This window comes from Streptomyces xiamenensis, assembly GCF_000993785.3.
GTDB classification, from domain to species: Bacteria; Actinomycetota; Actinomycetes; order Streptomycetales; family Streptomycetaceae; genus Streptomyces; species Streptomyces xiamenensis.
This window is the reverse complement of the sequence record NZ_CP009922.3, coordinates 1819892-1876408: the sequence shown is the minus strand read 5'-3', so window position 1 is coordinate 1876408 and position 56517 is coordinate 1819892. Positions and strand designations below refer to the sequence as shown.

Below are 56517 nucleotides of genomic sequence, written 5' to 3'. Positions count from 1 at the left end.
AGGCGAACCTGTTCGCCTCCATCTCGGCCGGCATCAACGCCCTGTGGGGCCCCCTGCACGGTGGCGCGAACGCGGCGGTGCTGGACATGCTGGAGTCGATCCAGGCCAGTGGCGGCGATGTGGATGCCTTCATCCGCAAGGTGAAGAACAAGGAGGACGGTGTCCGCCTCATGGGCTTCGGACACCGCGTCTACAAGAGCTTCGACCCGCGCGCCAAGATCATCAAGGCGGCGGCGCACGATGTGCTGTCCGCGCTGGGCAAGTCCGACGAGCTGCTGGACATCGCCCTGCGCCTGGAGGAGCACGCGCTCAGCGACGACTACTTCGTCTCGCGCAACCTCTACCCGAACGTCGACTTCTACACCGGTCTGATCTACCGGGCGATGGGCTTCCCGACCAGCATGTTCACCGTGCTGTTCGCGATCGGCCGGCTGCCCGGCTGGATCGCCCAGTGGGAAGAGATGATCACCGAGCCCGGCTCACGGATCGGCCGTCCCCGGCAGATCTACACCGGTGTCGTCGAGCGCGACTACGTGCCCGTCGAGCAGCGGTAACCCTCCCCCGGACGTCGTCCGGGAGGGGCCTTCGGGGTACGGAACGGAGCACGCCCGGTGATGTGACGCAGGTCACATCACCGGGCGTGCAACCTTTTGCCGGTTGGCGGGTCTAACCGGGCAACGACAGCGCGAATTCGGCTGGATTCACGCCGTCGGTCGTCCGGCCGGGGTCCCGTGGGGGGACGCTTCGAACGGACGGCAGGAAGCGCCCCGCTTCGGGCCCTGTGGGGGGACCCGCTGCGGGGCGCGTTTCCGTTTCCGCGCCCTGGTCCGGCGCTGTGGTCCGGCGTCCTGTCCGGCCGCCGCTCTCTCAGCCCGCCGCGGGGCCGACCAGCTCGAAGCCCGCCTCGTCGACCGCCGCCCGGACGGCCTCCTCGTCCAGCGGAGTCTCGGACACGACGGTGACCAGTCCGCTGCTCGCCTTGGCGGTCACCTCGCTCACCCCCTCCAGCGCGGAGAGCTCGCTGCGCACGGACGACTCGCAGTGCCCGCAGGTCATGCCGGAAACCTGGTAGGTCGTGGTGCTCATGGAAGGATCCTCGTTCCTCTCCAGGGGCCGCTCGGTGCCGCCCGCCGACAGCCCGAGTGTATACCCCCACCGGGTATCGAGCTACCTGGTGGGGGTATCTCGCGGCACGCGGTTCAGCGACGGCTGCCCGGACGCCGGCTCACCCACAGCTCGATGGTGTGCGGGTACCAGAAGGGCCTGCCGCCCTCCGTCACATCCGGCGGCGGCAGCAGGCCGTGCTTGCGGTACGAGCGCACCGTGTCCGGCTGCACCTTGATGTGTGCGGCGATCTCCTTGTACGACCACAGTCCTCGATCGGCCATCGTCCACACCTCTTCGCACTCGGCGTTGATGATCACCACCGAGCCTGCGCCGCCCCGGCCCGCGGGGCGGCGCGCCGCAGCACCCTGTTGATCAGCTGTGACGGCGAAGGCGCGTAATGGAGACGGCTGTTGCCCATCTTCGATAGTGGGCTGATGCCATCGAACGATGGTCAGTGTCCGCTGGGGAAGCCCAGATTGATCCCGCCGTCCGCCGGGTCGGGCCAGCGGGTGGTGATCACCTTGCCGCGGGTGTAGAACCGCACCCCGTCCTCCCCGTAGATGTGCTGGTCCCCGAAGAGCGAGTCCTTCCAGCCGCCGAACGAGTGGTGCCCCACCGGCACCGGGATCGGCACGTTCACCCCCACCATCCCGGCCTCCACCTCCAGCTGGAAGCGGCGCGCGGCGCCGCCGTCCCGGGTGAAGACCGCCGTACCGTTCCCCCAGCGCGAGGAGTTGATGAGCTCAAGACCCTCCTCGTACGAGCCGGCCCGCACCACGCACAGCACCGGGCCGAAGATCTCCTCCCGGTACGCGTCCATATCCGGGGTGACGTGATCCAGCAGCGACACCCCCAGGAAGAAGCCCTCCTCGTGCCCGGGGACGGTGTGCTGCGTCCCGTCCACCACCACCTCGGCGCCCTGCGCCCGGCCGCTCGCCACGTACGAGGCCACCTTCGCCCGGTGCTCGGCGGTGATCAGCGGCCCCATCTCGGAGTCCGGATCGCTGCCGGGGCCGATCCGCAGCGCCGCCGCCCGCTCGGCGATCCGCGCCACCAGCGCGTCCCCGATGTCCCCGACCGCCACCACCACCGACACCGCCATGCAGCGCTCGCCCGCACTGCCGTAGGCCGCGTTGATCGCGTTGTCCGCCGCCACGTCCAGGTCGGCGTCCGGCAGCACCAGCATGTGGTTCTTCGCCCCGCCCAGCGCCTGCACCCGCTTGCCGTGCTCCACCGCGCCGCGCTGGATCGCCCGCGCCACGGGCGTGGAGCCCACGAAGCTCACCGCCGCCACGTCCGGGTGCGCCACCAGCCGGTCCACGGCCGCCTTGTCGCCGTTGACCGCGTTCAGCACGCCCTCGGGGAACCCGGCCTCCGCGGCCAGTTCGACCAGCCGCAGCGCCGCGCCAGGGTCCTTCTCGCTCGGCTTCAGCACGAACGTGTTCCCGCAGGCGATGGCCAGCGGGAACATCCACAGCGGCACCATCGCCGGGAAGTTGAACGGGGTGATGCCCGCCACCACCCCCAGCGGCTGCCGGATGGACGCCACATCCACCCCGCTGGACACCTGCGTCGACAACTGCCCCTTCAGATGCTGCGGGATGCCGCAGGCCAGCTCCACGATCTCCAGCCCGCGCGCCACCTCGCCCAGCGCGTCGGCGTGCACCTTGCCGTGCTCGGCGGTGATCAGCCGAGCCAGCTCGTCACGGCGCGCGTCCAGCAGCTCCCGGTAGCGGAACAGCGGCGCGGTACGGCGCGCGAGCGGCGTCGCGCGCCAGGAGACGAACGCCGCCCGGGCCGCCGCCACCGCCGCGTCCACCTCCGCCTCGCAGGCCAGCCCGACCCGGGCCGGCTGCCGCCCCGTCGCCGGATCGAAAACGGGCGCGTACCGGCCGGAAGCGGGCGCCACCGGCTTGTTGTCGATGAAGTGACCGATGGTCCTCATGGGGTGGTCCGTTCTCCTCACAGATAGCGGCGGCGGGCGGCCGCCTCGCGCTCGTACCCGGCCCGCGCCCCGACGGCCGCCGGCCGGCCGGCGACCTGGGCCACCGGCACGTCCCACCACGCCTGCGCGTCCGGCGCGTTGGAGTCCGGGTCGGTCTCCACGTACACCGCGACCGGGCCCCGCGCCTCGCGCGCCACGGCCAGCGCCTCGCGCAGCTCCTGGCAGGAGTGGGCGCGCAGCACCGTCATGCCCAGCGAGGCGGCGTTGGCCGCCAGATCCACCGGCAGCGGCGCCCCGTGGTAGGCGCCGTCCGCCGTACGGAAGCGGTAGTCCGTACCGAACCGCTCGGCGCCGGTGGCCTGCGACAGGCCGCCGATCGACGCGTAGCCGTGGTTCTGGATCAGCACCAGCTTGATGGGAAGGTCCTCCTGCACGGCCGTCACGATCTCGGTGGGCATCATCAGATACGTGCCGTCGCCCACCAGCGCCCACACCGCGCGCTCGGGGGCGGCCAGCGCCACTCCGATGGCGGCCGGGATCTCGTAACCCATGCAGGAGTAGCCGTACTCCAGGTGGTACTGGCGTGGCGAGCGGGCCCGCCACAGCTTGTGCAGATCGCCGGGGAGCGAACCGGCCGCGTTGATGATCACGTCCTCGTCGCCGACGGTCGCGGCGAGCGCCCCGAGCACCTGCGGCTGGGTGGGCGGCCCCGTGTCGCCGCGCGGCGCGGTGGCCGCGTCCACCACGGCCTCCCAGCGCTCCTTGCCCGCCGCGTACGCCCGCGCCCAGGACGAATCGACCCGGTACCCGGCCAGCGCCCCGGACAACTCCCGCAGCCCGGTGCGGGCGTCGGCGACCAGCGGCAGCGCGGCCAGCTTGTGGGCGTCCGCGGAGGCGATGTTGAGATGCACGAAGCGCACCGCCGGGTCGGCGAACAAGGTGTGGGAGGCGGTGGTGAAGTCCGTGAACCGGGTGCCGACCCCGATCACCAGATCGGCGGTGCGGGCCAGGTCGTTGGCCACCGCCGTCCCGGTGTGCCCGACCCCGCCCACCTCCCCGGGGTGGTCGTGGCGCAGCGCGCCCTTGCCGGCCTGGGTGGTCGCCACCGGGATGCCGGTCGCGTCCACCAGCGCGCACAACGCGTCCTGCGCCGCGCTGTGGTGCACCCCGCCGCCGGCGATCAGCAGCGGCCGGTGCGCGGCCCGTACCATCGCCGCCGCCTGCGCCAGCGCGTCCGGGTCAGGCCCCGGGCGCGGCACCCGCCACACCCGCTCGTGGAAGAACGCGGCCGGCCAGTCGTACGCCTCCGCCTGGACGTCCTGCGGCAGGGCCAGGGTGACCGCGCCGGTCTCCACCGGGTCCGCCAGCACCCGCATCGCGCCCAGGGCGGCCGGGATCAGCGCCTCGGGGCGGTGCACCCGGTCGAACCAGCGCGAGACCGGGCGCAGGGTGTCGTTGACGGACAGGTCTCCGGCGCCGGGGTGTTCGAGTTGCTGGAGCACGGGGTCGGCGGGGCGGGTGGCGAAGGTGTCGCCGGGCAGCAGCAGCACCGGCAGCCGGTTGATGGTGGCCAGCGCCGCGCCGGTGACGAGGTTGGTGGCACCGGGGCCGATGGAGGTGGTGACGGCCTGCGCGGAGAGCCGGTCGCGCTGCCGGGCGAAGCCGACGGCGGCGTGCACCATGGCCTGTTCGTTGCGGCCCTGGTGGAAGGGGAGCGGGGCGTCGGGGCCCTGGCCCGACTCGACGAGGGCCTGGCCGAGGCCGGCGACGTTGCCGTGGCCGAAGATGCCCCAGCAGGAGTCGATGAGCCGCTGCCGTGCCCCGTCCCGCTCGGTGTACTGGGCGGCGAGGAAGCGGATCAGGGCCTGGGCGACGGTCAGCCGGATCGTGGTGGTCATCGCGGCGTCACCTCCGGGGCGCGGTAGAGGGGCAGCCGGGGATCGACGGTTTGGTGGCGCCAGTCGTCGCGGATCCAGGCGTGGTCGGGGTGGTCGCTGATGAGCCAGGCGCGTTCGGCGCCGGGGCCCGCCATGACGTTGAGGTAGTACATGTCGTGGCCGGGGCCCGCGATGGAGGGGCCGTGCCAGCCGTCCGGGATCAGCACCACGTCCCCGTCGCGCACTTCGGCGAGCACGTCGGTGCCGCTGCCGTGCCCGGAGGGGGTGACCCGCTGGTAGCCGAAGCCGGCCCCGGCGATCTCGAAGTAGTAGATCTCCTCCAGCTCGGACTCCTGCTCGGCCCGGAACTCGTCGTGCTTGTGCGGGGGGTAGGAGGACCAGTTGCCGCCGGGGGTGAGGACCTCCACCGCGATCAGCCGGTCCGCCTCGAAGGTGTCGGCGGCGGCGAAGTTGTTGACCTGCCGGGAGCAGGCCCCGGCGCCGCGCAGTTCGACCGGGACGCCGGCGGCGGGCCGGTACCGGGCGGGCAGCCGCCGGGTGCAGCGGGCGCCGGCCAGGGCGAGCCGTACGCCGGCGCCGGCCGGGGCCCGCAGTGTCACCTCGGCGTCGCGCGGCACGTACACGAAGTCGCTGACCGAGGCGAAGACGCTCTCGCGGCCCGCCAGCGTGAACTCCTGGCCGTCCACGCTCACCTCGGCGCCGCCGGCCAGCGGCAGCACGATCCACTCGCTGTCACCGGTGGCGAAGGTGTCGGTGCCGCCGGGCGGCAGGTGCACCACGCGCAGCGAGCAGTACGCCCAGCCGGCGTCCTGCGGGGTGATGTGCACCGGATACGGGCCGAAGGACGCGGTCCCGGCGGGCCGGTGGGCTGTCCTGGTTCTCACGGGGGTGCCTTTCGTCTCGGCGGAGCGTCAGAGCAGGGAGACAGCGGTGTCCACGGCCTTCGCGACGTCGCCGTCCGCGGGGTACAGCAGGGAACGGCCGACCACCAGGCCGCGTACGGTCGGCAGCCGCAGCGCCGTGCGCCACTTCTCGTACGCGCCCTCCTGATCGCCGTGCACCTCGCCGCCCAGCAGGACGGCGGGCAGTGTGGAGGTCTCCATCACCCGCGCCATGTCGCGGGGGTCGGCGGTGACGGGGACCTTGAGCCAGGTGTACGCGGAGGTGCCGCCCAGTCCTGAGGCGATGGCGATGGAGGTGGCCACGGCCTCGGGCCCGAGGTCGTTGGTGACCTTGCCGTCTATGCGGCGGGAGCGGAACGGCTCGACGAAGACCGGCAGCCGGTGTGCGGCCATGGCGTCGATGGCGCGGGCGGTGGAGTGCAGGGTGGCGAGCGAGCCGGGGTCGGCGTAGTCGATGCGCAGCAGCAGCTTGCCGGCGTCGAAGCGCATCCGGGCGAGGTCCTCGGCGCGGTGTCCGGTGAAGCGGTCGTCGAGTTCGAAGGCGGCGCCGGCCAGGCCGCCGCGGTTCATGGAGCCGATGACGACCTTGTGTTCCAGGGCGCCGAGCAGCAGCAGGTCCTCCAGGATGTCGGCGGTGCCCAGAACGCCGTCCACGCCGGGGCGGGAGAGGGCGAGCACGAGCCGTTCCAGCAGGTCGCCGCGGTGTGCCATGGCGAGCCGGTCGCCGCCCACGGCGAGCGCGCCGCGCGCCGGGTGGTCGGCGGCGATGATCATCAGCCGCCCCGAGTCGCCGGTGAGCGGGCGGCGTTCGCGCCGTGCCGCCGCCTCGGCGATCGCCTCGGGGTGCTGGGCGCGCACCGTGACGAGGTCGGGGATGGTGATGCTCACGGGTGGCTCGCTTTCACGGGGCCTTGATCGTGGCCGCTGTCGGTGGCTGTGTCGGTGTCGGCGCCGGTGTCGGGGTCGGGGCGGGCGTCGGGGCGGGGGCGTGGCCGGCGAGGAGGGCCTCGACCTCGGCGGGGTAGGGCATGGCGGTGGAACAGGCGAGCCGGGCGGCGACGACGGCCCCGGCGGCGTTGGCGTACCGGGTGAGGCGCCGCGGTTCCCAGCCGGCCAGCAGTCCGTGGCACAGCGCGCCGCCGAACGCGTCGCCCGCGCCGAGGCCGTTGACCACCTCGATGGTGTGCGGGGGCACTTCGGCCGCGCGGCCGTCGCGGTGCAGGGCGAGGACGCCGGCCGGGCCCTGTTTGACGACGGCGAGTTCGACCCCGGCGGCCAGCAACGCCTCGGCGGCGGCGCGCGGTTCGCGTTCCCCGGTGGCGATCTCGCACTCGGCGAGGTTGCCGACGGCGACGGTGGCGTGCGCGAGGGCCTCGGCGTACCGGTGCCGGGCCCGGTCCTCGGGCGCCTCGCCCCAGAACATCGGGCGCCAGTCGAGGTCGAAGACAGTGGCGACATGGCCGGGGTGGTCCGGGTCGCGGGCGGCCAGCGCGGCGAGGGTGGCGGTGCGGCTGGGCTCCTCGCTGAGCCCGGTGCCGGTCATCCAGAAGATCCGGGCGGCGCGGACGGCGTCCAGGTCCAGCTCGTGCGGGTGGATGACCAGATCGGGCGCCTTGGGGCGGCGGTAGAAGTACAGCGGGAAGTCGTCGGGCGGGAAGATCTCGCAGAAGGTGAGGGGGGTGGGGTGGGCGTCCACCGCCGTCACCCACCGGTCCTCGACGCCGAACTCGCGCAGTGCGCGGTGGCAGTAGTCGCCGAACGGGTCGGCGCCGGTGCGGCTGATGACCGCCGAGCGCCGTCCGAGCCGGGCGGCGGCCACCGCCACATTGGTGGCGGAGCCGCCCAGGAACTTGCCGAACGTCTCGACCTCGGACAGCGGCACCCCGGTCTGGAGCGGGTACAGATCGACCCCGATGCGTCCCATGGTGATGAGGTCCATGCCCATGCGGAACTGCTCCTTCCGGTTGCCCTGACACGCTGATCGCCTCCCAGATGTAGACGGGGCGCGAGCACCTGTCAATGGTTTGTCTTTACATAATGACATCCATACTCCCTCAGAGGTACGGTCGTTACCGGTGTGGGCCGCGACCACCCGGACGACCTGGACGACCCGACGACATGGACGACGTACGGAAGGCAGGCCAGCGCATGGACCTCGACCGCATCCGGATCGGATCAGCCCCCGATTCCTGGGGCGTGTGGTTCCCCGAAGACCCGCAGCAGACCCCCTGGCAGCGCTTTCTCGACGAGGTGTCCGAGGCGGGCTACCAGTGGATCGAGCTGGGCCCGTACGGCTATCTGCCCACCGATCCGGCCCTGCTGGGCGACGAACTGACCCGCCGTCGGCTGACCGTCTCGGCCGGCACCGTCTTCACCGCGCTGCACCGCGGCCCGGCCGTGTGGGACGCCACCTGGGAGCACGTGTCCCGGGTCGCCGCGCTCACCTCGGCGATGGGCGCCGCCCATCTGGTGGTGATCCCCGAGTTCTGGCGCGACTCGGTCACCGGCGAACAGACCGACCCCGAACACCTGAGCCCCACTCAGTTCCGCGAGCTGACCGCCGGCATGGAGCGGCTGGGGCGTGAGGTGCGCGAGCGGTACGGGCTGACCATCGTCGTCCACCCGCATGCCGACACCCACCTGGCCACCGAGCGGGACGTCACCCGCTTCCTGGACGCCACCGACCCGGACGCCGTCAGCCTGTGCCTGGACACCGGGCACTACGCGTACTGCGGCGGCGACAGCGTCCGGCTGATCAAGACCTACGGGGAGCGGATCGGCTATCTGCACCTCAAGCAGGTGGACCCGGCGATCCTGGCCGACGTCCGGGCGCAGGGCACCCCGTTCGGCCCGGCGGTGGCCAGCGGAGTCATGTGCGAACCGCCGCACGGCCTGCCCGATCTGCCGCCGGTGCTGGCCGCCGCCCAGGGCCTGGGCGTGGACCTGTTCGCCATCGTCGAGCAGGACATGTACCCCTGCCCGCCCGACGCCCCGCTCCCCATCGCCACCCGCACCCGCCGCTACCTGCGCTCCTGCGGCGCGTAGCGGCAGCACGCACCCGCACCGAAAGGCTCGTTGTGAACACAGAGAACTCGCTTGGCGTCGCCGTCCTCGGCACCGGGCGGATGGGCGCCGACCATGTACGGCGCATCGAACGGCTCATCAGCGGAGCCCATGTCGCCGCCGTCGCCGATGTGGACGAGGTCCGGGCCAAGGAGGTCGCGGGTACGGTCGGGCCGCACTGCGCCGCGCACACCGATCCGGCCGCCGCGATGGACGCGCCCGGGGTCGGCGCCGTCCTCATCGCCTCGCCCGGGGCCGCGCACGAGGAGCAACTGCTCGCCGCGCTGGAGCGGGATCTGCCGGTGCTGTGCGAGAAGCCGCTCACCCCCGACCCGCAGGGCGCGCTGCGGGTGATGGCCGCCGAGGAGGCGCTGGGCCACCGGCGCATCCAGGTGGGCTTCATGCGGCGGTTCGACCGCGAGTACCGCGAACTCAAGGGGCTGCTGGCGAGCGGCGCGCACGGGCGGCCCCTGATGCTGCACTGCCGGCACCGCAACACCGTCTCGCACCCGCTGTTCACCACCGAGATGCTCATCAACGACTCGGTGGTGCACGAGATGGACGCGGCGCGCTGGCTGCTGGAGCAGGAGCTGACGGCCGTGACGGTGCTGCGGCCCACGCCCTCGGCCGCCGCCCCCGAAGGGCTCGGCGATCCGCAGCTGATCATCTTCGAGACGAGCGGCGGCGCGCTCGTGGATGTGGAGATCTTCGTCAACTGCGGTTTCGGCTACCAGGTGCAGGCCGAGGCGGTGTGCGAACACGGCACGGCCCGCATCGGCGACGCGCACGGGCTGCTCGCCAACACGGCGGGGCGGTGGGGCGGGGAGATCGCGGACGACTTCACCGGGCGGTTCGCCGACGCGTACGACCACCAGGTGCGGGAGTGGGTGGACGCCACCCGGGCCGGGCGGGTGACCGGGCCCAGCGCCTGGGACGGGTACGCGGCGGCGGCCGGGTGCGCGGCGGGGGTGGCGGCGCAGCGCAGCGGGCAGCGCACGGAGGTCGAGATGATCGAACGGCCCGCCTTCTACAGCCCAGTATCGTATGTCAGGACAAACTGATCGGAGCACGGTGTTCAGGAGAGGGTGACCCCGGGTGGACCTGGCGTTCCGCATCGACCGCAGCAGTCCGGTACCGCTGTACTTCCAGCTGTCCCAGCAACTGGAAGCCGCCATCGAACGCGGCGAACTGCTGCCCGGCACCCTCCTGGGCAACGAGATCGAGCTGGCCGGACGGCTCGGGCTCTCCCGCCCCACCGTCCGGCAGGCCATCCAGGTCCTGGTCGACAAGGGCCTGCTGGTGCGCCGCCGCGGCGTCGGCACCCAGGTGGTGCACAGCCAGATCCGGCGCCCCCTCGAACTGAGCAGCCTCTACGACGACCTGGAGACGGCGGGCCAGCGGCCCGCCACCCGGGTGCTGGCCATCGAGGACACCGAGGCACCCGCGGAGGTCGCCGCGGCGCTCGGCATCGCCGAGGGCGCCCCCGTACGGCGCGTGGAGCGGCTCCGCCTCACCCACGGCGCCGACCCCATCGCCCGGCTGCGCAACTACCTGCCGCTCGACCTGATGCCGCTCACCAAGGACGAGTTGGAGGCCACCGGCCTGTACCGGCTGATGCGCGGCGCGGGCACCACCCTGCACAGCGCCCGGCAGTCCATCGGCGCCAGAGCGGCCACCGCGGCCGAGGCGGCGATCCTGGAGGAGGAGCCGGGCGCCCCGCTGCTCACCATGCAGCGCACCGCCTTCGACGACACGGGGCGGGCGGTCGAGTACGGCGCGCACCTCTACCGTGCCTCGCGCTACACGTTTGAGCTGCAACTCCTCATCCGCCCCTGACGGCAGCCCTTTACGGTGATCCGTTCCTCGGGTACTCCTCCCTCATCAGGCGTCTCGCAGCGGAGAGGGGCTGAGGGCGATGCGGGCGGTGTCGTACGCGGGCGGGGCGGTGGTCCTGGGACTGCTGCTGACCGGCTGCGGAGGATCGGGCGGCGGGGCGGGGGACGGTTCGGCGCACCTCACCATCAGCGCCAACGCGGTGGCCGGCGGCAAGAACGCCGAGGAGGCCGCGTGGATCGAGGAGTGGGTGATCCCCCGCTTCGAGGAGGCCCAGGCGGCGAACGGGGTCGAGGTGTCGGTCTCCTTCGAACCCAGCGGTGTCGACGACGAGCAGTACAAGACCAAGACCGCCCTGGACCTCCAGGCCGGGGCGGGCCCCGACATCATCACCCTGGACGGCATCTGGGTCGGTGAGTTCGCGCAGGCCGGCTACATCGAGCCGCTGACCGCCGGACAGCTGGAGTGGGACGGCTGGGCCCAGATCCCCGAGGCGGTACGGCAACTCGCCGGCTTCGAGGACGAGCTGTACGGCATCCCCTGGGGCACCGACGGCCGGGTCCTCTACTACAACAAGGAGTTGTTCGCCGAGGCCGGGCTGCCCACCACGTGGCAGCCCACCTCGTGGGCGGAGATCCTCGACGCCGGGCAGGCACTGAGCGACCTGGACGGCGTGATCCCCATCCAGCTCAACGGCGGCACCGCCATGGGCGAGGCGACCACCATGCAGGGCGTGCTGCCGCTGCTGGCCGGCGCCGGGGCGCAGATCCACGAGGACGGCACCTGGACGGGTGCGGGACCCGCGCTCGACCAGGTACTCGGCCTGTACGAGGAGGTGTACGGCGGCGGCCTGGGCGACCCGCTGCTCCAGCAGGAGGCGCAGGGCCGCGACAAGTCCTTCCAGCGGTTCGCCGAGGGCCGCGTCGGCATCCTCGCCGAGGGCGACTACCTGTGGCGCGGCGTGCTGGACCCGGACAGCGGCACGGCGCCGATGGCCGAGCGGGACACCGCCGTCGGCTACGCCAAGATCCCGGCCGTCACCCCGGGTGCCGGGGCCGGCGGACAGGACTTCGTCAGCATGTCGGGCGGCAGCGTCCGCGTCCTCAATCCCGCCGGCGAGGATCCCGATCTCGCCTTCGAACTGCTGGCGTTCATGAACTCGGCCGAGGCCCTCCAGGCCGCCATGAGCGGCCAGGACGCCCGCATCACCGCCCGCACCGACGTCAACGAGACGGTACTGGCCGGCGATCCGATGCTGTCCTTCGTGGCCGGCGAGGTCCTGCCGTACACCTTCTACCGCCCGCCGCTGGCCGCCTACCCGCAGGTGTCGCTGCTGTTGCAGGAGGCCACCGCCGAGGTGATCTCCGGCGGCGACCCGGCAGCCGCGGCCCAGACGTACCAGGACGCACTCACGGGGGTCGTCGGCGGTGCCGAGCACGTCGCCGGGCGGTGACGCCGCCGGCCTCGGCCGGGGCCGGGCCGGCGCCTTCGCGGCCCCCGCGCTGCTGCTGATCACCGCGTTCCTGCTGTTCCCCGCCCTGTGGACGCTCTACCTGGGGGTCACCGACTACCGGCTCACCGGACTGTCCGCCGCCGACCCGCAGAACGTCGGCCTGGACAACTTCGAACGCGCCCTCAACGAGGACCGGTTCACCGACTCCCTGTGGCTCACCCTGCAATTCGTCGTCGGCTCCGCCGTCCTGGGCCAGGCACTGCTGGGATTCGGCATCGCCTGGCTGCTGCGCAACCGCACCGGGCTGCTGCGGCGCCTGGTCGAGGCGCTGGTGCTGCTGGCCTGGATCCTGCCCAGCTCGGTGGTCGCGTTCCTGTGGATCGCCCTGCTGGACCGCGACGACGGCACCCTCAACGCCCTGCTCGGCACCCCCGGCACCGCCTGGCTGCTCGAACACCCCATGGCGTCCATCATCGTCTTCAACATCTGGCGCGGCACCGCCTTCTCGATGATGCTCTACGCGGCGGCCCTGGGGAACGTCCCGCCCTCGCAACTGGAGACCGCCCGGCTGGCCGGGGCGTCCACCTGGCAGCAACTGCGGGACGTCGTCCTGCCCCGCATCAAGGGCCACGTCCTCACCAACCTGCTGCTCATCAGCCTGTGGACGTTCAACGACTTCACCCCGTTCCTGCTCACCGGCGGCGGCCCCGACAACCGCACCGAGATCATGCCGGTGCTGCTCTACCGCACCGCGCTCCAGGGCGGCGAACTCGGCTACGGGGCGGCCCTGTCGGTACTCATGCTGCTGGCGAACCTGGCCATCGCCCTGGTGTACGTCCGGCTGCTGCGCTCCCGGAGCAAGGAGCCCGCCGCGTGAACGAGACCGTCACCCGCACCCTGCGGACCCTCGCCCGCTACACCGCGCTCTCCGTACTGCTCGCGTTCTTCTCCCTGCCCCTGCTGTGGCTGGCGTTCGCCCCCTTCGACCGCACCCCCACCATCGCCGCCTCGCTGCCGTCCTTCACCCTCGACAACTTCCGGCACCTGCTGGGCAACCCGGGCGCGCTGCGCTCGCTGCGCAACTCGGCGCTGCTGGCGGCCGGCACCGGCACCCTGGTGGTGGTCACCGCGGCGCTGGCCGCGTACGCCCTGAGCCGGGTGCGGCTGCCGGGCCGCGACGCGCTGCTGTACGTCCTGCTCCTGCTCTCCTCCATCGTGACCGGCACGGCCGCCATGGTGCCGCTGTTCAACCTCGCCCACGAACTGCGGCTCATCGACGCCCAGCTGGGCGTGATCCTGGTGCTGGGCGGCGGACTGCTGCCCAGCGCCATCTTCATCCTCAAGGACTTCATGGACGGCACGCCCCGCTCGTACGAGGAATCCGCGCGGGTCTTCGGCGCCTCGCCGCTCCAGATCGTCCGCCACGTGGTGGTGCCCCTGGTGCGCCCCGGGCTGGCCACCATCGGGGTGTGGTCGGTGGCCCAGGTGTGGGGGAACTTCCTCATCCCGTTCCTGCTGCTGCGCTCGCCGGAGAAATCCCCGGCGGCGGTCGTCATGTACACCTTCTACACCGAGGGCGGGCAGCCTGACCTCGGGCTGATCGCCACCTTCTCGCTGCTGTACTCGCTGCCGGTGGTGCTGATGTTCCTGTTCGTCAGCTCCCGCTACGGCTTCCGCTTCCACGGAGGGATCAAGAGCTGATGGCGGCCATCTCACTGACCGGGCTGACCAAGGTCTACCCCGGGGACGTCACCGCCCTGGACGCCCTGGATCTCGTGGTGCCGGACGGGGAGTTCTTCGCACTGCTGGGCCCCTCGGGATGCGGCAAGACGACACTGCTGCGGACCATCGCCGGCCTGGAGGCCGCCACCGGCGGCACGGTGGCGATCGGCGAGCGGGACGTCACCGCGCTGCCCCGGGAAAGCGGGACGTGGCCATGGTCTTCCAGGACTACGCGCTCTTCCCGCACATGACCGTGCGCGACAACATCGGCTACCCGCTGCGGATCAGGAAGGTGCCGGGGCCCGAACGCGCGGCGAAGGCGGCCGAGGTCGCGGGCGAACTGGAACTGCTGGACTACCTCGCCCGCCGCCCCGGGCAGTTGTCCGGCGGGCAGCAGCAACGGGTGGCGCTGGCACGGGCGATGGCGGTGCGACCCAGCGTGTTCCTGTTCGACGAACCGCTGTCGAACCTGGACGCGCGGCTGCGCCTGGAGGCCCGTACCTTCCTCAAGCGGCTCCAGCGCGAACTGGGCGTCACCACCGTCTTCGTCACCCACGACCAGGCGGAGGCGCTGGCCCTGGCCGACCGGATCGCGGTGCTCGAACACGGCCGGATCCGTCAACTCGGCACCCCCACCGAGATCTTCCGCCGTCCGGCCAACACCTTCGTGGCCTCGTTCATCGGCTCCACCCCGATGAATCTGCTGCCCGGCACGGTGCGCGGCACGTGGGTGAGCGTCGCCGGGGTCCTGCTGCCGGGGCCGATGGGGGAGGGGGCCCGCCCCCTGCCGGACGGTGCCGAGGTGGTGTACGGCATCCGCCCCGAGTACCTGCGCTACACCACGCACCACGCTCCCGGGTCGCTGCCCGGCCGGGTCACGGTGATCGAGAACCTGGGCAGCACCCAGCTCCTCACCCTGGACTCCGAGGAGGCCGGCGCCTCGCTCCAGGTGACCGTCCCGGAGGACCTTCCGGTGACGGTGGGCGAACGGGGGTACGCGCTGCCGCGCCCCGAACGCGTCCTGGTCTACCGCGACGGCGAACTCATGTGAACGGGCGGTAGCCCGGCGGGGGCCGGGTCCGCCGCCCGGCGGCCCGGACGTGGCCCCTCTGCGCCCCCGCCCGCTCTACGGCGACGCCGGGCCCAGCAGAACCTGCTGCCCTTCCGGTCCGACCCGCACCCGGAACGCGGTCAGCGGGGGCCGTCCGGCCCCGTCCCACCACTGCCGGGCAGCCGCGACCTCGTCCCAGAGGTCGCGCGCCCCACGCTGCCGGACCGCTCCGTCGACGCTGACCAGGGCGCGGGACCCTCCCTCGTCCCACAGCACCAGCCGCCAGGTCCCCTGCGGGTCCGAGCTGTTCCACTCCTCGCGGTACCGCACCCCGGGTACCCGCAGCCCGACGGCGAAGGCGGCGTGCACGGAATCGAGCACGTGCTGGGGACGCACGGTGGTCACCGAGCCGCGTTCCTCGCCGCTGGTGCCGGTGCCGGTGCTGGTACTGGCGGGAGGAGGGCGCTGCCCCCGCACCCACATGAAGTGCACGCTGTCCACGAACCGCCCCTCTGCGGTGCCGTCGTCCGCGACGCGGAGCCTGAGCAACCCCGCGTTGCACAGCGGCGTCCCCCACGGCGTCACGATCAGCGCCCCGGGCCGGCACTGGGCGACCCAGGCGTAGGGCACCCGGGCGACGGCGGCGGTGGAGGCGATCCGGTCGTACGGCGCGTGCTCGGCGCTGCCGAGTTCTCCGTCCCCGACCAGCAGCCGGGGCCGGAGCCCGACACGATCGAGCGCGAGGGCGGCACGGTGCGCGACGGCACCGTCGATCTCCACGGAGGTGACCCGCCCGTCCCCGACGCGGGCGCAGAGCAGCGCGGTGGACCAGCCGGACCCGGTGCCCACCTCCAACACCCGGTGACCGGCCCGCGCGTCCAGGTGCCCGAGCATGCGGGCGACGAGCGAGGGCATGGAGACGGAACTCGTGGCCACCCCCGGCCCGCCCGGGTTCCCGTCGTCGAGCTGGGTCACCACGACGGCGTCGGAGTTGACCCGCGCCCACCATTCCCGGGGCTGTTCGTGCTGACGGACGGCCCGGTATCCGCTGGGCCCGTCCTCGGCCCAGATGGTGTCCGGTACGAAGGAGCCGCGCGGGGTGCGCAGAAACGCCCCCCGCCAGCCCGCCGCGAGATCACCGCTCTCACCCATCCGGTGGACGAGCCGCTGATACTCCGCGTCCTCGGTGTACGTCACTTCTTGCCGCCTCCGGGCTGCTGCGGCCCGGCGGGCGGAACGGGGCGCTTCCACTGCCCGTCCGATTCCCGGGGCGACTGCTGCTGATCCCCCTCGGAACCGCCCTTGCCGTCACCGTGCTTACCGCTCATGACACCAACTCCCTTTCATTCTGCGCTGTCGGTGTCACCAGCATGCCCACCCGTATATCGGCGGACTACCCACTTTCCCGTTGCGTCAAGAATCCGTCCCGGACGCGCCGAATGCGTCCACCGTGCGCATTCTTGGACCGCGATGCGTGGATGGCATGTATCGCTGATCTCCACCGCTCAATCCTGGAGTAGTTGATCGCGGTAGTCCGCGAACGGCATGGCGTGCTTGCGGGCGATGTCGCGATAGCCCTGATAACGCTGAAGGGCTTCACCCGGGAGCAACTCCGCGCCGATGAACTGCCCTGCGTCCGTGTAGTGCATGCGGTAGACCTCCGCATCGTCGAACAGCCAGAAGTCGTGATCCGGCAACCCGTTGACCTCCTGATGCGCGAGGTCGATGATCCCAATGTTCTCACCGGCGGTGATGTTCCCGGGGTAGGCGGCCAGCTCGTACCGGAGGTAATCCGTGAGCGGCGAGCGGAGCACATGTACGCGTGCCAGCTCCTTCCCCAGGTCGGTCATCGACCGCACCCACGGGCTGTCGTGCCAGGATTCGTCCATCGGTTCGCCGGCCAGGAACGCCGCGAACTCCTCCTGTTCCTCGGCCACATCGTAGACGCTCAGCGTTTCCAGCCGAAAGGCCGTTCGCTGAAAGTCTCGGAACAGTCGACTGAAATCCTCGCCACTGATCATGGGGACCCACCTTTCAGAAGCTCAAGGCGGATGGCGCTCAATGCGGACCGCATGGCGTCATCGGCCAGGGCACTGTGCTGAAATGCTTCGAATCTGGAAATGTAGAGATCGATGTCACGAGGGTCGGTGACCGTGAGTTCCGCATGGATGGTCTCGACCGTCACGGTGCGATCATCGCGGATGACGAAGGAATGATTTGCGATGTCTCTCTGCCGGGCGGAGAGAGGCACACACCGGATGTCCACCTGAGGCAGCCGCGACAGAGAGATGATCCGCTCCAACTGCCGCGCCATGACATCGGCCTCCACGATCAGCCATCGGAGCACCGTCTCTGTCATGACGAAGGAGAACGTCTTGCCCGAATCGTGGAGAACGCCCTGCCTCTCCAGCCTCGCGAGCGTAGTGCGGTGCAAGGAATCCTCGCTCAGCCCGTGACGGCCCAGAATCGCACGCATGTATTCCGGGGTCTGAAGAAGCCCGGGGATCAGCGCGGGCTGAAACAGTCGCAGCGTTGTCATCTGAGCTTCGACGGATCTCAGCTCTTGCTGTGCCTTGTGCACCCCGGAACGCTTGAGGAGACGCCAGGCGAGCGCCTCCGTCGCCTGAGTGCGGGCAACCTCCAGATACCGGTCCCTTATGTCGCCGGTGACGCCGAGAGCGGAGAGAATGAGTTCGACATCAGCGGCACTTGGGGTGAGTCTCCCGTTCTCGATCTTGCTGAGCTTGCTCGGGGACATGACTGCGCTGCGGGCCACGGCATTGGCCTGTCTTCCAGAGGCCAGCCGCAGTTCCCGCAGCACGCTCCCGAGCTGTCCGCGGTTCACTCGCCGTGCTCTGCCCACCACTCCGGGAAGGGCCGGGCGTGCGCGAGGGCTGTCTCCCGGTAACGGATGAACTCCTCGGCCCGGTCGTCGGGCAGTGTCTCCGCACCCAGGAACGCGCCGCTCTCGTCGTAATGCATGACCGCGGGCCGTTCGGAGTCGAAGAACCAGAAGTCACCGACCCCGGGCAGGGGGTTTGGCCGGTCTGTCGTGTCGAGGATGAAGAACTCCTCGCCACCCGAGATGTTCGTCCGGTAACCCCAGCCCAGCTCGTACTTGAGGTAAGGCGTCAGCGGGCGGGACAGGATGTGTACGCGGTAGACCCTTTTCCCCACGCTGGTGTGGGAGCGAATCTGCTCTACCCACTCGGCGTTGTAACCCTCCGGCTGGGGCTTGCCGTCCAGGAACGCCTGGAGGTTGGCCGCGCTTCGGGGGATGTTGTACACATCCAGTGTCTCCAGCCGAAACGCCTCCCGCTGGAACGTGGCGAAGAGGTCCCCGAGGGTCTCAGATGAGCTGGTCACGAATTGCCTTTCGGATCAGGTCCACCGGGATCTCCACAACCGTCTCATGTGCCGGTAGCTGCAAGCCGTGGTCGTGGGGTGTTTCTCCCTGCACGAGCAAGGTCCCTCGGTCCGTTGCGTAGAGGGTGGGGCAGTCTCCGAGCTCGCACTCACTCACCAGCTGCGTCACACGCATTGCTATGAAAACCCCCATGTCCGTGGCGGTGCACGTCGTGTCCTGATCCTGGCAGGGTCGTTACGCAGTGCACAAGGCGATGCGGTTTCCGTAACGGGAAAGTCGGGTCAGTCGGGCCCGTGCCAGCGGTGGCGTATGGCGAGGGTCGCTTGGATCTGCGGGAGGGTGGCGGGCCGCAGGGTGCCGGGAGGGGCGTGGAACGGGAGGTCGTCGGCGACGGCCCGCAGTCGGACCAGGCGTTGCTCGCGGGCGAGGACCGTGCCGACGCGTCGTTGCCTGGCGCACCACAGCAGGCTGCCGGGTGTGTACAGGCGCCCGGCTCCGGCCAGGGTGCGGATCAACAGATAGGCGCCGCGAGTGGTGAGGGCCAGCGTGATGATCCGCCGCCCCTCGGGCCCGGCCGTCGTCGCACGAGCCCCGGTGAGGAGATCGGCGAGTGCGCGCGCCAGGGCCGAGGCGGTGACGGGACTCCTCACCGTGCCCCCAGCCAGAGTCCGGCGGCGGTGGAGGTGAGGGAGAGGAGCCCGGAGATGGTCACCGCCGCGACGGAGTTGACGGCGATCTCATAGCGTCGTTCATGGGTGGTCTCGCCGCCCGAACGCGGGGTGGGCGCGGGCGGTTCGGGCTCGGCGCCACGCACCCAGCGCGCCAGCCGGGTGGCGCACGGCTCGCAGGCATGGAACGGCCGGCTGCGTCCGAACCCGACCACCGGGCCGAGCCACATCACCAGGACGCCCGAGCGTTGGCACATCAGGCAGTCCCCTTCTTCCGCCCACCCGGAGATCGCATCGGTCTGCACCCAGACCTGCGGCGAGAGATTCACAGCGCGCATCGGAACCACACGATCTTCCCGGCGCAGCGGTGGGTGCGCTCGCACCCGAAGTCGTCGGCCATCTCCCGCAGCATCCACAGGCCGCGTCCGCCTTCCGCGTCCCAGTCGGGTGGATGTCCCAGGAGGACCGGGAGTTGGCGGGAGCGGTCGAAGAGCTGCACGGTGACCTCCAGTTCGATGCGGGTCATGCGCAGATAGCAGCGGGGGTTCTCCACATGCCGCGCCACGTTGGTGATCAGTTCGCTGACTCCCAGCCGCACCAGCTCCACGCAGTCCCGGCCGCCACCCCAGCCCCGCACCACCTCGGCGGCCACCGTCCTCCAGCGTTCGACCTGGACGGCGCAGGCCGTTAACGACTGCCCGTACACGTTCTTGCTGTAGGCGACCTGCACCGGATTTCTCATCACACCTCCAACGTGTCTGCTGACAGGGGGCGTTGTGACGTGCGCAGAGAGAGCCACGTGTTGTAGCCAGATGGAAGCGCAACGTCAGCGTCACCAGGGTGGCGTAGCCGAAGGCGATCCGCAAGGCTGCGCGTCGCAAGTTGCGATGATTACCTCTGCGGGGTGAATCTGAACCCGTCCCGGGCGACGGTTGCGGCACACTGAGCCGAACGCACCAGACACAAGAGGAGGTTGCCGTGGGGCAACCAGTGATGACGGTCCGAAGGATGCGGCTGGGGATGGAGCTACGGCGTCTGCGGGAGCATGCGGGAAAGTCGCAACTGGAGGCCGCGGAGGCCATGGACGCGAGCGACACGAAGATCAGCCGGGTGGAGTCTGGGAAGACGGGTCTGAGCCGACTCGAACTCACGGCTTTGCTCGACTTCTACGACGCGCAGGACCAAGTACTGCGCGAGGGTCTGGGCGAGCTCAACCGGAACAGTCGTAAGCGGGGATGGTGGCAGCAACGCAAGGACGTTCTCACGCCCAAGCTCATGGAGCTCATTGAGCTTGAGTCAACGGCAAGCCACATTTTCGAGTACGAAGCCACCGTGATCCCTGGCCTCTTCCAGACCGAGGCATACGCCCGGGCCATCATCAGTGGCTTCCCGGGGCCTCATAATCCACCTGTGGATCAGGCGGTTCAGATCCGCCTGGAACGACAGAAGATCCTCGACGAGCCCAACGCTCCCCGTATCATCTGTGTTCTCGACGAAGCGACCCTTCATCGCGAGGTCGGAGGCCCGTCGGTCATGGCTGAGCAGCTGCGCAAGCTCGTCAGCATCGCGAAACCGCCCCATCTGTCGATTCAGGTGATCCCCTACACTGCGGGCGCTCATGCCGGCATGGGTGGCCCGTTCCTGCGCTTCGTCTACCCGGCACCCGGGCATATGGACATCGTCTTTCTCGAACAGAAGACGAGTAGGCTCTTCATCGAGGAAGAGGCTGATCTGGAGCCGTACCGGATCGCTGAGGAGCACTTGCGGACTCAAGCCCTCTCCTCTGCGGACTCGATGAAGTTGATCTCTGCCATCGCGGCAGAACTCGATCACGCCTAGGGGAAACGTCATGCGACATGGCCTGCCGATAGCGAGGTGGCGTAAGTCGAGCTACTCGGATGGGGGGAGCGGCAGCTGCGTGGAGACCCAGTTGACGGACGACGGCCTGGTGGCGGTCGGGGACAGCAAGGACCGCTCGCGAGGCGCGTTCGTGTTCTCGGTCGCCCAGTGGACCTCGTTCGTCCACGCGGCCCGGCGGTCGCAGTTCTGAGCGGCAGGCTCATGGAGACCACCGTCGGAGGGAGTCGCATGGAGCAACACACCCACGGCCCAGTCATATGGCGCCGCAGCAGCTACAGCAGTGCAAACGGCCAGTGCGTCGAGATCGCCGAGCTACCGCAGGCGTCCGCTGTCGTGGTTCGGGACAGCAAGGACACGTCCCTCCCGGGGGCGGTCCTTCCCGGGCCTGCTTGGACCGCGTTTCTGAATCACCTGAAGAGCTAGCCGCGCGGAGATGACACATGCGACTTGGCTTGCCGGTAGTGCAGTGGCGCAAGTCCAGCTACAGCAGCGGTGACACGGGCGCCTGTCTGGAGACCCAGATAACTCACGACAGACTCATAGCGATCGGGGACAGCAAGGACCGTTCGCGGGGGGCGTTCGTGTTCTCCGGGGCGGCCTGGAGCGTGTTCCTCCGGCACGTCAAGGGCTGAGCCCCGCCGCGCCTGAACGGGCGGACGCCCGGCGGTCGTCGTGACCGCCGGGTCGCAACCCTGGCGTACCGCTTCGGCCGCTCGGCAACGGCGTCAGCTCATGGGGACGGCGTCGATGTCCCGCAGGCTCCAGTTGGTCGCCTCGGGCTGGTCGACGAGGGTGGCGGAGATCGGGAACTCCACGGCGTTGGCGCCGTCCTCGCCCAGGATGCTGATGAAGACCTGCTCGTACTCGGCGCCGTTGTTGTCGTTGGTGGTCTTCGGGTTGATGCCGGCGTAGGCGATGGTGTCGCCGGACATCTCGATGCTGTCGTCCACGGACTGGCCGGCCGGGGAGACGTGGCTCTCCTCGGCGGAACCGAAGAACGCCATCGGGTAGGAGCCCTCCAGCGTGCAGCTGATGCCTTCGTTGGCCTGGGCGGCGACCAGGAAGTAGCCGCCGGCCTGGGTCTCCTCGGTGACGGTGAAGGTCAGGTCGGTGGTGCCACAGCCCTGGGTGACGGGCTCGCCCTCGTAGCCGCTGCCGGGCGCGTCCTCGTCGGTGGTGTCCTCGTCCGTCGCGTCGTCGCTGTCCGAGCCACCGTCGGAGCCGCCGGTGGAGGGCGCGGCCGGGGTGGCCGAGTCGTCCTCACAGGCGGTCATCGTCGCGGTCAGGGCGACCGCCGCGGCGGCGGCCAGGACGAGGCGGGCGGGGCGGGTGGCGAGACGCGAACGCATCGGAGACTCCATCAGGTGCTGGTGTGGGGTGGTGTCGTACTGACACGGAAAACACTAGGTCAGGAGCGTTCATCAAATGATGGCGTACATGTCCGGGTTCTGTTTCACGGCGCTGTCCCCGCGAACGCGGCGTTGGCCCTTTCGTTCATCGGGCTGCCCTTCGCGGGCAGCGCGGTCCGGCCCCGACCGCCGGGTGGCGACCACCTCGTCCCGGAGTCCGTGCGCGCGGTGGAACGGGTAGAGCGGTGGCCCACGCCGATAGGGTGGGCCCTTGTGGACGCGGGGGCAGCAAACGAGATGGTGGCCGTTCCGTCGGGGCGGGTGACACTGTCGGACCGGCGGACGCGGAGCACGTGGACGGTTGAGGTCGCGCCGTTCCGGATGTCGGCGTTCCCGGTGACTCAGTCCTGGTACGCACGCGTCACGGGCCTGCGGCCCAGCAGTGTCCCAGGCGATCGGCTGCCGGTGGAGGGCGTTTCCTGGTGGGACGCGGTCCAGTTCTGCAACGCCTTGTCGGAGCGCGAGGGGCTGACGCCCGTGTACGAGCTGAGCGTTGACGACGAGCGGGCCGCCTGGGACGCCTCCGCCAACGGGTACCGGCTGCCGACCGAGGCCGAATGGGAGCACGCCTGTCGCGCGGGGAGTACCGGCGCGCGGTACGGCCCGCTCGACGAGGTCGCCTGGTACCAGGGCAACTCCGAGGGGCGCATCCACGCTGTCGGCGCCAGACGGCCCAACAGCTGGGGTCTGTACGACATGCTGGGCAACGTCTGGGACTGGTGCTGGGACCTCTACGACGCCGAGGTGTACGGCACCTACCGGGTGCTGCGCGGCGGTGGTTGGGCCGACGAGCACTGGAGCTGCCGGGCGTCGGTGCGGCGGCGCAGCCACCCGACCTTCCGGATCGACGACGTGGGGTTCCGCGTCGTGCGCTCCGTCCCGCCGCCCCGGCCCTAGGTGTGTTGTTCGGAGAGGTTGGTGATCTACCCAGCGGGTTCGTCGTCGGTGGTGACTGCGCCGGGCTGTTGCGGTGCCGCGTCGGAGGCGAGGGCGGTCAGAAAGGCCAGGGCGAGCATGGCAGGCGTGATGTGCCGGTGCGAGGAGGTCCAGTGTCTGACCTGGTAGTGGTCAAGGCCGCCCTGGCCCTTGGCTGCTTGGAAGCACTCCTCCACGCTCCGGCGGACACCGGCGACACGGACCAGTTCGGGCAGGGGCACTTCGGTGGGTGACCAGCACAAGTAGAAGGCGAGTTCGCCGGTGGACCTGTTGCGTCGCATGAGCGGATGCCGATGGTTGTCGGTGCCGGTGTGGATCCAGGCCCAGTCGTAGTAGCGCGGGCCTTTCGCGCCGTTTCCGACGCTGTGTCGCTGCCACGCCGTGGTTGGCAGGCGGCCGGTGACGGTGTCCGCGTCGACAAGGGTGCGGCCGTGGTTGACCCTGACCCGCATCGAGCAGGCGGCGGCCATCACGTAGCCGACGCCACGTGCTTCGAGGGCGGCGCGGAGCTGGAGGTCCTGGCCGTAGGCTTCGTCGCCGGTCACCCAGGAGGCGGTGATGCCGGTGTCCAGCGCGGCTGTGATCATCTCGGCGGCCAGGCGGGGCTTCGTGGCGAACTGCACCGCCTCGGGCATCCCGGCCACGGTGCGGCGCTCGGGATCGTTGGTCCAGGAGTGTTCGGGGAGGTAGAGCCGTCGGTTCAGGAAGCCGGTCTCGTCGACCACGAGAACGCCGCCGTCAGCGCCGAGGTGTTCAGCGGCGAAGGCACGTAGGTCGTCGCGGACAGGGCGTCCCAGCGGGCGTAGCGCAGCAGACGCTGCATCGGCCCGGGCCGGGTATGGCCCGCCTGTTCGGCTAGCTGCCAGCAGTTCTTCCGTTCGACGTTCGACAGCAGCCCGAGCAGCTAGGAGCGGGCGGTGGCCCGCGGCTCAACTCGGTCGAAGCGTCCGCGATCCGGACCATGACCTGGTCGAACATGGCTCGCCACCGGGCAGGGTCTATGCGCTGGCCTGCGGCCACCGCATGATCTTCAGGAGTCCACACCCCCTGATGAGCACGCAGTTGCTTTACCTGTTCCCGGTCCGGGCCGGTCCGGGCCGCGCCAGGATTGCCACTACCCGCACTGCGATTCCCGGCGAGGTGCCCCGCCCGAGTGCGCGCCGTCGCCAGCAGGGATTCCAGACCTCAGCGCGGGTCCTTGCGCATGCACCATGTGCGGGGGCCACCGTCGGGGAGGGTGACAGCAGCCGTGACCCGGAAGCCGAGCCGCTCGTAGAACCGTACGTTCCTCTCACTGGAGGTTTCCAGGAACGCCGGATACCCGGCGTGCCCTGCCTCCTCGATGCCGGGAATCAGCACCGCGCTGCCAAGGCCCTTCCCCTGCGCTTCGGGAGAGACGGCCACCGTGTTGAGGAACCACGCCGGCTCCTGCGGCCGGCATGGAGCAACAGCCTGCTCCGCGGATTCGTAGGCGGCCTGCCGGTCGCCGGTCAGTTCGCCGAGCACCGGGCCGACCTCGGCGAAAGCGGGCGAGGGATCCTTGTCGGGAGTGGCCCACACGGCGACGGCGCGCCCTTCGTCGGCGACCCACACGCGGCCGTACACCATGCCGATGCGGGTGAGACAGATCTCCTGGAAGTGCCGGACCCGTTCCTCATGGCCTTCTGCGGCGATCACGTGCCGGGTGAAGGGGTAATCGGCAAAGGCTCGGGCAAGTGTGTCGACCGAGGTGGGGATGTCGGCGTCGGTGATGGGACGTACGACAGGGACGTTTTCGTGGTATGCCATGTTCACCGAATCATCTTGTCAGCAGGCAAAGGTTCGAGCCGCCCGGCCTCGTTGCCAGGCTGAACACGCGGTCCGGGAGCCGTCGCCCTGCCGCAAGAACGCGAAGTCGTACTGGAGTACTGGCTGCCGTATTGCGGAAGGGTCGCTCCACGGCGTGGTGGGCCCGCACGCCTCGGCGATCCCGGTGGCCCCGGGGGCCTTCCCGGGCCGGACGGTCCTCAGCGGTCACGCTCGCCCCACCCGTATCGGCGGGGTGGTGCGCGGGCGGGGATCGCGGGAGTCTGGTGGCGGGAGGTGGTGTGGGGTTGAGCGAGGTGGTGCTTCGCGGCAGGTGGAGCGTTGCGGACCGGGTGGCCGGGGAGGTGCGCCGGCTGCCCTTCGAGGTGGGCACCGGGGTGGCGGCGGTACGCGTGGAGCTCGCGTACGACCGGGACAGCGGCGGCGTGCTGGACCTCGGCTGCTGGGGGCCCGGCGGGTTCCGGGGCTGGTCGGGCGGCGCGCGCGAGAGCTTCACCGTCGCCGCCGACTGGGCGACACCGGGCTACCTGCCGGGGGAACCGGAGCCGGGGCTGTGGCACGTGCTGCTGCGGCTGCACCGGGTGCCGCCGCAAGGAGTGGCGTACACGCTGCGGGTGGTCACCACGGGGCGCCGGCCGGTGCCGCCCGCGCAGGCCGCGCCGCCGGTACCCCCTGAACGGCCGCCGCGCACACCACTGCCCGCCGTGGACGGGATGCGCTGGCTGGCGGGGGACTTCCACGCGCACACGGTGCACAGCGACGGGGCGCTCACCGTCTCCGAACTGGCGGCGCTCGCGGTCACCCGGGGGCTCGACTTCCTCGCCGTCACCGATCACAACACCGTCTCGCACCACGCGGAGCTGGCCGCGGTGGGCGCCAGGTACGGGATCACCCTCGTGCCCGGCCAGGAGGTCACCACCGACCTCGGGCACGCCAATGTCTTCGGCGACACCGGCTGGGTCGACTTCCGGGAGCCGGCTGACACCTGGGGCGCGCAGATCGAGCGGCGCGGCGGGGTGCTCTCGGTCAACCATCCGGTGGCCACGGACTGTTCGTGGCGGCTGCCGCTCGCCCCGCGGCTGCGGGCCCGGCATGTGGAGCTGTGGCATCCGACGTGGCGCGACCGCAGGTACGGGGCGCCGCTGGCGTGGGCGCTGGCGTGGCGGCCCGATGTGATCGCGATCGGCGGCAGCGACTTCCACCGGCCGGGCGGTGAACGGCCACCGCCCGGGTCGCCCACGACGTGGGTGCTGGCGCGTGACAACAGTGTCCGGTCCGTCCTGGCGGGCCTCGCGGCCGGGCGTACCGCCGTCCACGCGGGCGGCCCGCGCGCCGCGCTGCTGCTGCGGACCGGCGGCGAACTGCTGGCGCTGAACGCCGCCGGAACGGTGCTGGTGCGCCCGGACGGCGGGCGCCAGATGGTGGCGGGGGAGCGGGAGTCGCTCCCGGCGCCGCCCCCGGGGCCGGACGAGCCCGGCGGGCCCTACCGGTTGGAGGGGCCCGGAAACGAAGTGCTGGCCCTGTGCCAGTAGGGCCCGGGACTCTGGCGTGGCGTGGCGACTGTCGCCCACTGATCACGACCGCCCGGCTCGGCGGCACCCGGCGGACATCTGCCGTCCGACCGACGCGCGGCGCGGGCGCCCTCCGCGACGACGTGGGGAGAGGTGTCCGGCCGGGCCGACCCCCCCGGTGCCCCCGCCCGGTGTGAGCAGGAGTGGGGCACCGGGGCTTGCCCCTACTCGTCCGAGGTGCCGGCCCGCTCGTGGGCCCGGCCGCGCAGGGTGAGCACGATGGCCGCGCCGATGGCCGCGATGACCGAGCCGAGCAGGACAGCGACCTTGACGTGTTCCATCAGGTGCGGCTGGTCGGCGAAGGCGAGTTCGGCGATCAGCAGCGAGACGGTGAAGCCGATGCCGGCCAGCATGGCGGCGCCGAAGATGTCGGGCCACTTCAGGGAGGGGTGAAGTTGCGCCTTGGTGAAGGTGGCGACCAGCCAAGTGGCGCCGAAGACGCCGATGATCTTGCCCAGCACGAGGCCCAGGGTCACACCGAGCGCCTCGGGCTCGTGGATCATGTCGGCGAAGGTGTCACCGGAGACCGCCACCCCGGCCGCGAACAGCGCGAACAGCGGGACGCACAGGCCCGCCGACCAGGGGTGGACGAGGTGCCCGATGTGCTCGGCGGGCGCGGTCTCCTCGCCGGGCTTGGTGGTGGTGCGCAGCAGCATGCCGATGGCGACACCGGCGATGGTGGCGTGCACGCCGCTGTTGAACATCAGGCCCCAGATCACCAGCGCGAGCGGCACGTAGATGTACCAGCCGCGTACGCCCCGGTGGTGCAGGAAGCCGAAGAGGGCGAGCCCGGCGATCGAGCCGAGCAGGAACCACAGGTTCAGGTCGGAGGCGAAGAACACCGCGATGATGATGATCGCGATGAGGTCGTCGACGATGGCGAGGGTCAGCAGGAAGGTGCGCAGCGCGGAGGGCAGCTTGCGGCCGACGACGGCCAGGACGCCGAGCGCGAAGGCGATGTCGGTGGCCATCGGCACCGCCCAGCCGTCCATGGCACCGCCCTGTAGGCCGTTGACCAGCACGTAGATGAGGGCGGGGACGGCCATGCCGCCGATGGCGGCGACCACGGGGAGGGCCGCGGCGGCCGGCTTGCGCAGCTGCCCGACGACCAGTTCGCGCTTGAGTTCGACGCCCGCGATGAAGAAGAAGACGGCCAGCAGCCCGTCCGAGGCCCAGTGGCCGATGGAGAGGTTCAGGCCCAGCCAGGGGATGTCGAGGTGGTGGTCGCGTACCGAGGTGTATGTGTCGCTGACCGGGGAGTTCGCCAGGATCAGCGCCAGTGTGGCGGCGATCAGCAGCATCAGGCCGCCGGTGACCTCCAGGCGCAGGAATTCCGCTATCGAACGGCGGTCTTGATCTTCCGCGTTCGGGGAGGGCGTGGTGGTCTGCGGCGGGGTCATGAAGAGAGCCTCCGGGGCTGTAAAGGGACAAATGTTTGCACATTGCCGACCAGACTTCCCGGCGCACCTGCCCGCAAAGCTAACCCAGATTCGCGAACGCCTCCACGGCGGACGTCTCCCCGGTGACGATGATCACATCGCCCGGTTCGAGTACGGTTTCCGCCGTCGCATAGGTGAAGTGCCCGCCCGGCCGCTTGACGCCGACCACGGTCACCCCGTGCCGGGAGCGCACCGCGGTGGCGCCCAGGGGCCGCCCCGTGGCGGTCGGCGGCGCCAGGGTCTTGGCCAGGGCGTAGTGCTCGTCGAAGGGGATGAAGTCCAGCATCCGCCCGGCCACCAGGTGCGCGACCCGCTCGCCCATCTCGTGCTCGGGCTGCACCACGTGGTGGGCGCCGAGCCGCTCCAGGATCCGGCCGTGCTGGTGGCTGATGGCCTTGGCCCAGATGTTCGGCACCTCGTCGTCCAGGAGATGGGAGGTGACCAGGATGCTGGCCTCCACGGCGCTGCCGATGGCGACCACGACGTTGTGGAAGTCGGGGATGCCGAGCTGGCGCAGGACCTCGTGGTCGGTGCAGTCGGCGACCGCGGCGTGGGTGAGGGCGTCGCTGTGCCGCTGGACGAGTTGCTCGTCGGCGTCGACTCCGAGCACCTCCCATCCGGTGCGCATGAGCTCTCCGGCGAGGGACATGCCGAACCGGCCGAGGCCGATGACCGCCACCCGCTGATCGGGGTGGCCGCGGCGTCGTCTGGGCATCGCTGTGTTCCGTTCCGTGTGAGGGGGTGATGGTGTCCGAGCGTGCGCACGGTGGGTGCGGGATGGCGGGAGTAGGGGCCGGGACTTCATCCGATGATCGGGCGTTCTTCGGGCAGCCGGTACCGCTGCGTGCGGTGGCGCAGGGCCAGCGCGGAGGCGAGGGTGATCGGGCCCACCCGGCCGAGGAACATCAAAGCGGTGATGATCAGCTGACCGGGCCCGGCGAGTTCGCCGGTCAGCCCGGCCGTCAGGCCCACCGTGCCGAAGGCCGACACCGCTTCGAACAGCACGATCTCGGCGCGCGCGTCCACCATGGCCAGGAGCGCGATGGTGGACGCCATGACAGCGGCCACGCCCAGCAGCGCGACGGTCAGGGCCTGGCGCAGCACCTGCGGCGCCAGACGCCGTCCGAAGATGCCCGCGCCCGGCTCGCCGCGCACCTCCGCCAGGATGGCCACTCCCAGGACGGCGAAGGTGGTGATCTTGATGCCGCCGGCCGTTCCGGCGCTGCCGCCGCCGATGAACATCAGGACGCAGGAGCCGAGCAGCGTGGCGGGTTCCATGGCGCTGATGTCGGAGGCGTTGAAGCCCGCGGTACGCAGCATCGCGGAGTGGAAGAACGCGCCCAGGGCCTTGTCCTCGCTGCCCAGTGGTCCCAGCGTGCCGGGGTTGGACCATTCGAACAGCAGCGTCAGTGCTGTCCCCGCCGTGAGCAGCGCTCCGGTCAGCCACAGGGTCAGCCGCAGGTGCAGGGACCAGGTACGGGGGGTTCTCGTCCGGCGGCGCCCTGCGCGCCGCTGTCGCAGCAGCTCCAGGATCACCGGGAAGCCGAGGCCGCCCAGGATCACCGCCGCGGACACCGGGAGCAGCACCCAGGGGTCGTGTGCGTAGCCGGTCAGGCTGTCGCCGTACAGCCCGAAGCCGGCGTTGTTGAAGGCCGAGACGGCGTGGAAGACCCCCGAGTACGCGGCGGCTCCCGGGGACTGTCCGTGCCCCAGCCACAGGCGCAGGGCCAGGATCAGCGCCGTGGCCGCCTCCACCGTGACCGTGATGAGCGCGACCCGCTTGAGCACGCCGCGCACCTGGCCCATCCCGATCTTGGACTCGGCCTGTGCTTGCAGCGTGGTCATCAGCCGCAGCCGGCCGACGACGAGGAGGGCGAGGAGCGAGGCGAGCGTCATGATGCCGAACCCGCCCGCCTGGATCAGGAAAAGAATTACCACTTCGCCGAAACCGCTCCAGTACGTTCCGGTGTCTACGACAGCGAGCCCGGTCACGCAGACGGCGGAGGTGGCGGTGAACAAGGCGGTCAGCAGGGGCGCCGCACCGTCTCCCGCGCGGGAGATCGGCAGCGCCAGCACGGTGGTGCCGACCACGATCGCGAGGGCGAATCCGAGGGCCACCATGCGTGCCGGGTGGGTGTGCACGTCCTGAACGTAACGGCGATCGATACGCCCCAGGGGTACCAAGTCAAACGATCGTCGCGTATAAATATTGTCAATATCACCATAGGGGGGTCGAAGGATGGGGGACTTCTTCACGACGGCCATGGCGTTTCCGGCCGTGATCTTCACCTTCCCTCTCGCCGTGGTGCTGCTGTACTGGATCTTCGGGGTGCTGTTCGGCGTCGGCGGCTCGGTCGCCGAGGGCGGCGACGGCGCGGGTGACGGCGACATCGGCGGCTTCTCGGGTGTCATGGCCCTGCTCGGCCTGAGCGGCGTACCCGCCGCCATCCCGCTCTCGATGCTCATCGCCGTCGCCTGGTTCACCGCCATGGCCGGCACCGAACTGCTGGACGCCACCGCGCTGCGCGTGGCCACCCTCCCGGTCGCCCTGGTGGCCGGCTGGGGAGCCGCACGGCTGACCGTCCTGCCGCTGCGCAGGGTCTTCGCCGCCGAAACCGGCTCCCAGCACGAGGACTTCGTCGGCAAGGTGTGCGTCGTGCGCACCAGCCGCGTCACCGCCGAGTTCGGCCAGGCCGAGGTCACCGCACACGACGGCGGCACCGCCATCGTGCAAGTACGCGCCGAAGGACCCGAGGGCGCCGACCTCGGGGCCGGCAGCCGGGCGCTGATCTTCGGCTACGAACCTGAACGTGAGTTCTTCTGGGTGGCGCCGTACGACGCCGGCCCGGCGACCGGGTACCTCGAGAACCAGTTGCCGCGCTGAGCGCGTCCCCCCTTCGACGGCATCACCTGTGAAACGGCGCCGCCGTGCGCCCCGCGGTCTTCACCGCGTCTCCTTCTTCAGCCGCACATCTTCTCGACCGACCACGAGGGGTTCACAACCGGATGGACACCATAGGAACCAGCCTCGGCGTGCTCATCGCCGCCGCGCTGATCATCGTCATCGCCGTCGTCTTCATGCTCAGCCGTCTCTTCCGCAAGGTGGAGCAGGGCAAGGCCCTGATCGTCTCCAAGGTCCGCAAGGTCGATGTCACCTTCACCGGCGCCGTGGTCCTCCCGGTCCTGCACCGGGCGGAGACCATGGACATCTCCGTGAAGGCCATCGAGATCGGGCGCACCGGGCGGGACGGCCTGATCTGCCAGGACAACATCCGCGCGGACATCCGGATCTCGTTCTTCGTGCGCGTCAACAAGACCGTGCAGGACGTCATCAAGGTGGCCCAGGCCATCGGCACCGAGCGCGCCAGCGACCGCGAGACGCTCCAGGAACTGTTCAACGCCAAGTTCTCCGAGGCGCTCAAGACCGTCGGCAAGCAGCTGGACTTCGCCGACCTGTACACCAAGCGCGACGAGTTCCGCGACCGGATCATCGCCGTCATCGGCACCGACCTCAACGGCTACAGCCTGGAGGACGCGGCGATCGACTACCTGGAGCAGACCCCGCTCTCCCAGCTCGACAAGGACAACATCCTGGATGCCCAGGGCATCCGGAAGATCACCGAGCTGACCGCGCACCAGCACGTGCTCACCAACGAGTTCCGCCGGAACGAGGAGAAGGAGATCACCCGGCAGAACGTCGACGCCCGCGAGGCCGTCCTCGAACTGGAGCGCCGCCAGGCCGACGCCGAGATCAAGCAGACCCGCGAGATCGAGACCGTACGCGCCCGCGAGGAGGCCGAGACCGCCCGCGTCCAGGCCGAGGAGCGGCTGCGCTCGCACACCGCGCACATCAAGACCGAGGAAGCCCTCGGCGTGCAGAACGAGAACCGCGAGCGCGAGATCGCCGTGGCCAAGCTCAACCGTGACCGCGTCGTGGCGATCGAGAACGAGCGCATCGAGAAGGACCGGATGCTGGAGGTCATCGCGCGCGAGCGGGAGACCGAACTCCAGCGCATCGCCAAGGACAAGGAGCTGGAGGGCGAGAAGCGGGACATCGCGGACGTGGTGCGCGAGCGCATCGCGGTCGAGAAGACCGTCGCCCAGCAGGAGGAGGAGATCAAGAAGCTGCGGGCCGTCGAGGAGGCCGAGCGCGACCGCCAGGCGCTGATCATCACCGCCGAGGCCCAGGCGCAGGAGCAGCTGGTCAAGGACATCAAGGCGGCGGAGGCGGCCGAGGCCGCGGCCGTGCACAAGGCCAAGGAAGAACTCACCCTCGCCGAGGCGCGGCTGAAGTCCGCCGACCTGGACGCGCAGGCCGCGATCCGGCTGGCCGAGGGCAAGCGTGCCGACACCTCCGCCGAGGGTCTGGCCGAGGCCGAGGTCAAGGAGCGGATGGCGGACGCCATCGCCAAGACCCGGCACGCGGAGGCCGAGGCGGCCAAGGAGATGGGCCTGGCCGAGGCCGAGGCGCTGCGCGAGAAGATGACCGCCGAGGCCGACGGCCTCAAGCTCAAGGCCGAGTCGATGGCCGCGCTGGACGCCGCCAGCCGGGAGCACGAGGAGTACCGGCTGCGCCTGGAGGCGGAGAAGGACATCCGGATCGCCGGCATCGACGTGCAGCGGCAGATCGCCGAGGCGCAGGCCACGGTGGTCGCCACCGGCCTGGAGAACGCCAAGATCGACATCGTCGGCGGGGACACCGTCTTCTTCGACAAGCTGATCGGCGCGATCTCGGCCGGCCGTGGACTGGACGGGTTCATCAACAGCTCCGAGCACGCGCAGGCGCTGGCCGGACCGTGGCTGGACAAGGAGAACTCCACCTTCACCCAGGACATCGGCGCGATGGCCGCCGGTCTCGGCGCCGCCGGGGTGCGCGACCTGACCCTGGCCGGGCTGCTGGGCTCCCTGATCGCCGACGGCGGTGAACACACCGGGCAGCTGCGCGGCGTGCTGAAGGCCGTCACGGCCCAGGGCCTGGGCGAGGTCCGGCTGACCGACCTGGCGAAGGTCAACGGCGCGGTCGCGCTGGACAAGTAGGGCGCGTCGTCCGCCGCCGGCCCGGCCCCCGCGCGGGGGCCGGACCGGCGGCGGACGGACGGGGCGGGGGAAGGTCCGGTGACGGGTGACGTGGCCGGAGCGGGATCGGAAACGGGATACGGGAACGGTTGACGACGTGAGCACCCAGGACACCCAGGAAACCCAGGACACCCAGGACACCCGGCTCGACGCCGGCACCTACGACGTACTGCGGGCCCGGATGTCCGCCGCCGCCACCGAACTGGCGGCCCGCGCGCAGACGCTCAACGCCCGCCGCATCGAGACCTTCGGCGGCAGCGAACTCGCCCTGCTCGCCACCGAACGGGTCCGCACCGGGCGCGAGAGCGTCCCGCGCGACATCGTCCAGGTCGGCGGCGTCCTGCTGGCCGGATACAACCCGCGCGGCACCGGCGCCTCCGGCACCGAGAACACCGCGATCGGCGACGTCTTCGGGCTGCACCGGCTCAGCGCCGGCGGCGCCGACGACGGCCACTTCCTCCCCGCCCCGCCCGACGCCGTCCCCGGCCTGCTCGACGACCCCGCCTTCCAGCGCGACTTCGAGAGCCTCTACCGCTACTTCCGGCAGGCCCAGCTGCTGCGGCTGCGGCTCACCGGCGGCCTGCTGCTGGCCGTCTTCCGCACCGGCGACCGGCTCAGCGACATCCGCGTGCTGCGCTGGCGCATCCACCCCGACGGCACCCCGCAGTACCTGGACGCCAAGGGCGAGCGCGACCACGTCTTCCCCGAGCCGTACGACTTCGGCTGGACCGACACCGGGCGCGAGCAGCACATCCTGGGCACGCACCCGCATGTGAGCATCGAGGGCGCGCTGTACGTCGCCACCGTCGGCGGCCGGCTCACCCTCAAGACCGAGAACGACACCGACAGCGCGGACGGCATCCACCACGAGCCGGTGGACGAACCGCTCCAGTCCCTCGCCGACGCCGAGATCGCCTACGCCCGCGTCGGCCCGCTGATCCTGCTGCGCGTCCTGCCGTACAACGAGAGCGTCCACCGCTACCTCGTCTTCAACACCCGTACCCAGGACGTGGTCCGCCTCGACGGCATCGGCCAGGCCTGCCGCACCCTCCCCGACGACCAGGGCATCATCTTCCCCGGCGGCTACTACCTCGCCGCCGCCCCGCCCGGCGCCGCCGCCCGTACCTTCGAGGCCACCGACACCGCCGGGCTCACCTACGAGAAGGCCATCCGCTCGCCCAACGGCGAGGACGTGCTGTACGTCTTCCACGCCCCCGCCACCGGCCACACCCTCCTGCTGCCCTACAACCTCATCCGCAAGGAAGTCGCCAACCCGCTGCCCTCGCACGGCTTCGCGCTGTTCGACGACGGCACCCTGGCCATCAGCCGCGCCGGGAACGACGGCGAACCGGCCCTCGTGCACCCCGTGCAGGTGTGGCGCAGCCCCTTCACCTCCGACGCGTACGCCGCCGCCGCGCCCCCGGTGGGTGAAGGCCCGCTGACCCGGATCGGCAACGCGGAGCTGGTGCGCGGCATCTCCGACGCCCTCACCGTGTCCCGCCTGGCGAGCGAACTGGCCCCCGGCACCGCCGTGTTCGAGGCGATCACCGCCGCCTGCGACCGGCTGACCGACCAGTACCACTGGCTGGGCCTCGACGGCCTCGCCGGTCTCGACGAGCCCACCGCCACGCTGCGGGCCACCGCCGAGCAGGTCATCGACGAGTACCAGCGCGTCCAGGAGCAGCGGGCGCGGGCGGCGAAGGAACTGGCCGAGGCGGGCGAGCACGCCGAACGGCTGATCCGGCGGGCGCGCGGCGAAGCCCCCAAGGGCGCGGCCGAGTGGGTCACCGTGCTCACCGAACTGCGCCGCGCCCAGGGCCACACCGAGTCGCTGCGCGAGGTGCGGCACATCGACCTGGACGCGCTGGCCGCGATCGGCGAGCGCCTCGGTGAGTCGCTGGCGGCCACCGGGCGGCGCGCGGTCGCCTTCCTCTCCCGCGAGGACGCGTTCGACGACACCCGGGCCGCGATAGCCGAACTGACGGAGCGGGCGGCGGCGGTGGACAGCGTCGCCGTCGCCGACCCGCTGCTGGAGGAGATCGGCGAACACGCGGACGGCCTGCGCATCGTCACCGATGTCATCGGCGGCCTGGACATCGCGGACGCCACCGTGCGCACCGGGCTGCTGGAGCGCATCGGCGAGGTGATGGGCGCCGTCAACCGGGCCCGCGCGGTGCTGGACGGGCGGCGCCGGGAACTGCTGGAGCGGGAGGGGCGGGCCGAGTTCGCCGCCGAGTACGCGCTGCTGGGCCAGGCGGTCTCCGGCGCCCTGGCCGCCTCCCGCACCCCCGAGGAGTGCGACGAGCAACTGGGCAGGCTACTGCTTCAGTTGGAGAACCTGGAGTCGCGATTCGGCTCCTTCGACGACTTCCTCACCCAACTGGCGGGGCAGCGCGAGGAGATCTACGAGACGTTCTCGGCGCGCAAGCAGGCCCAGCTGGACGAGCGGGCCCGGCACGCCGAGCGGCTCGCCTCCTCCGCGAACCGCATCCTGTCCACCGTCACCCGGCGCGCGACCGCGCTGCCCACGCTCGACGACGTCAACGCCTACTTCGCCGCCGACCCGCTGGTGGAGCGGGTGCGCGCGACGGCAGGCGAGCTGCGCGAGATCGGCGAGACCGTCCGGGCCGAGGAGCTGACCGGCCGGCTGAAGGCCATCCGGCAGGAGGCGGGGCGGGCGCTGCGCGACCGCGCCGACCTGTTCGGCGCGGACGGGACGGTGCGGCTCGGCCGGCACAGCTTCGGCGTCAACACCCAGCCCATCGACCTGACGCTGGTGCCGCAGGACGGCGCCCTGTCGTTCGCGGTGACCGGCACCGACTACCGGGCGCCGGTCACCGACCCGGAGTTCGCCGCCACCCAGGACTTCTGGGACCAGCCGCTGGCCTCGGAGTCCCCGGACGTGTACCGCGCGGAGCACCTGGCGGCCACGGTGCTGTCCCAGGGGGCGGCGGGCGAGAGCGAAGCGGAGCTGCTGCCGCAGGTGCGCCGCACGGCGGAAGCGGCCTACGACGAGGGGTACGACCGCGGCGTCCACGACCAGGACGCGGCCCGCATCCTGGCCGTGCTGCTGCGGCTGCGCGACCACGCCGACCTGCTGCGCTACGGGCCCGAGGTGCGTGCCGCGGCCCAGCTGTTCTGGGCGTACGGCGCCACCGACGCCAACCGGCGGGCGTGGACCACCCGCGCCCAGTCGCTGGGCCGGGCGCGCACCGCCTTCGGGCAGGTCGCGGCCGTGGAGCGGCTCGCGGCCGAACTGACCGCCGCCATCGAGGCGTTCCGCGTCGAGCACGCCCTGCCGCCGGCGCCGGGCGGGGACGCCGGCGGCTACCTCTTCGAGGAACTGGCGCTGGCCACCGGCCACACCCCGCGCTTCGCCACCAGCGCCGCGGCCCGCGCCCTGCTGGAGGACTTCCGTACGGCACTGGGCACCGCGGGCACCAAGGAGTTCGCGCAGGACGTCGTCTCGCTCGGCGACGACCTGGCGGCCCGGCACCAGCTGGTGACCGCGTGGCTGACGGCGTTCACCGAGTCGACCGGCCGCGAGGCGACCGACCTCGCCGAGGCGGCCGTGCTCGAACTGTGCGGCGAGGACGTGGAACACCGCGCCATCGACGCCCCGCTCACCGCCCGGGTGGACGGCCTCCTCGGTGCGCACCCGCGCGTGGCCTCCGGCGAACTGCCGCTGCGACTGGATGAGTTCCTGTCCCGTACGACGGAGTTCAGGACACACCGGGTGCCCGCCCACCGGCAGTACATCCGGCGCCGCAACGCGCTGCTGGACGCCGAACGGCGCCGGCTGCGGCTGGACGCGTACCGCCCGCAGGTGATGTCGGCGTTCGTGCGCAACCGGCTGCTGGACGAGGTGTATCTGCCGCTGATCGGCGACAACCTCGCCAAACAGCTGGGCACGGCGGGCGAGGAGCGGCGCACCGACAGCCAGGGCCTGCTCCTGCTGCTCTCGCCGCCCGGGTACGGCAAGACGACGCTGATGGAGTACGTGGCGGCCCGGCTCGGCCTGGTGTTCGTGAAGGTGGACGGCCCCGCGCTGGGCCACGACACCACCTCCCTGGACCCGGCGGCGGCTCCCGACGCGGCGGCCCGGCGCGAGGTGGAGAAGCTCAACTTCGGCCTGGAGATGGGCAACAACGTCTTCCTCTACCTCGACGACATCCAGCACACCTCGCCGGAGCTGCTCCAGCGGTTCATCCCGCTGTGCGACGCGCAGCGCCGCATCGACGGTGTGCGGGTCGGAGACGGCGAGGCCGTCACCTACGACCTGCGCGGCAAGCGCTTCGCGGTGTGCATGGCGGGCAACCCGTTCACCGAGTCCGGTACCCGATTCCGGGTGCCGGACATGCTGGCCAACCGCGCGGACGTGTGGAACCTCGGTGATGTGCTCTCCGGCCGGGACGAGTTGTTCGCGCTGAGCCACATCGAGAACGCGCTGACCGCCAACCCGGTGCTGGCCCCGCTGGCGGCACGCGAGCGCTCGGACGTGGACCTGCTGGTGCGGCTGGCGCGCGGCGACGAGTCGGTGACGGCGGACCGCCTCGCGCACCCGTACGGGGCGGCCGATCTGGAGCAGATCCTGTCGGTGCTGCGGAAGCTGCTGTACGTGCAGCGCACGACGCTGGCGGTGAACGCGGCGTACATCGCCTCGGCGACGCAGGACGACGCGAGCCGCACGGAGCCGCCGTTCCGGCTCCAGGGCTCGTACCGCAACACCAACAAGCTGGCGGAGCGCATCGTCCCGGTGATGAACCAGGACGAGCTGGAGGCGCTGATCGACGACCACTACCTGGCGGAGGCGCAGACCCTGACCACGGGCGCCGAGGCCAACCTGCTGAAACTGGCGGAACTGCGCGGCCGGCTCGGCCCGGAGCAGCAGGCGCGGTGGGAGCGGATCAAGCTGGCCTACGCGAGGTGATCGTCGCTTCGCGTGTCCGGCTGCTACGTCGGTGTGACAGAACGCGGATATGCGCTTCCTAGGGTGGATGTCAGTTCGATGTAAGGAACCAACGGGGAGATTCACGTGTCACACCGCAAGAACCTCTGGCTGCGCGCCGCCGCTCCTGCCGCCGTCCTGGCGCTGACGCTGACCGCCTGTGGCAGCGAGGACAGCGACAGCTCGGGCGCCGGATCCGGATCGGACCAGGGCCAGGAGCAGGACACGGACCAGGACGAGGACCCGGCGGAGGACGACTCCGCCGGGGACGACGACGCGACGGAGGGCTCCGGTGGCAGCCTCGCCCTGGGCGAGACCGCGGGGCCGCTGCCGTACGAGTACAGCGAGGCCGCGGCCGAACTGGAAGTGACCGTGCAGAAGCTGGACATCGGCGACATCGCCGATGTCGAGGCGCTCGACATCTTCGACCCGGAGGACATCGAGGGCACCACGCCGATGTACCTGTACACCGACTACGCCCACGTCGGCGGCGAGGACCTGGAGTACGCGCGGCCCAGCCTGGAGCAGTCGGCGCGGCTCGCGACCGGTCAGTTCATGCCTTCGGTGATCATGATCGGCAGCATGGACATCCCCGGCGGCTGTCCGGCCGCCGAGGACCCCAGGACGTTCGCCGAGGGCGACGTGTGGAACGACTGCAAGATGTACCTGGTGCCGGACGGCAGCGAGCTGACCGAGGTCACGTGGACCGCGGCCGATGACGCCGAGTACACCTGGGCGCTGAACTGATCCGCTGAGGATCCGAGCGCGTCATGCGGTGGCCGCCGGCCTGCGGGCCGGCGGCCACCGTCCTGTGTCGGGCGCCCCAGGTCGGGCCCCGTGTCAACCGAAGGTTGACGCCCCAGGACTGTCAACCTAAGGTTGACGAATGACTGACGCCGAACGCACTCAGATCAACCGCTCCGTGCGCCTCGACGACCTCATCGAGGCCATCAAGAAGACCCACACCGACTCGCTGGAGCAGCTGACCAGCGCCGTCATCGCCGCCGACCACCTCGGCGACGTCGCCGACCACCTCATCGGCCACTTCGTCGACCAGGCCCGCCGCTCCGGCGCCTCCTGGACCGACATCGGCAAGAGCATGGGCGTCACCCGGCAGGCCGCCCAGAAGCGGTTCGTCCCCAGCGAGGGCGCCGCCCAGGACTTCGGACAGTTCACCCCGCGCGCCAAGAACGTCGTCATGGCCGCCCAGAACGAGGCCCAGGCCGCCCGCAACACGGTGATCACCCCCGAGCACCTGCTGCTCGGCCTGATCGCCGACCCCGACAGCCTGGCCGCCAAGCTCATCACCGGCCAGGACGTGCTGCTCGACGCCGTACGGCAGGACGCCACCGCAGCCCTGCCGCCGGCCACCGACGGCGAAGCGCCCTCGCTCGTCCCCTACGACGTACGGGCGCGCAAGGCCCTGGAGCTGACGCTGCGCGAGGCGCTGCGCCTGGGCCACAACTACGTCGGCACCGAGCACATCCTGCTGGCCCTCCTCGAACTGGAGGACGGGAACGGGGTGCTGTCCGGGCTCGGCGTGCGCAAGGAACGGGCCGAGACCGAACTCGTCGAAGCACTCGCGGTGTTCCTGGAGCAGAAGCAGGGCTGAGCGCCCTCTCAGGGCAGGGCGGCGGCCCACTCGGCCAGCGCGGTGAAATCCGCACCGCCCAGCCCGCGCGCCGGATCCACCCCGTGCAGCAGCGCGGGAGCCGGGTGCCGCTCGCGGACGAACACGGTGTCCGCGTCGGTCGGTTCGTCGTCCACCCAGGCGAACGGCCGGCGCCCCGCGTACGCCAGCAGGGTGCGGGTCTTCCAGTGCAGCGGCGCGGCGCGCGGCGCCGCCAGGAACGGCACCGGCCCGAAGTGCACATGGGGCAGCGGCGGCAGGCCCAGCACCGTACCGATGAAGGAATTCGCCTCGTCCTGCCAGGTGGTGCCCCACACCAGCTCGTACGTGCCCGCCAGCCGCAGCAACTCCGCGCCGTGCGCGGGGTTGAGCCGCACGAGCAGCGAGCGCCCCGGGTGGCGGGCGGTCCAACTGGGCGGTTCCATCCGATGGGAGCCGTACCCGGACAGGTCCTGTTCCGGTCCGGCCGCGAAGGGATTGAGTGGTCCGTCGACATCGAGGAAGAGCACCGGACGCGTGTCCACGCGGGGGACCGTAGCAGCGGGGGGCGCCCGGTGGAAGAGTTGCCCGCCCCCGGGGGTGTCACAGCCTGAGGTCATGACAGGGCAGGAGGGCGGCCTGGATCGCCGGAGCTTCCTGGGCGCGTGCGCGGCGGCCGGGGCCGGGATGACGGGCGCCTGCTCCCTGTGGGGCGGCCAGGACCCCGAGCCGGCGGGCGAGGCCGACCAGCCCGGCGACCCCGGCTGGCGGATCACCGACACCGGGGCCGATGACGCCATTGAGGGGTACGCCGATCGGGTGAGCGTGGACCCGGGGGAGAAGTTCGGCCTCTACGTCTCCACCCCGGCGCCCGCGTACCGGGTCTCGGCCTACCGCATCGGCTGGTACGGCGGGGCGCAGGCCCGCCGCGTCTGGCGCTCCGAGCCGCAGCCGGGCGCGGTACAGCGGGCCCCGTCGTTCTTCCCCGCCACCGGCACCGTACGGGCCGACTGGGAACGCGGCCTCTCCGTGTCCACCGAGGGGTGGCCCGAGGGCGCCTACCTGCTGCGGCTCGACGCGGAGGGCGGGGACCGCGGACAGCGGTACGTGCCGCTGGTGGTGCGCTCGCGGGAGGCGGCCGGCCGTACGGTCCTGCTGCACGCGCCGGCGACCTGGCAGGCGTACAACCGCTGGGGCGGATACAGCCTGTACGAGGGCAAGGACGGCGGGGACCGCACCCGTGCCCTGGTGGTGAGCTTCGACCGGCCCTACGACAAGGACGGGGCCGAGAAGTTCCTGGCGTACGAGCGGGCCGCGGTGGTGCTGGCCGAACGCCTGAACATCCCCCTGTCGTACACCACGGGACTCGATGTGGACCGCGACCCGGAAGTCCTGCGGGACGCCGCGCAGGTGGTGATCCTGGGCCACGACGAATACATGACCCCTGCCCAGAAGGCCCATCTGCTCGCGGCCCGGGACGCGGGCACGAACCTCGCGATCCTCGGCGCGAACACCTGCTTCCGCCGGGTGCGCCTGGACCCGACCCCCCTGGAACCGAAGCACACGGGCGACCGCAGAATCGTCGCCTGCTACAAGTCGGCGTACACCCAGGACCCCAACCACGGCCACCAGGACGCCCTGGTCACCACCGACTTCCGCGCGGCCCCGGGCGCCGACCCCGAATCGTCCCTGACCGGCGTGCTGTACGAGGGCTACCCGGTGGACGCCCCGTACGTCGTGCACCGCCCCGAGCACTGGGCCTTCGAGGGGACCGGGGTGCGGGCCGGGGACGCCTTCGACCACCTGGTAGGAGTCGAGTACGACCGGGTGACCCCGGCGGCGCCCACCCCCGAGGGCATCGAGATCGTGGCGCACTCGCCCCTGGTGTGCAACGGGACAGCCAGCCACCAGGATTCGGCGTACTACACCGTCGACAGCGGCGCCGGGGTCTTCGCCGTCGGCACGATGCGCTGGGTGGAAGCGCTCATGGCGGGCACGGACGAGAACGGCGGCAACCACGGAATGGACGCGCGGACGGGGGAGTTCGTGACGAAGGTGACGGAGAACATCCTCCGCACCTTCGCCAACGGCCCGGCCGCGCACACCCACCCGGCGCACGGCAACGTCCCCGAGGTGTACGGCGACCAGACCTGACCTGACCCCGGGGGCCCTACCGCACGATGGCCTGCACCTCGCTCACCGTGATCTCATGCGTCGTCTCGAACACCCCCGACGGCAGCGAGGCCCCACTGCCGTCCGACCCCTCCCAGGAGATCTCCCAGGTGAGCGAGGCCGTCAGCCCGTAGGAACCCGTGGCGTGCGTGGCCCGCAGATAGGTCACCCCGCACGGCGGCTCCTCCCCGGACCGCCCCCGGCTGTACGGCTCCCCGATACTCCCGTCGCCGCCGACGGCGCACTCACCGGACGCCGGATGCAGGCGGGCATCGGACGTGCCCGGCTCGATGGTGAGCGTGGTGGGCGTCGCGGTAGTGGTGGCCCACAGCCCGTAGTCATCGAGGGACGCGGTGACGGACACCGGCTCGAAGGCCGCCTGATCGAGCCACACCCAGGTCGCGAGATTGACGGTCTGGTCGCCGTCCGGATTCAGCTCGATGTCGGTGTCGGGAACGCGGGTCTGTTCGTAGGCGAGCTCGGCGAGAGTGGCAATGTTCACCACGCCGGGAACGTCCGGGGGCGGATCGCCGAACTCCACGAAGAAGGTGCGGTATTCGCAGGCCAGCTGATCCTCGATGGGGTAGGCGTCATTCCTGACCACCTGCCAAAACATTCCCTCCCCCTGCTTTTCAATGTTGTAGTTCGGATACTCTCCCTTTTCACCGTAGGAGTCCTCGAGACTCTCCCGGAGCAGGTCCTTGTCGTCCTGTGGCCAGCCAGAACTGTAGAACTCGCGGGAAAGTTCGGCCCAATGCGCCTGGTATTCCTCGGGTGTATACATCGGAGCGTAGTAGCAGGCGGGCGGCGTCCAGGATGTATCGACGCTGGTGAGTCCTCCGCTCCCACCAAGGCCGTTGCCGCTGTAGTTGATTCGGACCCCCTCGGGCTTTCCGACACTGGCCTCGATGGACTTTCCATCGGCGTTGCCTGAGGGGGTGTTGTCCAGTCCATCTTGCAAGTCCGCACCGGCCGCCGACGGAATGGCGACCACGGTAATAGCCAGGGCGGTGATGGCTGTGACCTTCCTGTTGTGCCTGTGCCTCACTGGCATTCGGCATCCTCTCTGAACAGCTCGTATTCGACGGTCTGCCAGACGCCCTCGTCGTTCTGCTGCATGCGTGCCACGTACCGAGAAGCCGGTGATCCGGGTTCGGCTTCTTCCACGGTCTCTCCGGTTTCGAAGTCAATGGTGTAGATATCACTGAAATCTCGGCAGAAGCTGATCGTGGCGATCCCTTCCTCGCGAAGAGTGACATTGCGATTGAAGTAGGTGGCGACTCCTGCGGATGAATTCCCTGTCTGATACACGTTCTCCAGAAGGTCAAGCGTGCTGTAAAGAGCCTGATCGGCGACGTAATACCTCAGGGATGGCCGCTCGTTGTCGTAGCTGACGATGGCCTCTGCGACAGCGTCTTGAAAACCCTGATTGTCCAGAAGAATCTCATCGATGGCAGGATCGCCTGTGAATTCATCCGCATAGACGTTCTCGTAATTACCGCCCAGGTCGATGTCCGGGCGCCCCTCCCGGCCCTCATCGGCCGGGGGGTCCTCCGGCTCGTCCTCGGGCCCACCCGGTTCCTCGGTCGTCTCGTCGACCCCCGGAATGTCGTTGCTGGCGTCGCCGTTGTCGCTTCCGCCGCAGGCGGTCAGCAGCAGGGCGGTGGCCGCGGAAGCGGCGATCAGGGCGGTCCTGGTCCGGCGGCGGGTCACGGCGGCTCCGTATCGGCGGGGTTTGAGTGCTTTGAACCCTCACCCTACGAACTCGTGCCTGCACCGTGCGACCCCGGTCCCGGAGGTGTTACCAACCCGTGGTCCGGCCCCCCACCATGACACCCGCTCCGCCCCGCTCCGCCCCGCCCTGCGCCCCGCGTCGTTCAGCGGGTGTAGTGCCGGATGCTGCTCAGTACCGACTCGATGACGTCCGGGTCGACTTCGCCGTCGTGGCCGGTGTCGGCCACCAGACCCCATCCCACCAGGTCGGAGTTGGGGCTGAGGTAGGAGACGGCGATGGACATTCCGTCGGTGACGGGGCAGTCGCGCTCGGGGATGCCGTCGGGGACATCGGTGATGGTCGCCCGGACGATGTGGCCGGTGATGCCGTGTTCCGTCTCGAACGGTTCGGGCTCACCGACGTTGAAGGAAGCCGTCCTGGTCTGGTCGTAGTTGGCCCACAGCAGGTTGCCGGCGATGATCTCGGCGGCGTCCGCCGTGTCCGTCGCGCCCTGCGCGCCCCGGGTGCCCGCGACCAGTCGGTGGCCCGGCTTGCCGCACTCCGTGTCGATGACCGCGGAGACGTCGGTGAGGCTGAACGCGTAGTCGGGGACGTCGGGGTCCTCGGGCTCCCAGGTCTCCCAGCGGAAACTGGAGTCGCGCGACGGCCCCCGCCAGTCGGGGGGCACGTCGAACGCCGTGTGCCACCGGTCGCTGAGGACCACCTGCCAGTCATCCGCGACGACGGGAAGAGGCTCCTCGGACTCCTCGACCGGCCGTCGTGGGTCCTGCGCGGAGGGGGCCCGCGGCGTCTGCTCGTCCTCGGCTGCCGCCGCTCCGCCGTCCCCGTCCTCACCGCTGTCGCGGGTGAGCACCACACCGACGGTCACGGCCAGGGCGGCCACGGCCACCCCGGCGACCCCGAGCAGCGCCGCCTTTCGGCCCCTGCCCGGCGGTGGCGGCACCGGCGTGGGTGCGCCCGGCCAGCCGTGGGGCATGGTGGGCTGTTGATACGGGTTCTGTGTCCGGTACGGGTCCTGGCCTCCGTGAGCCCCCCACCCGGAATCCTGTGCTGATCCCATGAGAGGAACTCTAGCGAGCCGGTACGGGGCGGCCACCGGCGCCGGGTCCCGCGCCCACGACGCGGTGAAGGCGGGGCGGGCCGAACGATCCGGAGGTGACCAACCGTCCGCAGGTACCGGTTCGGTGGTGCGGGCGCAGGACTTCGCCCGGCGCCCACCCAACGGTGCGCTCGTGGGCGGGTATTGGGCCGGACACCGCGCGAGCGCGTCACGGGGTTCCCGTAGGCACCGATGTCACCTGGCATGAGCGCCGAAGCAGGTCGGTGCTCGCTTCCCGCGTCCTTCGAAGAGAACGGGAGGCGGCCGGTTGCTTTCGGCAGCGGGTGGCGATGCGTGAAGCCGATCAGCCTTCGTACGGGCGGATGCTGCTCACGATCAGCTCAATCGTCTCTGCCGACACCGCGTGTTCATGACCGGTATCGGCCACCAGCCCCCAGGAGACGATATCGGCGGAGGAGGTGATGAAGGAGACACCGATCGCCCGCCCGTCGGTCGAGGCGCATGCACCTTCCCCGTGCTCGGGGGCGCCGGAAGAGGTCGAGTAGGCGATGTGTCCGTTGACGCCGTGCTCGTTCTCGAAGGGCTCGGCCTCCGTGGTGGTGAGGTCGCCCTCCAGGGCTTGGTCGTACAGCGCCCAGGCCAGATTGCTGGAGACGGATCGTGCCGCTTCCTCCGTACCGCTGACGCCCTGAATGTAGCGGGTGCCGACATAGGCGATTCTTCTGCCGTCGCACGCCGTCACGGCCTGACTGGCGGGATCCCGCAGGGTGTAGGCCCACTCGGAGCCGTGTTCCTCGGGGTCGTCCGCCGGCCAGAAGGTGTTGCTGCCCTCCTCGTGGACCTTCCACTCGGGGGGTACGTCGTAGGCCATCCCGCCCCGAGGGCTCAGGACGACCTGCCAGTCGTCCGCGACCACCGGCTTCTCCGGATCACGTGCCGGGACGCGGGGATCCGCGGGACCGCCGGGCTGCCAGGGTTCGGCGGTGGCGTCGTCGGTGACGCTGTCCTGTGCGGAGCCGTTGTGCCACCGGCCCCGTTCACCGCTGATCACCAAGTACGCGACGAGTGCTATGCCCACGATCAGACCGAGGATGGCCAGCACCAACAGCGGCTCGCCGCGCCGTGGCGCCTTCCCCGTCGGCGGGGGCGGACCGTGCGGAGGGGGCGGCGCTGACGGCGAGTGGTATCCCGGCCATGGTCCCGACGGGCTGTCGCGCTGTGTCATGCTCGCGATCGTAACCAGTGAGGGAGAGCTGTTCCCCGGTGGCCCGTCACTCGCTCTCACGGCAACGTCCGGCTCGCTGTGGGAACGGCTCACAGAAATTGCCGCTTCTCAGCCGCCCGTCCAGCTCTCAGATGACGGCCCGTCGCAAGATCAGTGCGGCTGGACGGAGGGACACCGACACGGAGCACCGGCAGGTCGGCGCCGTCAGCGGGTGCGCTTGGCCGCCCTGAACGCTGCGTAGCCGATCAGTGCGGCCGTGATCGGGAGGGCCAGCCAGCCGAGGCCGACGATCAGCCCGGCTTGGTCGTGGGTCTGGTCGAGTGCGCAGTAGAACCCTTTGTCGCACAGGTAGGGGCCCTTGTAGTCGCGCGGGGGCACCGCGCCGATGAGGACGGAGAGCGACGCCGTGATGAGCGCGATGCTTGGCGCCACGAGCAGTGCCGTTCCCGGAAGGGTCAGCCGCCTGCGGCGCTGGATGGCCCAGACCGCGCCGGCGATGCCCAGCGGAACTCCGGCCCCGGCAGACAGCAGAAAGCCCAGTGGTCCCCCGGGCCACTTATGGGCCAGCGCGACGTAGTCCTCCTCGAGCAGGCGCGAAGACGTGAGCACCGTGATCAGCCACGCAACGAACAGCAGCGCTCCGCACATGCTGGTCACCAGGTCGGCGCGTTCGCGCGGTGTGTCCCCGCCGATGCTGCCCGCCAGTACGACTCCTCCCCCGATCAGGGCGGCCACACCGGCGGCCAGTCCGGTCGCCGCCGCACCTGGGTTGTTCTCCAGGAACAACCCCAGAAGAGCGACGGAGGGCGAGCCGTCGGACCTGGGGATGGGGATCGACACCAGCAGGGTGAGAAACGCGAGACCGCTGACGAAACCCGCCACGAACCTGATCCAGCGAGTCGCCAGGAGTCCGAGACGCCACCGCGGGCCCACCCGGTGCGGCCACTTGTGGGCCACACCGCAGAACACCGCGACCAGCACACCCAGAGCACTGAGAAGCCCGAGGGTGACAGCGAAACCTATCGGGCCGCCGAGCCAGCCCTCAGCCGTGGCAGTCAGGGTCTCCTCCACCGCCAGGACCAACGGCATCGCACCCAGGATTCCCACGAGCGTGATGACGACAAGCCACGACGAGGGGGCCGAGGTGGTTTTGGCCATGGGTTCCCTGTCTCACTGGAGGTTCGAAAAAGTCCAGCCACGGAGCCACAGCCCTTGGCCCGTAGGCACGGGGGCCGCCGCAGCGCCTGAGCCGGATGGACATGTTTGGCGAGGAGGCTACCTGCGGGCCCTGGCGGACCGGATGAGAGCAATGAGCACCAAGACCCCAGCGATGAGAAGTGTCAGCCACCCCAGTGCCACTGTCATGGTTGCGTCTCCGTCGGATTGGTCGAGACGGCAGTAGAACCCTTCGTCGCACAGCGCCGGGCCCGGGTAGCGGCGCGGTGCCAGGGCGGCGATCAATACCGACAACGCCGCTGCCGTGACAGCGACGCCTGCCAGGACGAGTGGCACCGCACCCCAAGGGGTCAGCCACCGCCGTCGGGTCCAGGCCCACACGGAACCGCCCGCACCCAGTCCGACCGTGGCACCCGCACTGATCAGGAATAGCCGTGGCCCACCGGGCCAGCTCTCGGCCATGTCGTAGTAAGTCTCCTGGAAACGGAACGCGCTCGCGAGGATGACGAGCAGGATGCCCAACCCGGTGCCGATGAGAACCTGAGGAATGACGGCTGCCCACCGGCGGTTCGCGTCCGATGCGAACAGATATGCCAGCATGAGCGAAGCCAGCCAGGTCGTCACACCCAGGGCGGTGAGCCCCCACACCCAGGCGCCGGATTCGTGTACCTCCAGCCAGCAGCCCAGCTCGTCGCAACCGCTCGGGTCGCGGTCACGCGGTGGCATGGCGCTGATCAGAACGACCGTACTGATCAGCGCCACCACGGCGCCGATCGTGGTGATCACGTACCGCACGGGCGGGTTCAGCTGGGATTGCCAAGGGGACCGCTGTGGCCAGGCGTGGACGAGCCACGCCGCCGCCGTGGTGGCAACGCCCAGTGCCCCGATCAGGCCCAGGGAGACGAGGAACACCACCGGGCCGCCCGGCCAGCCCTGAGCCCAGGAAATCAGGCTCTCCCGCAAGGCGATGGACAACAGTACGGCAGCCACAATGCCCACAGCCAGGACGGCCGCCAGAATCAGGGCGATGCGGTTCTCTTGTCTTTTGTCCATGTTCGAGCCGTTCAGTTCAGATCGTTGGTTCCGTGACCCGCAGCGTCTCCAGCATCTGGTCGGTCCACTGCTCGATCACATCGTCGATGACGGGCTCCCGCCACAGCGCGGTGGCGGTCACCAGATCCGTACGGCCGGGTGGCCTGATTCCGTAGATGAGGCTACGAATGACCGGACGTCCGCCGAACCAACTGCGCTTCTCACCGAAATAGTTCTGTCGAAGCCGCACGGCCGGGCCCGCAGGGAGGTCTGCGTGCTGGATGTGGGGTTCACCCAGTTCCCGGACTGTGCAGATATCGGCGAACCATTCCAGCGTGGGCTCGGGGTCTCCCTCCTCCGGATAGATCGTCATGACCTCCAGACCCACATCCGAGCTGTCCATGCCAGGGGGGTAGCAGAGGAAGGCCAGGGCGAGGTCCCGGCCCCTGTAGCCCTCCGCCCGACTCGCCATCTCGCGGGCGATTCGATCGGGGTTTCCGGTGAAGCCCCGGGAGAAGTCTTCCCCGGCCTGGGCCGTCTCCTCGATCAGCCGCTCGGCGTGTGGCCTGGCCCAGCTGTCGAGGTCGGTGTCCGGTTCGAGTGGCACCGGGAACCACGGCTCGGGGTAGTCCAGTGTGATGACGGGCGGAATCCTCATGCGGTACTCATTCCCCTCCACGTAAACGCCTTGGCCACCGCGTCGAACAGCCCGACGAGGGCGTCGGCGATCATATCCAGGGGAGTGGAAAACGACAGGACCAGGAACGAAGTGGTGCCGGGCACGGGCAGGTAGTAGTCCACCGCGGTGCTGTACACCACCTCGCCGGTCGTTTCATCACGGGCTGACTCGGTGCGGCTGCGGGTGCGTACGGCTGGCCCCGAGGGCAGGTTCTCGACTGTCGCCTCCGTTCCGACCGGGCCGTGGTGCGCCAGATCTCTCGACACCTCTTCCAGGGAAGTGTCCGGCTCACAGGCATCGGGTGCCAGCGTGACCAAGAGGCTGGCAGGAAGGGTGATCGGACCGGCCTCCTGAAGACACAGGTACATCTCGATACCGCCGTTGCCGATCGCCCGGTCGGCCTCGTCGAGCAGGGCGTCGCGGGCTTGTCGTTTCGCGTGCGGCTGGTTGTCGGTGCCTTTGAACTGCCGTTCCAGCAGAGCGTCCACGGAACGGGCGCACTGTTCGGGATCGAGCGGGATGCGGTACCAGCCGTCCGGAAGGATCAGCGAATAGTCACTCGGAGTCTCCGCCGGCGCAGAGGCTGTCGACGGCGCCTCCGCCGGCCGTCCCCGGTCCACTCGCTGTGCGGGAATCGTCATGGTGTTCTCCTCACAGTCCCCGGCCGACGGCCCACCAGGCCGCCCCCGTTGCGATACCCGTCGTCGCGGCCCAGCCCGCCACCTGGGAGTTGAAATTCTGGGTCGCGGCCTGCACCGCGGGGTGACGGAGAACCTGGGCCGGCATTCGGCTGAACTCATCGGCGACCTGGCCGATGTTCCTGTCCGTCCGGCTTGCGATGGACGTCAACGGGTTGCGCATGGAGGACGGCATCGGAAGGCTGCTCATCCGGCGGGGCGGCATCGCATCGATGGCCCGGCGCATGGCCGCGCCACTGGGGGCGTTGATTCCAGCGTTGCTCATCGCCTGACGCACATTGCCCGTTCTGCGGGCCGCGGTCGTGTATACCTGTCGGGCCGTCGCCCTGGCAGCACCCGCTGCCAGCCGACCGCTGCGCAGGAATGCGGCACCGACGCCGAAGCTCGCCACGCCGACCACATCGAGCACAACATCCAGCAGACTGCCATCTCCTGAGGCGTACTGGACCACGCTGTTGATCAGGGATACGACACTGGCCGTGATAGCGATGATGGTGAGGACTTGTCCCAGAATCGGGACCCAGCCGAGGAACAGGGACAGGACTCCGGCAACGGCAGCTATTCGGCCGGCCCAGGTACCGACGACCGACAGTGCGCTGCGGAACTTGTCCCAGCCGCTGTCCTTCATCCCGTCGTTGTTGATGACCTCGCGGATGGCTCCCGCTGCGGCGTCGGCCGCGTTGTCGCGGATCTGCTTGGCGGTCGAGATCAGGGTCCGGGCGGAACTCAGTGTCCCCTCCGCCGCCTCCTGCTTGTCCTCCAGCCGCGTCTTGTCGGGGTCATCGTCCTCGACGTCGTCGTCCAGCGCGTCAAGGGCATTGGTGGCCGTTCGCAGCTCCTGGTCGGCTTCCTCGGCCTCCGACAGGGCCCGGTCCGCCTTCAGCTGGGCGCGGTGCAGTTCGGAGGCGTACTCGGTGTGGTCCTCGTAGTCCTCGCCGAAGTCCTTGACCTCGGTGCCCAGCGCCTTGGCCGCCGTGTCGTAACGGTCGAACGCCTTGCGCAGCCGTTCGCTGGTGCCGTCGGCCTTGTCCTTGAACTCGGCGGCCGTGGGTGTGTTCCAGTTGTCGACGCTGGCCAGCGCCTCGATCTCACTGGCCTGCTGCTGGATGGCGTCCGCCATCTGCCGCAGTTCCCTGCCGAGGGTCGCGACCTCTTCCGGATCGCCGGGGACCGGGTCGCTGGACTCCCCGACGAGTGACCAGTCGCCCCCCGCGGATGACCTGCTCACGATGCCCCCTCACGCGCCGCGTCGTTGTCCCTGAGTGCCTGTGCCAGTTCGCGGTCGATGCCCTCGTACATCTCGGCGGCGCCGGCCACGATGTCGCCCAGTGCCTTCAGTTCGTCGGTGAGCTTGCCACGCCGGATGCTCCAGTTGTCCTCGAAGTCGTCGAACGCGTCGAGCAACGTGGTGGCGCCCAGTTCTGACTTGCCATAACCCTCGGCAGGATTGGCCGAGTTGGCGAAGGTGTCGTGAATCCCCAGAATCGCGTCCGCGCACTCGCGGATACGTTCGAGGTCGGCCCGCATCTGGTCAGTGTTACCGCCCATGCCGGCGGTCCCCCTTATGGAACATGTCGTGAGGTTGAGAGTGGACAACGATGGCCCGCTGGGGGGCGGCACGCCGGAAGACCGGTGCGCCGCCCCCCAGCGGGAGGTGAGACGGTCGGGCGGCTCCGCCGCCCCGCAGGGGTCAGCTGCCGCTGACCGCCGCCGCGAAGTCGATGTCCTGGCCCTCGAAGCCGTCGGCGGCCATGATCAGGAAGTTGCCCAGGCCACCCATGCTCTCCAGCAGCTGCGTGACGTTGGTGGTGAACTCCTCGTACACCTCGTCGAACGCCTCGGACGCCTGCGGCGTGTTGAACCCCTCTGAAGTCAGGTCGTTGACCTGGGACTTCAGCTCTCCCAGCTCTCGCTCGAAGCGCTCCTGCTCCGCCTGCAGATGCGCGCCGAAGTCCCGCATGTCATCGGGTGTGAGAGAAAGCTTGTCGGTGGCCACAGTAGGCCCCTTTCCTCGATGTGCGGCACCGTCCCCGGCGACCGCGAAGAACGGTCAATGTGGTGGCCGAGCGGCCCCCGTGTTCCGCACCTCAGGGTACGTCGGTACGCCGCGCGGGCACATGGCTTGATGCCGTCGTGGTACATGGCTGTGACAATCGTTGGGTCGGCCCATGACAAGGTGGTCGCAGACGGTCCGGAACTCGCCCCCGAGGCGCGTGGGCCAGTCGGCTAAGTTGGCCGACATCACGAGCGAATCCCCCACCATTCGGAGAGTGAGCAGTGCGGCTGTCCCTGACCGTCGTCGATCCGGTAGCGGGCCACCGAGTGGACGGCGTGCTCGACGCCGACCCTCAGATCGCCGTGGCCGATCTTGTTCCCGAGTTCCTGGGGCTGCTCGGCGCTCACGCGCAACAGCCCGCGGACGTCATGGTGTTCGTCGACGGTGCGCCGGTGGACCCCGCCCTGTCGCTGGAGCGGTCGCCGCTGCGTGAGGGCGTCGTGGTGAGCCTGCGCGATCCGGCGGGCTGCCCGCCGTTGGAGCCGACGGGGATAGCGGAGCTGCGTGTGGTCGGTGGCCCCGCCGCGGGGGCGGTACACCGCCTGGGCGTGGGACGGATCGATATCGGCCAGGGAGCCGTACCCATACGTGTCAACGACCCCGAACTCGCCGGACGGGCCCTGACGCTGCGCATCATGGCGGACGGCACGGCCTCCGTTCAGGCCCACGACACGGCCATCACCATCGACGGAGTGGCCCCGCAGGACCCGGGGGCACGGCACGACTGGCCGCTGGGCGCCCAGATCGCGGTGGGCAACTCGCTGCTGGAACTGACCCCGTACTTCCCCCCGGACGCCGCGCTGAAGGTGTCCGACGACGGTGTCGGTCTGGACTACAACCGCCCGCCCCGGCTGCATCCGCCGGAGCAGCCGGACCATTTCCGGCTGCCGAAGAAGCCCGCCGATCCGGAGCCCCGGCCGCTGCCGTGGATCACCGCGTTCGTCCCCCTGGTCGGCTCCGTGATGCTGGCCATCATCCGGGACCGCTGGATCTTCCTGCTGCTCGCGGTGCTGACCCCGATCATGCTGTTCGGCAACTACTACTACCAAAAGAAGCGTGGCGGTAAGAAGCATGCGGAAACGGTCAGGGAGTACAAGGAGACCAAGGAGCGGATCGAGCGGGACGCCCAGGCGGCGTTGATCGCCGAGCGGTACATCCGCCGTCACATCGCCCCTGATCCGGCCACCGTCCTGTCCGCGGCCACCGGCCCCCGTACCCGCTTGTGGGAGCGCCGTCGCACGGATGAGGACCATCTGCTGCTGCGGGTGGGTACGGCTGAGCTCGATTCCGCTGTGGTCCTGACCGATCCCGAACAGGACGAGCACCGCCGTGAGGTCACCTGGCGGATCGCGGACGCCCCCGTCACCATTCCGCTGGCCGAGCACGGCGTCGTCGGTTTCGCCGCCCCCGGGGACATGGCCCGTGCCATGGGGCGCTGGGCGGTGGGGCAGTTGGCCGTCCTGCACAGTCCGCTGGATGTGCAGTTCTACGTCCTGACGGATTCAGGTGGACAGTCGAGCTGGGAATGGCTGCGCTGGCTCCCGCACTCCAGGCCGACCGCGGATCAGGACGCCCACGTCCTGATCGGCAACGACGCCGAGACGGTGGGGGCCCGGCTTGCCGAGCTGAGCTCCTTGCTGGAAGGCCGTCTCTCCGCGAGCCGCAAGACCCGGGGCAAGGGGTCCTTCGGCGACCCCGACATCGTGATCGTCTTCGACGGTTCACGCCGGCTGCGCTCGCTTCCCGGGGTGATCCGTCTCCTCAAGGAGGGCCCGGGCGTCTCCATGTACTCCCTGTGTCTCGACGACGAGGAGCGCTTCCTGCCCGGGGAGTGCCAGGCGGTGGCGGTGGCCGAGCCGCGCGACACCGGCGCGGGTCACGCCGCGTGGGAGTTCCAGCCCGGCTACCAGCTCCAGGCGTACCAGCAGTTCCAGCGCTACGGACAGCCCCCCGCCGTCACCGGCCAGCCCCCGGGCGCCGGGTTCGGAATGCCGGGAGCGCCGGGCGGGCCGCCCGCCTGGCCGGGGGTGGGACAGACCTCGCAGCCGGCTGCCGCCTCCTTCGACCGGCTCCGGGTGGAACAGGCCAAGAAACCCAGGATCCGGGGCGTGCGCCCCGATCTCGTGGCGCCGGAGTGGACGGATCTGCTGGGACGTTCGCTGTCCCCGCTGCGGGACATCAGTGCGGAGGCGGAGGACGCCGGCCTCCCGGCGGCCAGCCGGCTGCTCGACGTGCTGCGGATGGAGCCGCCCACGGCCGGCTCCGTCATGGCCCGCTGGCAAGCGGGGGGCCAGTCCACCGTCGCCGTGCTGGGCGAGTCGTACGACGGCCCGTTCGCCATCGACCTGCGGCGGGACGGACCGCACGGACTGATCGCCGGTACCACCGGCTCCGGCAAGTCCGAGCTGCTGCAGACGATCGTCGCCTCACTGGCGGTGGCCAACACCCCCGAGAACATGACCTTCGTCCTGGTGGACTACAAGGGTGGCGCCGCGTTCAAGGACTGCGTGCAACTGCCGCACACCGTGGGCATGGTGACCGACCTGGACAACCACCTGGTGGAGCGGGCCCTGCGGTCGCTGGGAGCCGAGCTGACCCGCCGGGAACACATCCTGGCGGAGGTGGGCGCCAAGGACATCGAGGACTACCAGGATCTGTGCCGGCGCGAGCCAGGACGTCACCGGCCGATGCCCCGGCTGCTGATCGTGATCGACGAGTTCGCCTCGATGGTCCGCGAACTGCCGGACTTCGTGAAGGGCCTGGTCAATATCGCTCAGCGAGGGCGTTCGCTCGGTATCCACCTGCTGCTCGCCACTCAGCGTCCCTCCGGTGTGATCTCGCCGGAGATCCGCGCGAACACCAACCTGCGGATCGCGCTGCGGGTGACGGACCCCGCGGAGTCCACCGACGTCATCGACGCGCCCGACGCCAGCATGATCGCCAAGAACACGCCGGGCCGCGCTTACGTGCGACTCGGCCACGCCTCGCTGGTCCCCTTCCAGTCCGGCCGTGTCGGTGGCCGGCGTCCCGGCGCCGCGGACCCCGCGATCGCCCGGCCCTGGTCCACGGATCTGCTGTGGCCGGGCCTCGGTCGGCCCCAGCAGAAGCGCCCTGCGGGCGGCGGGCGGGCGCCGGAGGACGTCAACACCGATCTGCGGGTGCTGGTGGAGACCGTGATCGACGCCAACCAGCGGCTCGGGCTTCCTCCGCAGCACAGCCCGTGGCTGCCACCGCTGCCCGACCGGATCCTGCTGAGCGACCTGCCCCGGGCCCAGGCGTCCGGACCGCTCGCCGCGGTCCCGTACGCCATCGAGGACCTGCCGGAACAGCAGAGCCGCCGCGCGCTCGCCATCGACTTCAAGACCTTCGGTCATCTGCTGGTGGCGGGTGCGCCCCGGATGGGCCGTTCCCAGCTGCTGCGTACCATCGCGGGCTCCATCGCGCTGACGCACTCCAGCGAGGACGTCCATCTGTACGGATTCGACTGCGGCAACGGCGCGCTGAACGTTCTGACCAAGCTGCCGCACTGCGGCGCGGTGGTGGCGCGCAGTCAGGTCGACCGGGCGAAGCGCCTGCTCAAGAGGCTGGAGGAGGAGGTCCTGCGGCGCCAGGAACTGCTCTCCCAGGACGCCCTGGCGGACATCACGGAGCAGCGGCAGGCCGCGGCTGACGGGGAGCGGCTGCCGCACATCGTGGTGCTGCTGGACCGTTGGGAGGGCTGGACGGCGACCCTGGGGGAGATCGATCTGGGTGCCCTGACGGATCAGCTGCAGTTCATCATGCGGGAGGGTGCCAGCGTCGGCATCCACGCGGTCATCACGGGGGATCAGCGGCTGATGGCCGGGCGGATCAGTGGTCTGAGCGAGGACAAGTTCGTCTTCCGGATGGCGGATCGCACCGACTACGCGGCGGCTGGACTCAACGCGCGGAAGCTTCCGGAGAACATGCCGCAGGGGCGGATGTTCCGGGCGGTTTCGGCCGGGGAGAGCCAGGTCGCCGTGCTGAGCGAGGACATGAGCGGTCAGGGTCAGGCCGCGGCGCTGACCGAGATCGCCGAGCGGGTCACCCGGCGCGACGCGCAGGTCGCCCGCGCCCGGCGGCCCTTCCGGGTGGATGTGCTGCCGCAGCGGCTCACCTTCGACGCGGCCTGGGAGATGCGCGACCCGGCCGCCTCAGACGCTCCGCTGTGGGGCCTGGTCGGGGTGGGCGGCGACGAGTTGACCGCGTTCGGCCCGGATCTGGGCACCGGGGTCCGCAGTTTTGTCATCGCCGGGCCGGCCAAGTCCGGCCGCAGCACGGTGCTGCACCTGCTGGCGATGTCCCTGTTGCGCAAGGGAGTACGCGTGGTGGTTTCGGCGCCCCGGGAGTCGCCCATGCGTGATCTCGAGGGCCGGCCGGGCGTTCTGGCGGTGCTGACGGAGGCGGAGATGAGCGGAGCCGAACTGCGGGAGGTGATGGGGACGTCCTCGCGTGAGGAGCCGATCGTTCTGCTGATGGACGACGCGGAGGATCTGCGCCGGTGCAAGGCGGACGAGGAACTGCGGGCGATTGTCACGCGGGGCGGTGAGACGGGCCGGGCCGTGGTGGTCGCGGGCGACGCCGAGAGTGTGTGCGCCGGATTCACCGGCTGGCAGGCCGAGGCGAAGAAGGCCCGCCGCGGTGTGCTGTTGTCGCCGCAGTCGCACCGGCACGGCGATCTCATCGGGGCGAAGCTCTCCCGCAGTGTGGCGGTCGCGCAGCCCAAGCCGGGCCACGGGATTCTGCATCTCGGTGACGGTGTGCCGATGACGGTGCGGATTCCGGTGCCGTGAGCCGATCGCTGTCGCCGAGCTGTTGCCCAGGTGTGACGCCAGGAGCGTTGTTGTGTCTCCGGAGCTGCTGATAGCGTTTCGACGGCTTTGCTGGAGAAGTGAAGATTGCTTGTTTGCTCGGGGATTTCGATGGCGGGGATGATGGCATGAGAACTCAGGACCGGGCATCTGCGGCTGCGAAGAAGTCCATCGCCGCCGGGCCGGTGATGG

56 protein-coding genes and 1 pseudogene (2 of these 57 only partly in view) are annotated in these 56517 nt (G+C 70.4%); 23 read left to right on the top strand and 34 right to left on the bottom strand.

What is annotated here, in order from left to right; genetic code table 11:
* Positions 1-554 carry the 3' end of a citrate synthase gene (locus SXIM_RS08540; protein ID WP_030725153.1) on the top strand. Its footprint begins 751 nt before the window's first position, so only the last 554 of its 1305 coding nucleotides appear in the window; its start codon lies off the left edge, out of view; the stop codon is at positions 552-554.
* 313 nt (positions 555-867) lie between these two features.
* On the opposite strand, the gene SXIM_RS08535 is transcribed toward SXIM_RS08540, so the two are convergent.
* From SXIM_RS08535 to iolC, 7 genes are all read right to left on the bottom strand, one after another.
* On the bottom strand, positions 868-1086 hold the full coding sequence (locus SXIM_RS08535; RefSeq protein ID WP_030725156.1) for a heavy-metal-associated domain-containing protein: 219 nt from the start codon (positions 1084-1086) through the stop codon (positions 868-870).
* Positions 1087-1199: 113 nt separating this feature from the next.
* Positions 1200-1388, bottom strand: coding sequence for a MerR family transcriptional regulator (locus tag SXIM_RS08530; protein ID WP_046725532.1), 189 nt, complete (start codon positions 1386-1388; stop codon positions 1200-1202).
* A gap of 170 nt (positions 1389-1558) precedes the next feature.
* A complete protein-coding gene (locus SXIM_RS08525) occupies positions 1559-3052 on the bottom strand; it encodes a CoA-acylating methylmalonate-semialdehyde dehydrogenase (RefSeq protein ID WP_046723507.1) in 1494 nt (497 codons plus the stop codon).
* A 17-nt stretch (positions 3053-3069) separates the two neighbouring features.
* Positions 3070-4950, bottom strand: a complete 1881-nt coding sequence (iolD, locus tag SXIM_RS08520) for a 3D-(3,5/4)-trihydroxycyclohexane-1,2-dione acylhydrolase (decyclizing) (RefSeq protein WP_046723505.1) — start codon at positions 4948-4950, stop codon at positions 3070-3072.
* Positions 4947-5834 carry a 5-deoxy-glucuronate isomerase gene (gene iolB, locus SXIM_RS08515; protein WP_030725168.1) on the bottom strand — a complete coding sequence of 296 codons (888 nt, stop codon included), beginning with the start codon at positions 5832-5834 and terminating at the stop codon, positions 4947-4949. The genes iolD and iolB overlap by 4 nt, the downstream gene beginning before the upstream one ends.
* 27 nt (positions 5835-5861) lie before the next feature.
* The gene (locus SXIM_RS08510) at positions 5862-6740 is read right to left on the bottom strand and encodes a Cgl0159 family (beta/alpha)8-fold protein (protein ID WP_030725171.1); all 879 of its coding nucleotides are present in this window, start codon (positions 6738-6740) and stop codon (positions 5862-5864) included.
* A gap of 13 nt (positions 6741-6753) precedes the next feature.
* Positions 6754-7797: a 5-dehydro-2-deoxygluconokinase gene (gene iolC / locus SXIM_RS08505; protein ID WP_078846872.1), complete on the bottom strand. Its 1044-nt coding sequence runs from the start codon at positions 7795-7797 to the stop codon at positions 6754-6756.
* 203 nt (positions 7798-8000) lie between these two features.
* Here iolC and SXIM_RS08500 point away from each other — a divergent pair, with 203 nt between their 5' ends.
* The 8 genes from SXIM_RS08500 (at position 8001) to SXIM_RS28510 (ending at position 14974) form a co-directional block, all read left to right on the top strand.
* Positions 8001-8897, top strand: a complete 897-nt coding sequence (locus SXIM_RS08500) for a sugar phosphate isomerase/epimerase family protein (RefSeq protein WP_046725531.1) — start codon at positions 8001-8003, stop codon at positions 8895-8897.
* Positions 8898-8929: 32 nt separating this feature from the next.
* Complete coding sequence (locus SXIM_RS08495; protein WP_030725179.1) at positions 8930-9976, top strand: Gfo/Idh/MocA family protein; 1047 nt, start codon at positions 8930-8932, stop codon at positions 9974-9976.
* A 34-nt stretch (positions 9977-10010) separates the two neighbouring features.
* Positions 10011-10751: a GntR family transcriptional regulator gene (locus SXIM_RS08490; RefSeq protein WP_030725182.1), complete on the top strand. Its 741-nt coding sequence runs from the start codon at positions 10011-10013 to the stop codon at positions 10749-10751.
* Positions 10752-10830: 79 nt separating this feature from the next.
* Positions 10831-12201, top strand: coding sequence for an extracellular solute-binding protein (locus SXIM_RS08485; protein WP_046723501.1), 1371 nt, complete (start codon positions 10831-10833; stop codon positions 12199-12201).
* A complete protein-coding gene (locus SXIM_RS08480) occupies positions 12176-13078 on the top strand; it encodes a carbohydrate ABC transporter permease (protein WP_030725188.1) in 903 nt (300 codons plus the stop codon). The genes SXIM_RS08485 and SXIM_RS08480 overlap by 26 nt, the downstream gene beginning before the upstream one ends.
* Complete coding sequence (locus SXIM_RS08475; protein WP_030725191.1) at positions 13075-13902, top strand: carbohydrate ABC transporter permease; 828 nt, start codon at positions 13075-13077, stop codon at positions 13900-13902. The genes SXIM_RS08480 and SXIM_RS08475 overlap by 4 nt, the downstream gene beginning before the upstream one ends.
* Positions 13902-14174 (top strand): ATP-binding cassette domain-containing protein, encoded by a 273-nt coding sequence (locus SXIM_RS28795; RefSeq protein ID WP_281289040.1) that lies wholly within the window; start codon positions 13902-13904, stop codon positions 14172-14174. Before SXIM_RS08475 ends, SXIM_RS28795 begins: the two co-directional genes overlap by 1 nt.
* Entirely contained in the window at positions 14138-14974 is an 837-nt protein-coding gene (locus SXIM_RS28510; protein WP_281289039.1) for an ABC transporter ATP-binding protein, read from the top strand. Before SXIM_RS28795 ends, SXIM_RS28510 begins: the two co-directional genes overlap by 37 nt.
* A 75-nt stretch (positions 14975-15049) precedes the next feature.
* Here the strand turns inward: SXIM_RS28510 and SXIM_RS08465 are convergent, their stop codons facing one another.
* From SXIM_RS08465 to SXIM_RS08430, 9 genes are all read right to left on the bottom strand, one after another.
* Positions 15050-16171, bottom strand: coding sequence for a methyltransferase domain-containing protein (locus SXIM_RS08465; RefSeq protein WP_053116138.1), 1122 nt, complete (start codon positions 16169-16171; stop codon positions 15050-15052).
* Positions 16168-16302: a hypothetical protein gene (locus SXIM_RS28505; protein WP_262832830.1), complete on the bottom strand. Its 135-nt coding sequence runs from the start codon at positions 16300-16302 to the stop codon at positions 16168-16170. Before SXIM_RS28505 ends, SXIM_RS08465 begins: the two co-directional genes overlap by 4 nt.
* A 177-nt stretch (positions 16303-16479) precedes the next feature.
* Positions 16480-16995: a DUF6879 family protein gene (locus SXIM_RS08460; protein ID WP_030725201.1), complete on the bottom strand. Its 516-nt coding sequence runs from the start codon at positions 16993-16995 to the stop codon at positions 16480-16482.
* A complete protein-coding gene (locus SXIM_RS08455) occupies positions 16992-17795 on the bottom strand; it encodes a helix-turn-helix domain-containing protein (RefSeq protein WP_267880980.1) in 804 nt (267 codons plus the stop codon). The genes SXIM_RS08460 and SXIM_RS08455 overlap by 4 nt, the downstream gene beginning before the upstream one ends.
* 20 nt (positions 17796-17815) lie before the next feature.
* Entirely contained in the window at positions 17816-18340 is a 525-nt protein-coding gene (locus SXIM_RS08450) for a DUF6879 family protein (RefSeq protein WP_030725206.1), read from the bottom strand.
* Positions 18324-18515 (bottom strand): hypothetical protein, encoded by a 192-nt coding sequence (locus SXIM_RS27975; protein WP_030725210.1) that lies wholly within the window; start codon positions 18513-18515, stop codon positions 18324-18326. The genes SXIM_RS08450 and SXIM_RS27975 overlap by 17 nt, the downstream gene beginning before the upstream one ends.
* Positions 18516-18622: 107 nt before the next feature.
* On the bottom strand, positions 18623-18991 hold the full coding sequence (locus tag SXIM_RS08440; RefSeq protein WP_046723500.1) for a hypothetical protein: 369 nt from the start codon (positions 18989-18991) through the stop codon (positions 18623-18625).
* Positions 18988-19347, bottom strand: a complete 360-nt coding sequence (locus tag SXIM_RS08435) for a hypothetical protein (RefSeq protein ID WP_246156859.1) — start codon at positions 19345-19347, stop codon at positions 18988-18990. The genes SXIM_RS08440 and SXIM_RS08435 overlap by 4 nt, the downstream gene beginning before the upstream one ends.
* Positions 19335-19751 (bottom strand): ATP-binding protein, encoded by a 417-nt coding sequence (locus SXIM_RS08430; RefSeq protein WP_246156858.1) that lies wholly within the window; start codon positions 19749-19751, stop codon positions 19335-19337. The genes SXIM_RS08435 and SXIM_RS08430 overlap by 13 nt, the downstream gene beginning before the upstream one ends.
* 236 nt (positions 19752-19987) lie before the next feature.
* Between SXIM_RS08430 and SXIM_RS08425 the strand changes: the two genes are divergently transcribed.
* From SXIM_RS08425 to SXIM_RS08410, 4 genes are read left to right on the top strand one after another with little or no spacing between them, the layout of a single operon-like run.
* A complete protein-coding gene (locus SXIM_RS08425) occupies positions 19988-20848 on the top strand; it encodes a helix-turn-helix domain-containing protein (protein ID WP_148236083.1) in 861 nt (286 codons plus the stop codon).
* A gap of 10 nt (positions 20849-20858) precedes the next feature.
* Positions 20859-21059: a DUF397 domain-containing protein gene (locus SXIM_RS08420; protein WP_046723496.1), complete on the top strand. Its 201-nt coding sequence runs from the start codon at positions 20859-20861 to the stop codon at positions 21057-21059.
* Positions 21060-21070: 11 nt separating this feature from the next.
* Positions 21071-21292, top strand: coding sequence for a DUF397 domain-containing protein (locus SXIM_RS08415; RefSeq protein WP_342783584.1), 222 nt, complete (start codon positions 21071-21073; stop codon positions 21290-21292).
* Positions 21293-21309: 17 nt separating this feature from the next.
* Positions 21310-21501, top strand: a complete 192-nt coding sequence (locus SXIM_RS08410; protein WP_046723494.1) for a DUF397 domain-containing protein — start codon at positions 21310-21312, stop codon at positions 21499-21501.
* 93 nt (positions 21502-21594) lie between these two features.
* On the opposite strand, the gene SXIM_RS08405 is transcribed toward SXIM_RS08410, so the two are convergent.
* Positions 21595-22218, bottom strand: coding sequence for a DUF4232 domain-containing protein (locus tag SXIM_RS08405; RefSeq protein WP_030725226.1), 624 nt, complete (start codon positions 22216-22218; stop codon positions 21595-21597).
* 297 nt (positions 22219-22515) lie between these two features.
* Between SXIM_RS08405 and SXIM_RS08400 the strand changes: the two genes are divergently transcribed.
* The gene (locus SXIM_RS08400) at positions 22516-23175 is read left to right on the top strand and encodes a formylglycine-generating enzyme family protein (protein WP_046723492.1); all 660 of its coding nucleotides are present in this window, start codon (positions 22516-22518) and stop codon (positions 23173-23175) included.
* A gap of 62 nt (positions 23176-23237) precedes the next feature.
* On the opposite strand, the pseudogene SXIM_RS08395 reads toward SXIM_RS08400, so the two are convergent.
* Both SXIM_RS08395 and SXIM_RS08390 read right to left on the bottom strand, forming a co-directional pair.
* Positions 23238-24118: pseudogene (locus SXIM_RS08395) on the bottom strand (IS701 family transposase); the annotation flags it as partial.
* 281 nt (positions 24119-24399) lie between these two features.
* Positions 24400-25002 carry a GNAT family N-acetyltransferase gene (locus SXIM_RS08390; RefSeq protein ID WP_030725230.1) on the bottom strand — a complete coding sequence of 201 codons (603 nt, stop codon included), beginning with the start codon at positions 25000-25002 and terminating at the stop codon, positions 24400-24402.
* Positions 25003-25301: 299 nt separating this feature from the next.
* Here SXIM_RS08390 and SXIM_RS08385 point away from each other — a divergent pair, with 299 nt between their 5' ends.
* On the top strand, positions 25302-26552 hold the full coding sequence (locus SXIM_RS08385; protein WP_030725233.1) for a CehA/McbA family metallohydrolase: 1251 nt from the start codon (positions 25302-25304) through the stop codon (positions 26550-26552).
* A gap of 203 nt (positions 26553-26755) precedes the next feature.
* Here SXIM_RS08385 and nhaA read toward each other — a convergent pair whose 3' ends face one another.
* The 3 genes from nhaA to SXIM_RS08370 form a co-directional block, all read right to left on the bottom strand.
* Complete coding sequence (gene nhaA, locus SXIM_RS08380; protein WP_030725235.1) at positions 26756-27991, bottom strand: Na+/H+ antiporter NhaA; 1236 nt, start codon at positions 27989-27991, stop codon at positions 26756-26758.
* A gap of 79 nt (positions 27992-28070) precedes the next feature.
* The gene (locus SXIM_RS08375) at positions 28071-28745 is read right to left on the bottom strand and encodes a potassium channel family protein (protein WP_030725238.1); all 675 of its coding nucleotides are present in this window, start codon (positions 28743-28745) and stop codon (positions 28071-28073) included.
* 86 nt (positions 28746-28831) lie between these two features.
* A complete protein-coding gene (locus SXIM_RS08370; RefSeq protein ID WP_246156857.1) occupies positions 28832-30172 on the bottom strand; it encodes a TrkH family potassium uptake protein in 1341 nt (446 codons plus the stop codon).
* A 97-nt stretch (positions 30173-30269) separates the two neighbouring features.
* Here SXIM_RS08370 and SXIM_RS08365 point away from each other — a divergent pair, with 97 nt between their 5' ends.
* The 5 genes from SXIM_RS08365 (at position 30270) to SXIM_RS08345 (ending at position 39666) form a co-directional block, all read left to right on the top strand.
* Entirely contained in the window at positions 30270-30914 is a 645-nt protein-coding gene (locus SXIM_RS08365) for a hypothetical protein (RefSeq protein WP_030725244.1), read from the top strand.
* Positions 30915-31036: 122 nt separating this feature from the next.
* Complete coding sequence (locus tag SXIM_RS08360; protein ID WP_030725247.1) at positions 31037-33067, top strand: flotillin family protein; 2031 nt, start codon at positions 31037-31039, stop codon at positions 33065-33067.
* A 136-nt stretch (positions 33068-33203) separates the two neighbouring features.
* Positions 33204-38036: a DNA repair ATPase gene (locus SXIM_RS08355; RefSeq protein WP_046723488.1), complete on the top strand. Its 4833-nt coding sequence runs from the start codon at positions 33204-33206 to the stop codon at positions 38034-38036.
* 105 nt (positions 38037-38141) lie between these two features.
* Entirely contained in the window at positions 38142-38801 is a 660-nt protein-coding gene (locus SXIM_RS08350) for a hypothetical protein (protein ID WP_046723487.1), read from the top strand.
* Positions 38802-38940: 139 nt separating this feature from the next.
* A complete protein-coding gene (locus tag SXIM_RS08345) occupies positions 38941-39666 on the top strand; it encodes a Clp protease N-terminal domain-containing protein (RefSeq protein WP_030725253.1) in 726 nt (241 codons plus the stop codon).
* A gap of 8 nt (positions 39667-39674) precedes the next feature.
* Here SXIM_RS08345 and SXIM_RS08340 read toward each other — a convergent pair whose 3' ends face one another.
* Positions 39675-40208, bottom strand: a complete 534-nt coding sequence (locus SXIM_RS08340) for an HAD domain-containing protein (protein ID WP_030725255.1) — start codon at positions 40206-40208, stop codon at positions 39675-39677.
* A 73-nt stretch (positions 40209-40281) separates the two neighbouring features.
* On the opposite strand from SXIM_RS08340, the gene SXIM_RS08335 reads away from it, so the two are divergent.
* A complete protein-coding gene (locus SXIM_RS08335; RefSeq protein ID WP_107073914.1) occupies positions 40282-41817 on the top strand; it encodes a N,N-dimethylformamidase beta subunit family domain-containing protein in 1536 nt (511 codons plus the stop codon).
* Between the two features lie 16 nt (positions 41818-41833).
* Here SXIM_RS08335 and SXIM_RS08330 read toward each other — a convergent pair whose 3' ends face one another.
* The 11 genes from SXIM_RS08330 to SXIM_RS08280 all read right to left on the bottom strand — a co-directional run bounded on the left by SXIM_RS08330 (position 41834) and on the right by SXIM_RS08280 (position 51436).
* Positions 41834-42883: a hypothetical protein gene (locus SXIM_RS08330; RefSeq protein ID WP_148236082.1), complete on the bottom strand. Its 1050-nt coding sequence runs from the start codon at positions 42881-42883 to the stop codon at positions 41834-41836.
* A complete protein-coding gene (locus SXIM_RS08325) occupies positions 42880-43548 on the bottom strand; it encodes a hypothetical protein (RefSeq protein ID WP_030725261.1) in 669 nt (222 codons plus the stop codon). The genes SXIM_RS08330 and SXIM_RS08325 overlap by 4 nt, the downstream gene beginning before the upstream one ends.
* Before the next feature lie 164 nt (positions 43549-43712).
* A complete protein-coding gene (locus SXIM_RS08320) occupies positions 43713-44546 on the bottom strand; it encodes a DUF8017 domain-containing protein (protein ID WP_030725264.1) in 834 nt (277 codons plus the stop codon).
* 427 nt (positions 44547-44973) lie between these two features.
* Positions 44974-45855 carry a DUF8017 domain-containing protein gene (locus SXIM_RS08315; RefSeq protein WP_148236081.1) on the bottom strand — a complete coding sequence of 294 codons (882 nt, stop codon included), beginning with the start codon at positions 45853-45855 and terminating at the stop codon, positions 44974-44976.
* 204 nt (positions 45856-46059) lie between these two features.
* Positions 46060-47013: a hypothetical protein gene (locus SXIM_RS08310; protein WP_046723480.1), complete on the bottom strand. Its 954-nt coding sequence runs from the start codon at positions 47011-47013 to the stop codon at positions 46060-46062.
* A gap of 117 nt (positions 47014-47130) precedes the next feature.
* Positions 47131-48084, bottom strand: coding sequence for a hypothetical protein (locus SXIM_RS08305; RefSeq protein WP_046723479.1), 954 nt, complete (start codon positions 48082-48084; stop codon positions 47131-47133).
* A gap of 16 nt (positions 48085-48100) precedes the next feature.
* A complete protein-coding gene (locus tag SXIM_RS08300) occupies positions 48101-48721 on the bottom strand; it encodes a hypothetical protein (RefSeq protein WP_046723477.1) in 621 nt (206 codons plus the stop codon).
* Entirely contained in the window at positions 48718-49383 is a 666-nt protein-coding gene (locus SXIM_RS08295; protein WP_246156856.1) for a hypothetical protein, read from the bottom strand. The genes SXIM_RS08300 and SXIM_RS08295 overlap by 4 nt, the downstream gene beginning before the upstream one ends.
* 10 nt (positions 49384-49393) lie before the next feature.
* Positions 49394-50668 (bottom strand): putative T7SS-secreted protein, encoded by a 1275-nt coding sequence (locus tag SXIM_RS08290; protein WP_053116135.1) that lies wholly within the window; start codon positions 50666-50668, stop codon positions 49394-49396.
* Positions 50665-50967 carry a hypothetical protein gene (locus tag SXIM_RS08285; RefSeq protein ID WP_234389860.1) on the bottom strand — a complete coding sequence of 101 codons (303 nt, stop codon included), beginning with the start codon at positions 50965-50967 and terminating at the stop codon, positions 50665-50667. Before SXIM_RS08285 ends, SXIM_RS08290 begins: the two co-directional genes overlap by 4 nt.
* Before the next feature lie 163 nt (positions 50968-51130).
* Positions 51131-51436: a WXG100 family type VII secretion target gene (locus tag SXIM_RS08280; RefSeq protein ID WP_030725286.1), complete on the bottom strand. Its 306-nt coding sequence runs from the start codon at positions 51434-51436 to the stop codon at positions 51131-51133.
* 281 nt (positions 51437-51717) lie between these two features.
* On the opposite strand from SXIM_RS08280, the gene SXIM_RS08275 reads away from it, so the two are divergent.
* Positions 51718-56307, top strand: coding sequence for an FtsK/SpoIIIE domain-containing protein (locus SXIM_RS08275; RefSeq protein WP_046723473.1), 4590 nt, complete (start codon positions 51718-51720; stop codon positions 56305-56307).
* Between the two features lie 146 nt (positions 56308-56453).
* Positions 56454-56517, top strand: partial view of a hypothetical protein gene (locus SXIM_RS08270; protein ID WP_030725289.1) — the 5' portion only. 638 nt of this gene lie beyond the right edge of the window; 64 of the gene's 702 nt are visible here — the first part of the coding sequence; it begins with the start codon at positions 56454-56456; the stop codon falls past the right edge of the window.

Excerpts from the sequence above, each read along its gene's own strand:
- SXIM_RS08535 (WP_030725156.1), bottom strand. The coding sequence starts at position 1,086 with ATGAGCACCACGACCTACCAGGTTTCCGGCATGACCTGCGGGCACTGC.
- SXIM_RS08530 (WP_046725532.1), bottom strand. The coding sequence starts at position 1,388 with ATGGCCGATCGAGGACTGTGGTCGTACAAGGAGATCGCCGCACACATC.
- SXIM_RS08525 (WP_046723507.1), bottom strand. The coding sequence starts at position 3,052 with ATGAGGACCATCGGTCACTTCATCGACAACAAGCCGGTGGCGCCCGCT.
- iolD (WP_046723505.1), bottom strand. The coding sequence starts at position 4,950 with ATGACCACCACGATCCGGCTGACCGTCGCCCAGGCCCTGATCCGCTTC.
- iolC (WP_078846872.1), bottom strand. The coding sequence starts at position 7,797 with ATGGGCATGGACCTCATCACCATGGGACGCATCGGGGTCGATCTGTAC.
- SXIM_RS08500 (WP_046725531.1), top strand. The coding sequence starts at position 8,001 with ATGGACCTCGACCGCATCCGGATCGGATCAGCCCCCGATTCCTGGGGC.
- SXIM_RS08485 (WP_046723501.1), top strand. The coding sequence starts at position 10,831 with ATGCGGGCGGTGTCGTACGCGGGCGGGGCGGTGGTCCTGGGACTGCTG.
- SXIM_RS28795 (WP_281289040.1), top strand. The coding sequence starts at position 13,902 with ATGGCGGCCATCTCACTGACCGGGCTGACCAAGGTCTACCCCGGGGAC.
- SXIM_RS28510 (WP_281289039.1), top strand. The coding sequence starts at position 14,138 with ATGGTCTTCCAGGACTACGCGCTCTTCCCGCACATGACCGTGCGCGAC.
- SXIM_RS28505 (WP_262832830.1), bottom strand. The coding sequence starts at position 16,302 with ATGAGCGGTAAGCACGGTGACGGCAAGGGCGGTTCCGAGGGGGATCAG.
- SXIM_RS08460 (WP_030725201.1), bottom strand. The coding sequence starts at position 16,995 with ATGATCAGTGGCGAGGATTTCAGTCGACTGTTCCGAGACTTTCAGCGA.
- SXIM_RS27975 (WP_030725210.1), bottom strand. The coding sequence starts at position 18,515 with ATGCGTGTGACGCAGCTGGTGAGTGAGTGCGAGCTCGGAGACTGCCCC.
- SXIM_RS08435 (WP_246156859.1), bottom strand. The coding sequence starts at position 19,347 with ATGCGCGCTGTGAATCTCTCGCCGCAGGTCTGGGTGCAGACCGATGCG.
- SXIM_RS08430 (WP_246156858.1), bottom strand. The coding sequence starts at position 19,751 with ATGAGAAATCCGGTGCAGGTCGCCTACAGCAAGAACGTGTACGGGCAG.
- SXIM_RS08420 (WP_046723496.1), top strand. The coding sequence starts at position 20,859 with ATGCGACATGGCCTGCCGATAGCGAGGTGGCGTAAGTCGAGCTACTCG.
- SXIM_RS08415 (WP_342783584.1), top strand. The coding sequence starts at position 21,071 with ATGGAGACCACCGTCGGAGGGAGTCGCATGGAGCAACACACCCACGGC.
- SXIM_RS08410 (WP_046723494.1), top strand. The coding sequence starts at position 21,310 with ATGCGACTTGGCTTGCCGGTAGTGCAGTGGCGCAAGTCCAGCTACAGC.
- SXIM_RS08405 (WP_030725226.1), bottom strand. The coding sequence starts at position 22,218 with ATGCGTTCGCGTCTCGCCACCCGCCCCGCCCGCCTCGTCCTGGCCGCC.
- SXIM_RS08400 (WP_046723492.1), top strand. The coding sequence starts at position 22,516 with ATGGTGGCCGTTCCGTCGGGGCGGGTGACACTGTCGGACCGGCGGACG.
- SXIM_RS08390 (WP_030725230.1), bottom strand. The coding sequence starts at position 25,002 with ATGGCATACCACGAAAACGTCCCTGTCGTACGTCCCATCACCGACGCC.
- nhaA (WP_030725235.1), bottom strand. The coding sequence starts at position 27,991 with ATGACCCCGCCGCAGACCACCACGCCCTCCCCGAACGCGGAAGATCAA.
- SXIM_RS08375 (WP_030725238.1), bottom strand. The coding sequence starts at position 28,745 with ATGCCCAGACGACGCCGCGGCCACCCCGATCAGCGGGTGGCGGTCATC.
- SXIM_RS08365 (WP_030725244.1), top strand. The coding sequence starts at position 30,270 with ATGGGGGACTTCTTCACGACGGCCATGGCGTTTCCGGCCGTGATCTTC.
- SXIM_RS08360 (WP_030725247.1), top strand. The coding sequence starts at position 31,037 with ATGGACACCATAGGAACCAGCCTCGGCGTGCTCATCGCCGCCGCGCTG.
- SXIM_RS08345 (WP_030725253.1), top strand. The coding sequence starts at position 38,941 with ATGACTGACGCCGAACGCACTCAGATCAACCGCTCCGTGCGCCTCGAC.
- SXIM_RS08335 (WP_107073914.1), top strand. The coding sequence starts at position 40,282 with ATGACAGGGCAGGAGGGCGGCCTGGATCGCCGGAGCTTCCTGGGCGCG.
- SXIM_RS08320 (WP_030725264.1), bottom strand. The coding sequence starts at position 44,546 with ATGCCCCACGGCTGGCCGGGCGCACCCACGCCGGTGCCGCCACCGCCG.
- SXIM_RS08315 (WP_148236081.1), bottom strand. The coding sequence starts at position 45,855 with ATGACACAGCGCGACAGCCCGTCGGGACCATGGCCGGGATACCACTCG.
- SXIM_RS08310 (WP_046723480.1), bottom strand. The coding sequence starts at position 47,013 with ATGGCCAAAACCACCTCGGCCCCCTCGTCGTGGCTTGTCGTCATCACG.
- SXIM_RS08305 (WP_046723479.1), bottom strand. The coding sequence starts at position 48,084 with ATGGACAAAAGACAAGAGAACCGCATCGCCCTGATTCTGGCGGCCGTC.
- SXIM_RS08300 (WP_046723477.1), bottom strand. The coding sequence starts at position 48,721 with ATGAGGATTCCGCCCGTCATCACACTGGACTACCCCGAGCCGTGGTTC.
- SXIM_RS08295 (WP_246156856.1), bottom strand. The coding sequence starts at position 49,383 with ATGACGATTCCCGCACAGCGAGTGGACCGGGGACGGCCGGCGGAGGCG.
- SXIM_RS08285 (WP_234389860.1), bottom strand. The coding sequence starts at position 50,967 with ATGCGGGCCGACCTCGAACGTATCCGCGAGTGCGCGGACGCGATTCTG.